Source organism: Sphingomonas sp. M6A6_1c, from assembly GCF_053345135.1.
The window spans coordinates 626,367-681,391 of sequence record NZ_JBKEZO010000001.1; the positions used below are offsets into that span (position 1 = coordinate 626,367).

Here is a 55,025-nt window from a genome sequence, read left to right on the forward strand (position 1 = left end):
GCGCGGACGATGCGTGACGACCAGATCATCCTCGCCAACCTCTGCGGTCGCGGCGACAAGGACATCTTCACCGTCGCCGAGGCGCTGGGGGTGGCGATATGAGCCCGCGGCTCGCCAATGCCTTCGCCAAGGGTCGCCCGGCGCTGGTGACCTTCGTCACCGCCGGCGATCCGACGCCGGACGCGACGGGTGCGATCCTCGACGCGCTCGTCGCGGGCGGCGCCGACGTGATCGAGCTCGGCATGCCGTTCACCGATCCGATGGCGGACGGCCCGGCGATCCAGGCGGCGAACCTGCGCAGCCTTGCCGCCGGTACGCGCACCGCCGACATCCTCGCGATCGCCACCGCCTTCCGGGAACGGCATGCGGACGTGCCGCTGGTGCTGATGGGCTATGCCAATCCGATGCTGCGCCGCGGCCCCGACTGGTTCGCCGAGGCGGCATCGGCGGCGGGTGTCGACGGCGTGATCTGCGTCGACATCCCGCCCGAGGAGGACGATGCGCTGGGGCCGGAGTTGCGCGCGCGCGGCATCGATCCGATCCGCCTCGCCACGCCGACCACCGATGCCGCGCGCCTGCCGCGCGTGCTCGATGGCGCGAGCGGTTTCCTCTATTACGTCTCGGTCGCCGGCATCACCGGGCTGCAGCAGGCGGCGCAGGGGTCGATCGACCAGGCGGTCGCGCGGCTCAAGGCGACCACCGACCTGCCCGTCGCGGTCGGATTCGGCGTCCGCACTCCCGAACAGGCCGCGGCGATCGGCGCGGTCGCCGACGGCGTCGTCGTCGGTTCGGCGATCGTCGAGCTGGTCGGCACGCACGGCGCCGCCGCGCCCGATGCGGTCCGCGCCTATGTTCAATCCCTCAGCGAGGCGGTGGCCTCGTCGCGAAAGGTCGTCCGATGAGCTGGATCACCAACGTCCGCAACGCCTTGCCCTTCGTCGCCAAACGCGAATCGTCCGACGAGAACCTGTGGCACAAGTGCAAGGGCTGCGGGCAGATGATCTTCACCAAGGAGCTGGAGGAAAATCTCTACGTCTGCCCGAAATGCGATCATCACGAACGTATCGGTCCCAAGATCCGCTTCGCGCAGATCCTCGACGAGGGGAGCTGCGCCGAGCTGCCGGTGCCCAGGGTGCCCGAGGACCCGCTCAAGTTCCGCGATTCGAAGCGCTATAGCGACCGGCTCAAGGCGGCGCGTACCTCGGCGCAGGAACAGGATGCGCTGATCAACGCGCGCGGCACGATCCTCGGCCATCGCGTGGTGATGGGCGTGCAGGATTTCGCCTTCATGGGCGGATCGATGGGGCTCGCGGTCGGCGAGGCGTTCGTCCGCGGCGTCGAGGAAGCGATCCGCGAGAAAGCGCCTTATGTGATCTTCACCGCCGCGGGTGGCGCGCGCATGCAGGAGGGCATCCTCAGCCTGATGCAGATGCCGCGCAGCACCGTGGCGATCCAGATGCTGCACGACGCCGGCCTGCCCTATGTCGTCGTGCTGACCGATCCGACCACCGGCGGCGTCACCGCGAGCTATGCGATGCTCGGGGACGTGCAGATTTCCGAACCCAATGCGCTGATCGGCTTCGCCGGCCAGCGGGTGATCGAGAGCACGATCCGCGAGAAGCTGCCCGAGGGCTTCCAGCGTGCCGAATATCTGCTCGACCACGGGATGCTCGACATGGTCGTCCATCGCAAGGAGTTGCGCGAGCGGCTGGCGACGGTGATCGGCTATCTGTCGGTAGCGCAGGCCGCGTAACCGGCGGAGGGCGTTCCATCCCACCCGCGCCGTCACCCCGGACGTGATCCGGGGTCCCGCTTTACGCTGGCTGGATAGCGGGCCCCGGATCAGGTCCGGGGTGACGAAGGGATAGGCGAGCGGACACCCGGACCCCAGCACATGCCAGACCACGCCACCTCCACCGATCCCGCCGTCCAGCAGCAGCTCGACCGGCTGTGGGCGCTGTCCCCCGGCGCCGATATCCTCGGCCTCGACCGCATCACCACGCTGCTCGCGCGGCTCGGCGATCCCCATCTGGCGCTGCCGCCGGTGTTCCATGTCGCCGGCACAAACGGCAAGGGCTCGACCTGCGCCTTCCTCCGGGCGGGGCTCGAGGCGGCGGGGCATGACGTCCACGTCTTCTCCAGCCCGCATCTCGTCCGCTTCAACGAGCGTATCCGCATCGCCGGGCGACTGATCGACGACGCCGCGCTCGCTGCGCTTCTATCCGAGGTGCTCGACGCTGCCGGCGATGGGGCCGACGGCATCGGCGCGAGCTTCTTCGAGGTCACCACCGCCGCCGCCTTCCTCGCCTTTGCACGGACCCCCGCCGCCGCTGCGATCGTCGAGGTCGGGCTCGGCGGCCGGCTCGATGCGACCAACGTCATTCCCCGTCCCGCGGTCACCGGGATCGCCGCGCTCGGCATGGACCACGAAGCGTTCCTCGGGACCCGCATCGTCGACATCGCCGGCGAGAAGGCGGGGATCGCCAAGCCCGGCGTGCCGCTGGTGACGATGAACTATCCCGCCCCCTGTCGCGCCCGGATCGCCGCGCTGGCCGAGAATGCCGGCGCACCGGTGATCGCGCGCAACGCAGACTGGTGGAGCGAGACCGCGCGACAGACGATGCGCTATCGCGACCGCGGCTTCGCGGTGGTCACGCACCGGCCGCGGCTGGTCGGGCCGCACCAGTCGCGCAACCTCGCGCTCGCCATCGCGATGCTGCGCCATCAGGGCGATGTCGCGATCCCCGAAGCCGCGATGCGCGCCGCCGCCGATTGGGCGCAATGGCCCGCGCGGATGCAGCGACTCGGCGGCGGGCCGCTGCACGATCGATTGCCGGCGGGCGGCGAATTGTGGCTCGACGGCGCGCACAACCCCTCCGCGGCGCAGCCGGTGGCGCGGGCGTTGCGGACGATCGCGGGCGGGCGGCCGGTGGTGCTGGTGCTCGGCATGCTCGCCAACAAGGATGCGCGCGGGGTGCTGCGCCTGCTCGCGCCCGCGGTGTCGCGCATCGTCGCAGTGCCGGTCCCCGGCCATGCCTGTCACGCCCCCGCGATGCTCACGGCGCTGGCCGCCGAGCTCGGCGTCGCCGGGGGAGTCGCCGACGATTTGCCGCAAGCGCTCGATCTGACAGCGAATATCGACGCGCCGGTCGTGCTGATCGCCGGTTCGCTCTATCTCGCCGGTGAAGCGCTCCGCCTTAACGACGAGTACCCAAACTGACGCGCTGATTGCGATTGACTTGCAATAGCGGATTGAGGAGTGTTCGGGACGACCACAGGAGTTGCCCCGATGTCCGACCTGACCACCACGATCGCAGCCCTGCCTTATGCGCTCCCCGCCTGCCCCAATGCGCGAATCGCCCTGTTCGCGCTGCGCCGGATGGGGGCGCAGGGGTTGCACGACGCGCGCGCCAGCCACGCGTTGTTCACCGCCTTCGGGCAGGACTTCCGGCGGCCATTGGTGCTGATGCGCGCGCTGATGGCGGACCTCGCCGGCACCGCGGCGGGGACGATCGCGATCGCGCCGTGCTGCTGCGCGCGGATGACCGCGGCGGAGCGGACGATGCTCACCATCCTCGCCCGCGTCGAGACCGCGCCCGACACCGCACGGCTGCTGCTCGGCGACCTGCTCGGCGTGCGCCGCGTCGATGCGGTGCTGGCGAGCGTCGCCGCGGTCGCGACCGCCTTCGCCGACGACGGCCGCCCGATCTGCGTCTAGGCTTCGGGCGTGTCGCGCACGTCGCCCTCGCCCGCCACGCCGGCGCTGCCGATCGACCGGTCGACCAGGCCCGACCGGCACATCCACCAGAAGAGCAGCACGCCCGGCAGCGCCGCGACGGTCGTTCCCCAATAGAAAGCGACATAGCCGAAACCGTCGACCAGCCGCCCGGTCGTCGTCGCGGTCAGCACGCGGCCGACGATGCTCGCCGCCGCCGAGATCAGCGCATATTGCGCGGCGGTGAAGCGCAGATCGCACAGTGCCGAGAAATAGGCGACGACGGTCACGCCGCCGATGCCGCTGGCCAGATTCTCGAACGCCATCGCACCGGCCAGCCCGAGATTGCTGTGCCCTGCCCCGGCGAGCAGCGCGAAGGCGGCGTTGGAGACCATCATCAGCACGAGGCTGAGCATCACCGAGCGCTTGAGCCCCATGCGCGCGTAGAGCACGCCGCCGACCGCGATGCCGATCCAGAACGCCCAGAAGCCGATGAGGACGTCATACAGCGCGATCTCGTCGTTGCTGAAGTGGAGGTCGTCGAGCAACAGCCGCAGCGCCTGCTGCCCCAGGGTGTCGCCGATCTTGTGGAGCAGGATGAAGGCGAGGATGACGAAAGCGCCGTGGCGGCGGAAGAATTCGAGGAACGGGCTGACGATCGATGCGGCGATGTCGCGCGCGCCGTGCCGCTTGATCGGCTCGCGGCGGCGGTGCGGCTCGCCGCGGACCAACGCGACGATCATCGCGGGAAAGGCGAACAGCACGCAGGCGAGATAGGCGACATGCCAATTGGAGCGGGCCGCGATCACCAGCGCCAGCGCGCCGGCGAGCACCGAACCGATCCGCCAGCCATATTGCGTCATCCCCGAGCCGATGCCCATCTGCTCGGGCTCCAGCGTCTCGATGCGATAGGCGTCGATGACGATGTCGTAGGTCGCGCCGGCGAAGCCGACCAGCACCGTCGCGACGATCGTCGCCTGCAGACTGGCGGCGGGATCGACGAAGGCGAGATTGGCGACCGCGAGGATCACCAGCACGCCCGACAGCAACACCCAAGACACCCGCTGCCCCAGCCGGCCGATCAGCGGCAGCCGCACGCCATCGACCATCCACGCCCATAACGGCTTGAGATTGTAGACGAGGAAGCCGAGCGTGAAGGCCGTGATCGTGCTCTTGTCGAGCCCGTCCTGCTTCAGCCGCGTGGTCAGCGTGGCGCCGATCATCGTGAAGGCGAGCCCCGAGGATATGCCCATGAAGAACACCGCGATCGGCCCGCGCTCGGCATAAGGCGCCAGCGGCGCGAGCCGCGTCCGCAACGCCGCGGAGCGCCGCATCGCTACGATCAGCACCAGCACGATTGCGACGACGATCAGGAAATACAGGTTATTGCCGGTCATCGGCGCGACACTAACGGCAATTTCGCGTGCGCCTAGCGGCTTTGCGGGCAGGCGCCTTCGATCGCCATCACGCGTGCGGCGATCCGCACAAGCGGCAGAAATGGTTCACGCGGAGGCGCGGAGGCGCGGAGGTGATCCGCTCGCCGCATGCGCGGCCCGTTTCAAAAAGGATGAGAGAGAGCCACGCTGACCCAAACGAAACCCCTCCGCGCCTACGCGCCTCCGCGCGAACCAAATCTTTCTTTCGTTCGCACGCGTCACCAAGACCCGGATGTCGCCCTCGCCTAGCCCGCCGGCGCCTCGAACAACTGGAACCCCGACGGCAGCCGCTTGGTCTTGCGTCCGGCGCGCTTGGCTTCGATCGCCTCGATCGCGCCGATCAGGTCGCGCTGCTGGTATGGCTTGGCGAGGCAGCCGGCGGCGAGCGGCATGGCTTCGGCCGGGAAATTGCCGGTGACGAACAGGACGGGCACGCCGCCCTCGCCCGCGGCGCGCGCGACGTCGAGACCCGAGCCGTCGGCGAGGTGGACGTCGACCAGCACCAGATCGATCTCCGCGTCCGAGCGCAGCACGCGCAAAGCCTCGGCGACGCGATCCACAGTCGCGACGATCTCGTAGCTCGCATCGGTGAGGAGATGCTCGACGTCGAAGGCGATCAGCGGTTCGTCCTCGACGACCAGCAGGCGCACGATCTGGCGCTTCTTCCTCCCGAACAGCATCGATACGCTCCGCCCGGCGTCAGGGTGATTGTTACGCCTCCGCGACATAACGCACGCACGCGGCTTCGGACGCAAATATTTTCGCAGCCGGGACGAATGCACGTTATGGGCGCAGCATGGCCCAAACCCCCGAACCCCGCACCGGCGACCGGATCGCGAAACTGCTCGCCCGCGCCGGCGTCGCGAGCCGCCGCGAAATCGAACGGATGATCGCCGACGGGCGCGTCGCGCTCGACGGCAAGGTGCTCGATACGCCCGCGACGGTGTTGCGCTCGCTCGCTGGCGTCACCGTCGACGGCGAACCCGTCGCGCAGCCCGAACCGACGCGCCTTTTCCTCTATCACAAGCCGACCGGGCTGCTCGTCACCGAGAACGATCCCAAGGGACGGCCGACGATCTACGACAAATTGCCCGACGACCTGCCGCGGCTGGTGCCGGTCGGCCGGCTCGATCTCAATACCGAAGGATTGCTGCTCCTCACCACCGACGGCGGCTTCAAGCGGCAGCTCGAACTGCCCTCGACCGGGGTCGAGCGCAGCTACCGCGCCCGCGCTTATGGCAACGTCACGCAGCAGCAGCTCGAGGAGCTTGCCGAGGGCGTCGAGATCGACGGCATCCGCTATGGCCCGATCGACGCCAATATCGAGCGGCGCACCGGCGCCAACGTCTGGATCGAGGTGACGATCACCGAGGGCAAGAACCGCGAGGTGCGGCGCGTGCTCGAACATCTCGAATTGCAGGTCAGCCGGCTGATCCGCACCCGCTACGGCCCGTTCATCCTCGGGGATTTGCCGGTCGGCGGGGTCGGCGAGGTCAAGCAGCACGAAGTCGTCGCCTTCCGCCGCACGCTCAAGGGCGGCGCGCCCGACGAGCCGATGATCGAGGCGCCGCGCGACGGCTTCCGTACCGCGCCGACCGCGAACCGGCCCGCACGCGCCCGGCCGCGCGCCGTCGAGGCGCCGGCACCGCGCGAGGCGCAGGAACGCCCGGCCTCGGCGCGAACGCCCGCTACCGGCGAAGGCCGTCGCGCGCCGCGCCGCAGCGATGCGGCACCGGCCGGCGTCGCGCCGCGTCCCGCCCGCCCCGGTGCGACGCCGGCGTCGTCGGCAGGCGGCCTTCAGGACGCCCGCCGCGGTGCACCCCGCGCCGACCGTGGCGGCGACCGCACCGGTCCGCAGGACGGCCGCCGCTTCGCGCCGCGTGCCGACCGTGGCGACGAGCGCGACGCCCCCCGTCAGGACGGCCGCCGCTTCGCGCCACGCGCCGATCGCGGCGACGAGCCCGGCCGCGGCCGGTTCGGCGATGCCCGCCGCGCGGCCCGTATCGCGGACGCCAAGCCCGCCGGCGCACGTCCGCCACGCTCGAGCACCCGCCCGCCGCGCGACGACGAGCGCCCCGCGAAGGTCCCGACCGGCGGCTCGGCGATCAAGCCGTGGGAGAAAGGCGACGACCGCAGCGCGGGCCGCGCCCGGTCCAATGACGGGCAACGCTCGGGCGGCACCGGCGGTCGTCCTGCACGCACGGGTGCCCGCCCGCCACGCGGCGATTCGCCCCGCAGCGGTGGTCCCGCCGGCGGTCGCGGCTCGCCGCGGCCCAAGCCGTCCGGCGGCACGCCGCGTGGCGCGCCGAAGGGTGGCCGTCGATGAGGGTGATCGCCGGCCAATGGCGTGGCCGCCCGCTCGTCGCGCCCAAGGGCGACGCCACCCGCCCCACCGCCGACCGGACGCGCGAGGCGCTGTTCTCGATGCTGACCAGCCGGCTGGGGAGTTTCGAGGGGCTGGCCGTCGCCGACCTGTTCGCCGGCTCGGGCGCGCTCGGGATCGAGGCGCTGTCGCGCGGTGCGGCCTCGTGCCTGTTCGTCGAGCAGGACGGCGCGGCGCTCGACGCGCTCAAGGGCAATCTCGCCAAGCTCGGCACCCGCGCCGATGTGCGCGCCGGATCGGTGATGGGACTCGGCCCGGCACCTGCGGCGCTCGACCTCATCATGATGGACCCGCCTTATGGCACCGGCGCCGGCCTCGTCGCGCTCGACAAGCTCGCGCGGCTCGGCTGGGTGTCGCCGGCGACGTGGATCAGTATCGAGACCGCCAAGGCGGATGAGATCGCCCCGCCCGGCTTCACCGTCGATGCGAGCCGCGTCCACGGCAAGGCACGGCTGACGCTGTTGCGGCAGGCGTAACGGGGTTACGCCGCGCTGCGCCCGCGCAGCAACGCCAGCCCGCCGAGGCTCAGCAGCCCCGCGCCGACCAGATACAGGCCGATCCACCCCAGGCCGCGATGCGCCAGCGCCTCCGCCGCGATCGGCGCGACCGCGCCGCCGAGGATGCCGCCGAGGTTGAAGGTCATCGACACGCCGGTATAGCGCACGCCCGCCGGGAACAGGCTCGGCAGCCATCCGCCGAGCGGCCCATAAGCGAAGCCCATCACGAACAAGGCGAAGGCGAGCCAGAGGAAAACGACGAACAGCGAGCCCGCGCCGAGCATCGGTCCCATCGCGAGCCCCGCGACCATGCAGCCGATGAAGCCGATCACCAGCATCCGCCGCGCGCCCGTGCGATCGGCGGTGACGCTGGCGACGATCACCCCGGCGGCGAGGAACAGGATCGCGACCAGTTCGACCGCCAGCATCGCCTCGCGCCCATACCCCAGCGTCTTGGTCCCGTAGCCAAGCGTGAAGGCGGTCGCGAGATAGAAGAGCGCGAAACAGGCGATCACCCCGCCCGTCCCAGCGAGCACCGCGCGGCCATGTTCGAGCATCAGCGTGGCGATCGGCACCTTGGGCAGCGCTTCGGCCTGCTCCGCCTCGACGAAGGCGGGCGTTTCGGTGAGCTTCAGTCGCACCCACAGGCCGAGTACGACCAGCACCGCGCTGACCAGGAACGGCAGCCGCCACCCCCACGCCCGGAACTGCGCCTCGTCGAGCGCCAGGCCGAGGATCAGGAACAGTCCGTTCGCCATCAGGAAGCCGACGGGCGCACCGAGCGGCGGAAACATGCCCCAGGTGTTGCGCCGGTGCGGCGGCGCATTCTCGACCGCGAGCAGCGCCGCCCCGCCCCATTCGCCGCCGAGCCCGAACCCCTGCCCCAGCCGCAACAGGCATAGCAACAACGGCGCGATCCAGCCGACCTGATCGTAGGTCGGCAGGAAGGCGATCGCGACGGTCGACCCGCCCATCAGCATCAGGCTGGCAACGAGCGTCGACTTGCGCCCGACGCGATCGCCGAAATGGCCGAAGACGATCGCACCCACCGGCCGCGCGATGAAGGCGAGGCCGAAGCTGGCGAAGCTCAGCATCTGCTGCGCAGTCTTGCTTTCCGCGGGGAAGAACAATTCGCCGAACACCAACGCCGCGGCGGTCGCGTAGATGTAGAAATCGTAGAATTCGACCGCGGTGCCGACCAGGCTGGCGGTCAGGATGCGACGGGCGGAGGCGGGCGCGGGCGGCGTGGCGGACAACGAAGTCATGCCGCCACTCTAATCGCGAAAAAAACGTCGCGGGCAACAGTTGTGAAATCCGTTCGCAACAATCCAGGGCTAGACAGGGATCGTCGCTGCTCCTCTCCCCCTGTGGGTAGCGACGTGTCGGTCGCCTCCCCTGTCGGCCGACCCTCCCTGAACTACGGGGCGGTCGCTTTGCGGCTGCCCCGATTTTTCAAGGACTTGGCCGCTCGTCGAGGCGACCCGCCGATCGACGCGCCGCCTCATTCGAATCTTTATTCCGGACGATCCGCGTTGCGCAGGGCGGCGAATCGCACGTCGTCGCCGGTCAGCGCGGCGAGCTTGCGGGTGCCGTCGTCGCGCATTTCGCGGAAGCAGCGCTGCGCATCGAGTCGCATCTCCAGCGTCGCGCCGGTCGGGATGCACGCAGCATGCGCCGCACGGACGATGCGCGCCTCGAAGGTGCGGCGGCCCGCCTCGCTGTGCAGGTCGAGTCCCTTGGCCGATACCTTGACCTGCACCGGCTCGCGCTCCGCGGCGGGGGCGGCATTGCCCGGAACGGCGGCGAACAGGCACGACAAAGCGGCCGCCGCGATGGCGGCGTGATGCGACGTCTTCATGATGACACTCCTGCTACTCGGACTTGCCGTGGCGGTCCGGCTCGGTCCGCGCGCCTCTCTCGGGCGCGGGCTGGACGAAGCCGAACGGTCCGCCGGCTTGATCGCCCTAGCAGCCGGTCCTTACGCATGCGTTACAGGTGCGTGTCACCTGCGTGACGGGGGCAGGTGCCCGATCGGACTTGCCGGCTCGCGCGCCGTTCCCTACCTGTTCGCCGGTGAACGATCTCAGCGCCCCCGCCAACGCCTTGCAGGACCCGCCCTATTTGAAGGGGCTCAACCCCCCGCAGCGCGATGCGGTGCTGACCACCGAAGGCCCGGTGCTGATGCTCGCCGGCGCCGGCACCGGCAAGACCGCCGCGCTGACCGCGCGGCTCGCGCATCTGCTGTGGACGCGCAAGGCGTGGCCGTCGGAGATCCTCAGCGTCACCTTCACCAACAAGGCGGCGCGCGAGATGCGCGAACGCGTCGGGCGGCTTGTCGGCGATGCGGTCGAGGGGATGCCGTGGCTCGGCACCTTCCACGCGATCGGCGCCAAGATGCTACGCCGCCACGCCGAGCTGGTCGGATTGCAGAGCAATTTCAGCATCCTCGACACCGACGACCAGCTCCGCCTGCTCAAGCAGTTGATCGTCGCCGCCGATCTCGACGAGAAGCGTTTCCCCGCGCGCAGCCTCGCCGGCTTGATCGACGACTGGAAGAACAAGGGGCTGGTCCCCGCCGACATCGATGCCGGTGAGAGCGAACGCTATGCCAACGGCCGCGGCGGCGAACTCTACGCGCAATATCAGGAGCGGCTGAAGGCCCTCAACGCCTGCGATTTCGGCGACCTGCTGCTGCACATGCTGACCGTGCTGAAAACCTATCCCGAGGTGCTGAAAATGTACCAGGAGCGGTTCAAGTACATCATGGTCGACGAATATCAGGACACCAACGTCGTCCAATATCTCTGGCTGCGTCTGCTGGCGCAGGCGCGCAAGAATATCGCCTGCGTCGGCGACGACGACCAGTCGATCTATTCGTGGCGCGGTGCGCAGGTCGAGAACATCCTCAAGTTCGAGAAGGACTTTCCGGGCGCGAAGGTGATCCGGCTCGAACAGAATTACCGATCGACGCCGCATATCCTCGGCGCCGCCTCGGGCGTCATCGCCAACAACGGCGGCCGGCTCGGCAAGACGCTGTGGACCGAACTCGACGCGGGCGAGAAGGTGCGCGTCCTCGGCGTCTGGGACGGCCCAGAGGAAGCGCGCCGCGTCGGCGAGGAGATCGAGGCGGCGCAGCGCAGCGGCAAGAGCCTCGACGATGTCGCCATCCTCGTCCGCGCGCAGCACCAGACGCGCGAGTTCGAGGACCGGTTCATCGCGATCGGCATGCCCTATCGCATCATCGGCGGCTTCCGCTTCTACGAACGCGCCGAGATCCGCGACGCGCTCGCCTATCTGCGTATCGTCAACCAGCCGTCCGACGATCTCGCCTTCGAACGCATCGTCAACGTCCCCAAGCGCGGCCTCGGCGACAAGGCGCTCGCCAAGATCCACCAGCTCGCGCGGATCGAGGGCGTGCCGCTGACCATCGCCGCGGCGCGCATCCTCGACACCGACGAACTCACCCCGCAGGCGCGGCGCGCGCTCGGCAACCTCGTCGGCGACATCGCACGCTGGCGCGACATGGCGCGCGACCTGCCGCATGCCGAACTCGCCCGCCAGTTGCTCGACGAGAGCGGCTATACCGCGATGTGGCAGGCCGAGAAATCGGTCGACGCCGCCGGCCGGCTCGAGAACCTCTCCGAACTCGTCCGCGCGATGGAGGAATATGAATCGCTCGGCGCGTTCCTCGAACACGTCAGCCTCGTCATGGACCGCGAGGGCGGCGTCCAGGACCCGCAGGTGACGATCATGACGATCCACGCCGCCAAGGGGCTAGAATACGACACCGTCTTCCTCGTCGGCTGGGAGGAAGGACTGTTCCCGTCGCAACGCTCGCTCGACGAAGGCGGCACCAAGAGCCTCGAGGAGGAACGCCGACTCGCTTATGTCGCGATCACCCGCGCGCGGCGGCGCGCGACGATCCTCCACGCCGCCAACCGCCGTATCTACGGCCAGTGGACGTCGAGCATCCCGAGCCGCTTCGTCGGCGAACTGCCCCCCGAACATACGGACGCCGAGACGACGATGTCGGGTGGCGAAAGCCTGTGGCGCGCGAACTGGAGCGAGCGCGCCGACCCCTTCGCCGACGTCGGCCGCGGCACCGGCCGCGGTCCCGGCTGGCAACGCGCAGCGGGTGCCGCCTCGGGTTTCTCGACCGCGCCGACGCGCGTCGTCGAAAGCCGGTCGAGCGCGGTCAGCATCGGCAACAAAGGGCGCAGCGACCTGTCCGTCGGCCTGCGCGTCTTCCATCAGAAATTCGGTTATGGCGCGATCGCCGAGATCGAGGGCAACAAGCTGGAGATCGACTTCGAGGCGGCGGGGCGCAAACGCGTGATGGACAGCTTCGTCACGATCGGCTGAGCGGCGGCCGGCTGAGCGGCGGCCGGCTGAGCGGCGGCGCGGCGGGTTCGTTCAGGAACCGCCAAGGTCGGATCGGCGTATGACCGTTGCGGACCCGACTCAACGGGTCTGGTAGAGGATCATTCCGATGTTCAGGTCCCTTTTGCTCTCCGCCGCGGTCTGCGCGACGCTCGCCGCGACCGCGCCGGCGCTCGCCCAGTCCGCCGCCGACGATGCGCGCTTCGCCGCCGCGCAACAGCGGTTCGACGCCGAAATGGCGCGCTATCGTGCCGAATTCGATCGCTATCGCGCGCTGCGCGGCACGCCCGGCCCGGGCGGCTATCGTCAGGCACCCGTGCCCGGCGGCTATGACGACCAGCGCTACGACGATCGCGACGACGACCGCTACGAAAACGGCTACGATCCCGCGCGTTACTACCGCCCCGGGACGCAGGAGCGGGTGCTGAACCCCAACGATCGCGTCTATGCCGGCACCGACGGCCGCTATTATTGCAAGCGCAGCGACGGCACGACCGGCCTGATCGCCGGCGGCGCGGCGGGCGGCATCCTCGGCAACGTCATCGACGGCGGCCACAGCCGTATCGTCGGCACCTTGCTGGGCGGCGCGGTCGGCGCGCTCGCCGGCAAGGCGATCGACCAGAACCAGGCGCAGGTGCGCTGCCGCTGATCGATCGGCGGTCGGGCGGTCAGGCCCGCTCGACCGCCATCAGCGTCACGCCCTCGTATTTCTCGGCCTGGGGTTCGAACAGGCTGCTCGGCGTGAACGCCTTGTTGGTCAGCGTCGGTTCGCCGAGCCCGTCCATCTTGAACGTGCCGACCTTCTCCTCGCGCGGCGGCTTGCCGTCGCGCTCCACCGTCACCGCATCGACGTAGATTTCGCCGTGGCGGGTGTAGAGGATATGCGGGGCGATCGTCACCGTCCCCTTGTTGTAGGTGGCGGTCACGGTCAGCAGGCGCACGATCGCTTCGAACATCGTCGGCACCGGCCCCGACGGTGCGGCAGTCACGGCTTCGGTCTGGGTCATCGGCGGCACCATAAACGTTCGTGTTGCGTCGCAGCAAGAACGCTTTGGCGTTAACGATGTTTCACGGCCGGCGGATCGCGCCGCCGGCCGCCGTTCGATCAGCGATAGACGGTGAAACAGCGCCGCTCCGGCCCGTAATAGCCGCGATGCACCCGGCAGACGACCCGGCCGCGACCATAGCCCCGTCCGTAACCGCCGCCATAGCCCCCGCCATAGCCATAACCCCGGTCACGATCGAAACCGCGCCCGTGGTAGCGCGGACCACCGCGCCATCCGCGATCGTCGCGCCGGTCGTAGCCGCGGTGATCGTAGCCGCGGTCATAGCCGCGATCGTAGCCGTATCGCTGCGCCTCGGCGGGCGCGGCGGTCATCAACGTCCCGGCAGCGAGCGCTGCGGCGCTGAACAAAGCAATGAGCTTCATAGGGTTACTCCTCACACGCCCGACATCGGGCATAGGAGGACCATGACGGACGCGTCATGCATGCGATCTGAACCCGCGGTTGTCAGAATGTCAGGAATGCTGCCCCGCCACCCGTCAGGGCAGCCGCACCGTCAGCCCGTCGAGCGCCGCGGTCAGCCGTACCTGACAGGCGAGCCGACTCGTCCGCGATGCGGCGGGGACGAGATCGAGCAGATCCTCCTCCTCCGCACGCGCGGCGGGGATGCGGGCGAAATCCTCCGCGGCGATGACGACGTGGCAGGTCGCGCAGGCCATGTCGCCGTTGCACGTCCCTTCGAGCGGGTGGCCATCCGCCTGCGCGAGATCGAGCAGCCGCGCGCCCTCGGCGCCCTCCGCCTGCCGCGCGCGGCCATCGGGATCGACGAACACCACGCGAATCATGCCATCACCCCCTGCCGAGTCGCCGCCGCGACGATAGATGCGAGTCCGTCGCGCAGTTCGTCCTCGCCGGTATAGCGCCCGAAGCCGAGCCGGATGCTCGACCGCGCCTGCGCCTCGGTGAGGCCGAGCCCGCGCAACACATGGCTCGACCGTCCAGAGCCGCTCGCGCACGCCGATCCCGCCGAGAAGGCGAGGTCGCGGCATTCGCTCATCAGCCGCGCCACGTCGAGCCCGTCGCGTCGCACGTTGAGATTGCCATGATAGCGCCGCGTCACCGAGCCGTTGACGTCCCACCCTGCCAGCGCCGCGGTCGCGATCGTCCGCAACCGGTCGACATGCGCCGCATCGGCCGCGGCCCGCTCCGTCATCAGCCGCGCCGCCGCGCCGAACCCCGCGCACAGCGCCGGCGACAAGGTCCCCGAGCGCCCCGCCGCCTCCTGCCCGCCGCCATGGATCAGCGGCGCCAGCGTCACGCCGTCGCGAATCCACAGCGCGCCGATCCCCTTCGGCCCGTGCAGCTTGTGCGCCGACACCGCGATCAGATCGCACGCCGCCGGCACCGGGATGCGCCCATAGCCCTGTACCGCGTCGCACAGCATCAGCGCGCCCGCGTCGTGCGCCAGTCCGGCCAGCGTATCGATCGGCTGGATCACGCCGATCTCGTTGTTGACCAGCATCGCCGCGACCAGCCCCACCCCCGGCCGGATCGCCGCCGCCGCCCGGTCGAGATCGACCAGCCCGTCGGCACCGACCGGTAACACCGTCACCCGCCGCCCCCGCGCCGCCTCCGCCGCGACGGTGTCGAGAACCGCGGCATGTTCGGTCGCCAGCGTCACGATCGCCCCGGTCGTCCCCTTGATCGCCCAGTTGAGCGCCTCGGTCGCGCCGCTGGTGAAGCTGACACTGCCCCCCGCCGGCGCGAGTGCCGCGATCGCATCGCGCGCCACCTCCACCGTCGCCCTGGCGGCGCGGCCGGGCCGGTGCGGCGAATGCGGATTGGCATGCTGCGATTCGAGCCACGGCAGCATCGCCGCCAAGGCTTCGGGCGCGAGCGGCGTCGTCGCCTGATAATCGAGGTAGATCATGCCGCGCGCCGCGTCGTCCGCGCCATCTGCCGCCATGCCGCGACGAAGGCATCGACGTCCGCCTCGCTTGTGGTGCGGCCGAAGCTCACCCGGATCACCTCGCGCCCGGCGGCCTCGTCCCAGCCCATCGCGCCGAGTACGTGGCTGGGCTTCATGCTGCCGCTCGAACAGGCGCTGCCCGCCGAGACGGCGAAGCCGGCGCTGTCGAGCAGGATGAGCTGCGCCGCCGCCGCGACGCCGCGCAACCGATACGAACCGATCGCCGCATGCCGCGGGCTGTCGGCGGCGACGATCTCGCCCCCCGATCGCAGGATCGCATCGTCGAGCCGCGCCCGCAATGCGCGATGGTCCGGCTCCGCCTCGCCGAGCGCCGCGGCATAGCCGAGCGCGCCGGGCAGGTTCTCCGTTCCCGGCCGATAGCCGCGCTCCTGCCCGCCGCTCGGGTGCAGCAGCGCCAGATCGCGCACCAGCAGCGCGCCGATCCCCGGCGGCCCACCGCGCTTGTGCGCCGACAGCGCCACCATGTCCGCCACCTCGGCCAGCTCCGCCGATGCCGGCATCTGCGCGGCATCCACTAGCAACCGCCCGCCCGCGTCGCGCACCAGCGCGGCGATCTGCGCCAGCGGCTGCCGCACCCCCGTCTCGCTGTTCGCCCATTGCACGCAGACCAGCGCCGGCCCCGCCGCGAGCAGCGCCGCGAGCGCCACCGGATCGACGATCCCGTCGGTGCCGACCGGCGCCACCGCGGCATCGCCGCCGGCGCGCAGCACCGCATCATGTTCCACCGCGGTGACGATCCGCCGCGGCAGCGTCGTCCGCCCCAAGGCGATCGAAAGCGATTCGCTCGCGCCGCTGGTGAACAGCGTCTCGCCGCGCCAGCCATAAGCGGCGGCGATCCCCCGCCGCGCCGCCTCAAGCGCCGCGCGCGCGGCGCGCCCCTCGGCGTGGGGCGACGACGGGTTCGCCCATCGCGCGAGTCCGTCGACGACGGCCGCGCGTGCGGCGGCGGTCATCGGCGTCGTGGCGGCATGATCCAGATAGAGACGATGGGACAGGATTCGTTCCAATTGCGTGTCGGAGCCCGACGCCTATATAGCGCGCAACGTTCTGCGCTCCACAGCGCGCCCCTTCTTACGTGGCGAGACCCATGCCCGAAGTCATTTTTCCCGGCCCCGAAGGCCGTCTCGAAGGCCGTTTCGCTCCCGCTCCCCGCCCGCGCGCACCGGTGGCGATGATCCTCCATCCGCACCCCGCCGCCGGCGGCACGATGAACAGCCGCATCGTCCAGGAACTCTACAAGACCTTCCAGCGCCGCGGTTTCGCGACGCTGCGCTTCAACTTCCGCGGTGTCGGCAAGAGCCAGGGGACGTTCGACAACGGCATCGGCGAACTGTCCGACGCGGCGAGCGCGCTCGACTGGGTGCAGAGCTTCCATCCGGAGGCGTCGACCACCTGGATCGCCGGGGTCAGCTTCGGCGCGTGGATCGGCATGCAGTTGCTGATGCGCCGTCCGGAGATCCGCGGCTTCATCTCGATCGCGCCGCCGGCGAACATGTTCGACTTCTCGTTTCTCGCGCCCTGCCCGTCCTCGGGCATCATCATCCAGGGCGAGGCCGACGAGGTCGCCACCCCCGGCGCGACGCAGAAGCTCGTCGACAAGCTGCGCACGCAGAAGCACATCACCATCCATCACGACACGATCCCGAAGGCGAACCACTTCTTCGAGAACGAGACGCCGGAACTGATGCGTTCGGTCGACAAATACCTCGACATGCGGCTCGACCCGAATTCGCCGATCCGGTGAGGGCGACGCTTGGGGCGCGATATCGCGCCCCCGGGTCACGCTTGCGGCGGCCGATCGCGATCAGTCGCCCGTCAGCAGCCTCTCGGAATCACGAATGCCGGCGTGATATCGCTCGCCCCGCACCTCTTCGCGTGTTTCAAAGACCTGACGCAGCTTTAGCGGTCAACGAGCAAACCAAAAAGGCTCATCGATGCCGCGCCTCCAATACTCTTCAAATTCGTTCTGGCTTATCTCTATTAGGTCCGCATCCGTAAAGCCATCGGCGAGGGAGCAATCCCATAAGGATGGGCAATGATCCCCATTCCGTTGCTCGATGTCGATACTATTCCGAGTGACTCTGCCATCGGAATACAGATCGACTGTCCTGATTACCGCGTCCCGCTCACGGCTAATCTCATACAGATAATATTCGGCCTCACCCGCGGGAACCTCGGGATCAGGCCATCTACCCCGGAAATATTCGAGTGCTTCGGCGGACATTTCCTTTGCCTCATAGCACGCCATGAAGGCGATGGATCGTTAGTCTTCTACGTTACAGAAGCAAATTGAAGATTACAGAAGGCGAGTGACACGGCACATGCGCCGTTGATAATCGAAGATTTTCATATTGACCGCCCCATCAACGGTTGATCGTAGCTACCATCGACTTCGAAATCACAGCTGCCAGATCACCACATTGCCCAGCAATACCGCCGCCATCACCAGCAACAGTATCGCCTTGCGGCGATCCCCGCCGCGGGCGAGTAGCGCGCCGCCGCCGATCAGGCAGGCGAAGCAGCCGAGCATGGCGAGGGCCGGGGCGGCGTTGGCGATCGATCCGAGAAGCGCTTGCATCTCGCCAAATTGCCTCTCACGGCCTGCGATGTCGAGACGACACGAACGCGCGCGACCGGATATCGCGCTATCCGATCGCCCGCGCATAAGCGTCGATATCGACGTTGCCGCCCGACAGGATCACCAGCAGCCCCGGCTCCGCCGTCACCTTGCCCGCGAGCACCGCCGCGAGCGCCACCGCGCCGCCCGGCTCGATCACCAGCCGCAACTGCGCCGCCGCCCAGCGTTGCGCCGCCGCGGTCTCCGCCTCGCTCACCGCGACGCCGGTCGCATCGCGCCGCGACAGCACGTCGAAGGTCAGCGGCGACACCCGCTGCGTCTGCAACGCGTCGCACGCGGTCGGCGGCGGGTTGTCGCCGACCGGCTCGATCCACGACGCGTCCAGCGACCGGCGCATGTCGTCCCACCCCTCGGGCTCCACGACCGTCACCGCGCTGTCCTTGAGCGCCAGCGCGAGCCCCGCCGCCAGCCCGCCGCCGCCGCAGGGCACGACGACGCGGGTCGGCACGCCGAGCCCCGAGGCCGCCATCTGCGCCGCCGCCTCGATCCCGGCGCTGCCCTGCCCCTCGATGATCCACGGATCGTCGAAGCTCGGCACCAGGGTCGCGCCGCGTGCCTCGGCGAGCCGGGCGGCGATACCCTCGCGGCTCTCGGTCGCACGATCGTAGCGCACCACCTCGGCGCCGAGCGCCAGCGTCGCCGCCAGCTTGGCGCGGGGCGCATCCGCGGGCATCACGATCGTCGCCGCGATCCCCAGCCGCCGCGCCGCCCAGGCGATCCCCTGCGCGTGATTCCCCGACGAGAAGGCGACCACGCCGCGCTGCCGCGCATCCTCGTCCAATGCGGTGAGTCGATGCCAGGCGCCGCGAATCTTGAACGCACCGATCGGCTGGAGCGACTCGGCCTTGAACGCCACCGCTACACCGTTGATTTCATGCAGGTAAAGCGGCGTCGGCGGCAGGATCCGCGCGATTTTCTCGGCCGCATCGCGCACCCCGGCGCGTGTCGGTTGTCGCAAAAACGTCACTTTTCGTCCTTTCCTGCGCTAACCCACTTTACATGGGGGTCGGACGACCATAGATCGCGCCTCCGCTGCCCCATGGGACTTCCAACCGCAAGGCAGCTTTTGTCACCGTATGCCGAAAGGCAATTGGAGGTCCCTTGAATTGGCCAAGCACCATAGCGCGCTGGGGTTAGCGCCCCTCTCGACCGCCCGTTCCGCTCACCGCAGCACGGGCATCGACATCGCCAAGAGCCGACCGGTCGATCCGGTCACGCTCGTTCGCCCGCACGCCGCTGCGCGCGCCGCCCGTTTCTTCGTCGAGAAGTTTCCGGGCCGCTCGATGTATGCCGTGAAGGCGAATCCCAGCCCGGACCTGCTGAAGGTTCTTTGGGACAACGGCATCACGCATTACGACACCGCTTCGATCGCGGAAGTGCGCCTGGTCAAGGCGACTCTGCCGCAGGCGACCTGCTGCTTCATGCATCCGGTCAAGTCGGAAGAGGCGATCGCCGAGGCGTATTTCGTCCATGACGTGAAGACGTTCTCGCTCGACAGCATGGAAGAGCTGGCGAAGATCGTCCGTGCCACCGACGGCGCCACCGACCTCACGCTCTGCGTGCGGCTGCGCGTCTCGTCCGAATATGCCAAGCTCAGCCTCGGCTCGAAATTCGGCGTCGGTCCCGGCGAGAGCAAGGAATTGCTGATCGCCACCCGGCAGGTCGCGGACGCGCTCGGCATCTGCTTCCACGTCGGCAGCCAGACGATGTCGCCGGACGCCTATACCAACGCGATGGAGCGCGCCCGCGCGGCGATCGTCGAGGCGGCGGTGACCGTGGACGTCATCGACGTCGGCGGCGGCTTTCCCTCGGCCTATCCCAGCATGACCCCGCCGCCGCTGGAGCGTTTCTTCGAGACGATCCATCGCGCGTTCGAGAGCCTGCCGATCAGCTATTCGGCCGAATTGTGGGCCGAGCCGGGCCGCTCGCTGAGCGCCGAATATGCCTCGGTCGTGGTCCGCGTCGAGCGGCGCCGCGGCACCGAGCTGTACATCAACGACGGCGCCTACGGCACGTTGTTCGATGCGGCGCATATCGGCTGGAAATACCCGGTGCAGCTGCTGCGCGAGCCGGATTCGGACGCGCGCGACATGGACTTCGCCTTCTGGGGTCCGACCTGCGACGATCTCGATTACATGCAGGGCCCGTTCCCGCTGCCCGCGGACACGGTCGCCGGCGATTATTTCGAGATCGGCATGCTCGGCGCCTATGGCTCGGCGATGCGCACCGCCTTTAACGGCTTCGGCACTGGCGACACGGTCGTCGCGACCGACGAGCCGATGCTGTCGGTCTATCTCGACGACGAGATCGCCGACGTGCGTACGAACAACGTCGTAAAGCTGTAACCACAACGCTATAACCGATTGTCTTCCCTCCTCCCGCTTCGGCGGGAGGGGCGGCCCTGGGTTTCCGCGTCCCCAATGTTGAACGACGACGGCTGGATTAGCCAAAGGCGAACCATGACCGACACCTTGACGAAGACCGCCGGCGCCAACGCGCCGATCAACGACAACCGCAAGGCCGAACTGCTCTCGAAGCAGGTCAAGCATATCGACATCAAGAGCTTCGACGCGCGCCCGATCGTCGATGCGATGGCCGACATGAGCTTCACCAGCCGCGACCTCGGCCGCGCGACCAACATCTACAACCAGATGCTGGCCGACAAGGATTGCTCGATCTTCCTCGTCATCGCCGGCTCGACCTCGGCCGGCGGCTGCATGGACCTGTACGCCGAGCTGGTCCGCAACAACATGGTCGACGGGATCGTCGCGACCGGCGCGACCATCGTCGACATGGATTTCTTCGAAGGCCTCGGCCACAAGCATTACCAGGCGCTCGAGATCCCCGACGACGATACGCTGCGCTCGCTCTACATCGATCGCATCTACGATACGTATATTGACGAGGAAGCGCTCCAGAACGTCGACCACACGATCTTCGAGATCGCCGAGAGCCTCGAGCCGCGCGCTTATTCGAGCCGCGCCTTCATCCGCGAGATGGGCAAGTATCTCGTCGAGCACGGCAAGAAGGACAACAGCCTCGTCAAGCTCGCCTATGAGCATGACGTGCCGATCTTCTGCCCGGCGTTCGTCGATTCGTCGGCCGGTTTCGGCCTCGTCAAGCATCAGGTCGATGCCGCCAAAGCGGGCCGTCCGTATCTGATGATCGACGCGGTGGCGGACTTCCGCGAGCTGACCGAGATCAAGATCCAGGCGGGCACCACCGGCCTGCTGATGATCGGCGGCGGCGTGCCGAAGAACTTCATCCAGGACACCGTCGTCTGCGCCGAGATTCTCGGCCACGACGACGTGCAGGTCCATAAATACGCAGTGCAGATCACCGTCGCCGACGTCCGTGACGGCGCCTGCTCGTCCTCGACGCTGCAGGAAGCGGCGAGCTGGGGCAAGGTCAACACCGGCATCGAACAGATGGTCTTCGCCGAGGCCGGCTCGGTGATGCCGCTGCTGGCGTCGGACGCCTATCATCGCGGCCTGTGGAAGGACCGCCCGGTCCACCGCTGGGGCGCGATCTTCGACAAATAAGCCATACCTAAGTCCTCCCCCGCCAGGGGGAGGTGGCACGGCGAAGCCGTGACGGAGGGGAGGACAGGGCGAGACTTCGTTATGGAGCTGCCACCCTGTCCTCCCCCTCCACCATTCGGCTGAAGCCGAACGGTTCCCCTCCCCCTTGCGGGGAGGAATTGTGGATATTGCCCCCGCCTCCCCGATCCGTCACTCTGCCCACAAAAGGAGAGTGACCACCGATGCACAGCGAAATCCTGCGGCCGATGGCGGCGCTCGTCGCCTGGACGCTCGTCATGCTGGTCTGGATGCTCGCCACCCGCCTGCCGTCGATGAAGGCCGCCGGCCTCCGGCTCGGCGCGCTCGTCGGCACCAAGCCGTCCGACGCCGACCGTGGCCTGCCGCCGCAGGTCCAGTGGAAGGCGCACAATTACAACCACCTCCACGAACAGCCGACGCTGTTCTACGCGATCTGCACGGTGATCGCGCTCAGCGGCACCGGCGACGGCGTCAATGCGATGATCGCCTGGCTGTATGTCGGATTGCGCGTGATACATTCGCTGGTACAGGCGACCACGAACAAGGTAGGGCCTCGTTTCATGCTCTTCATCGCCTCCAGCCTCGCGCTCGCCGCGCTCACCCTCCACGCCGTCATGGCGGTGTTCTGATGGCCAAGGGAGAGGTGTTCGAACGCCACCGCCAGCCGTGGACGCAGGACGAGATCCAGAAGCTCCACCAATTCGCCAAAAAGGGCATGGCGCTGAAGGTGATCGCCAAGGCGCTCAAGCGCAGCGAGGAATCGACCAAGGACCGCGCCAAGGAAGACAATCTGTCGATCGCCAAGCTGCGCTAGACGGCGCCCGGGCTCGTACCCAGCCTGTCGCCCCTTAGCCGAACAGCCGCTTCGCGCTGCGCTCCAGCATCAGCAATTGCCACAAGGTCCGGCCGTGGTCGGCCCGCCCGCTGCGATGCTCGTCGGCGAGCTTCGCGACCTGCGCCATGTCGAGCCAGCCGCTCTCCACCAGCGTCCGCGACCGGGCCAGCCCCTCCGCCTCCGCCGCCAACGCGCCGCGGAACCACGCGCTGATCGGCGTCACGAATCCCATTTTGGGCCGGTAGAGGATGTCCTTGGGCAGATAGCGTTCGAGGCTGCGCTTCATCAGCCATTTGCCCTCGCCGCCGTGCAGCCGCATGCCGACCGGCAGCGTCGCGCAGAATTCGACCAGCCGGTGGTCGAGCAGCGGCTCGCGCGCTTCCAGCCCGACCGCCATGCTGGTCCGGTCGACCTTGGTGAGGATGTCGCCGGGCAGCCAGATCATCATGTCGGCATATTGCGCGCGGTCGAGCGCATCGCGCGCCGGCGCCGCCCGCATCGCCGCGACGTAGCGATCCTCGGCGCGATGCCCGCCGAGCACCCGCCGCGCCTCCGCGCTCAACAGCCGCGCGCGCAGCTCGGGCGAGGTCACCCCCACGGCGCGTGCATAGGCTTCGTCGCCATCCGCGCCCAGCGCGAGCAGCGTCGCCTTGGCGCGCAGCGGACGCGGCGCCCAATCGGCCTTGGGATAATAGCGCCCCAGCGTCCCGAACGCCGCGCGCCGCCAACGATCGGGCAGCATGCCGCGCACCCGCTCCTCCGCCGCCTGGAATTTGTAGCGGCGATAGCCGGCCAGCATCTCGTCGGCGCCATCGCCCGACAGCGCCACCGTCACGGTCTTCCGCGCCAGCGCCGCGACCTGATAGGTCGCCAGCGCGCTGCCATCGGCGAAGGGTTCGTCGAAATGATGGACCAGCGTGTCGATCAGCGCGAAATCGTCGGGTCGCACCACCTGCGCGTGATGATCGGTGGCGAAACGCTGCGCCACCATCGCGGCATGCGCGCGCTCGTCGTGCCCCGCCTCGTCGAAGCCGATCGTGCAGGTCTTGACCGCCGCCTTGCTCGCCTCGGCCATCAGCGCGACCACCGCCGAACTGTCGACCCCACCCGACAGGAAGGCACCGAGCGGCACGTCGGCGACCATCCGGCTGCGCACCCCGTCGCGCATCCGCGCCAGCAGTTCCTCCCCGAGCGCCTTGGCCGAGCCGCTCGCGCGGTCGGCGAAGCTCAGCGACCACCAGCGCCGCGGCCGCGGCACCCCCTGCCAGCGCTGCACTAGCAGGAAATGGCCGGCGGGCAGCTTGCGTACGCCCGCGACGAGACAGGCATCGTCGGGCACATAGCCGAAGGCGAGGAAATCCTCGATCGCGGTCACGTCGGGCACCCGCCGCAGCAACGGATGCGCGAGCAGCCCCTTCAATTCGGAGGCGAAGGCGAGGCTGCCGTCGGATAGCTCGACATAATGGAGCGGCTTCACCCCCATCCGGTCGCGCGCGAGGAACAGCGTCCCCGTGTCGGCATCGTGCAGCGCGAAGGCGAACATGCCGTTGAGCCGGTCGAGCAACGCCGGTCCCCACGCGCGCCAGCCGTGCAGCAGCACCTCGGTATCGCCATCGGTGACGAAGCGCGCGCCCTTGCGCTCCAACTCGCTGCGCAATTCGGCGAAATTGTAGATCTCGCCGTTATAGGTGATCGTCAGCGCACCCGACTGCATCGGTTGCGGCGAGCCGGCGAGATCGATGATCGACAACCGGCGATGGCCGAACCCGACGCCGGGCGCGGTCCATATCCCCTCGCCGTCCGGCCCGCGATGCGCCTGCGCGGCGATCATCGCCGCGATCCGCGACGGGTCGACCGGCTTGGGCGTCTCGGGATGGAAGATACCGGCGATGCCGCACATCAGCGCGGCGCCATGACGGCATCGCTCAAGCCGTCGACCGGACCGAGCGCCGCCGCAAGCGCGGCGATGTCCGCACGCGCGTCGCGGCCCGGCACAACTTCGGCCGACAGATGGATCGCAACCGCGCGCTGTGCGCCGCCGAGCAGCTTCGCCTTCATCGTCTCGATCTTCACCACCCGCTCGTCCGACGTTACCGTATCGCCGACGACGTACCATGTCGCGACGATGCGCTCCACCGGCCCCGCGGCGGTGATCCGCATCGCCTTGCCGCCCGCGACCGGCGCTTCGTCAGCGACGCGCACCCAGCGGTCCTCCTCGCGCAGCACACCGGTGCCGAACGCGCCGATCTTATGCCCCTCGCCCTGCGACCCGAACACCGCGATCGCGAGATCGACCGCCGCCCCGCCCCGCGCATAGCGGCCGAACAGCATGTGGTCCGCGCCCGGATAGAACGGCTGCCACGGCGCCCGAATGCTCAGCGGCGCACGCGTCCAGCCCGCCACCTGCGGCAGGGCGATGCGCGCCGGCAGCGGCGTCGCGCGATGTGCGATTGCGCCGCTCCATGCGGGCCACACGCCGGCCACCGCCACGGTCAGCACCACGCCGATCGGCAACCCCATCCGCCGCCCGCGTACCGGCGGCAGCGCGGCGGGATCGAACGCCGGCGCATCGGGCGCGCGATCGAACCAGCGCCAGCCGATCGCCAGCACCGCCGCCATCACCAGCCCGAAGAACAGCCAGCCGTAGACGATATGGTCAAAGCCGGTCGCTGCCTCGACGCTGGTCAGATGCGCGGCATAGATCGTCCCGAACGCGCGCATGCCGTTGGCGAGCACCGGCACCACCAAGGCCGCGAGCAGGAACCAGGCCCGCCGCCGCCACGACACGAAACAGACGTTGGCGACCAACACGCCGAAGGCGAGCATCGCGATGACGAACTTGGCGCCCGAACACGCCTCCGCCACCTCGAACCAATAGCGGCCCGCATGGATCAGCACGCCGTTCGAACTCGCCGGCACACCGAACGCATCGAGCAGCGGCATCACCATGCGCACCGTCACCGCCTGCAACAGCGGCTCCAGTTCCTCGCCGAACGGCACCAGGAACAGCGCATAGCCGAGCGGAAAGGCGAGCCCGCGCGCCACCTGCGGCCCAAGCAGCGTCACCACCGCGCCCTGCAACATGACGACCAGCCCCGATTGCCGCGCGAAGCTCACCGATCCCGCGTCGCCCATCAGCCAGCCCGCGCCGCCGAGCGCGACCAGCGCCAGCCCCGGCCACCACGCGACCGGCGTCAGCGCCGCCAGCTCGCGCCGACGCTGCCACACCAGCCAGCCGATCACCGGCCCGATGAACAGGCAATGCCCGAACGTCGTGCTCGTCCACCAGATCGACACCAGCCGCGCGACGTCGTTGCGGAACAGCAGCAGGATCGCCGCCGTCGCCAGCGCGAGCCCGATGGCGTGCCGCCGCCACGGTATCGCGGTCACGCCAGCCCCAGCAGCGTATCGAGCGGTGCCAGTCGCGCCGTCCAGTCGTAGCGCGCGATCACCCGCGCCCGCGCCGCCGCACCGAGCGCCGCCGCAGCATCGGGATCGTCGAGCAGCGCGCTGATCGCCTCGACATGCGCCGCCGCATCGCCGGCGACGCGCAACGTCCCGCCATGATCGATCCCCTCCGCCGCCGCGGCCGAGGCGACGACGGGGCGCGCCATCGCCATCGCCTCGAGCACCTTGTTCTGGATGCCGCGCGCCAGCCGCAACGGCGCGACGCACACAGCCGCCGCCGCCAGCCACGGCCGCACGTCGTCCACCGCGCCGGTGACGATCACGGCGTCGGAGGCGAGCGCCTGCACCGCCGCCACCGGCGCCCGCCCGACGATCGCGAAGCGCAGGCCGGGATAGCGCACGCGTAACGCCGGCAGGATGTCTCGCGCGAACCAGATCACCGCCTCGACATTCGGCCGGTAATCCATCTGCCCGGTAAAGACGATCAGCGGCATATGACGCTTCGACCCGCCCCCCGATTCCCCCGTCACCGCGGACTCGTCCCGGGGTCCACTCGGCGGCGAGGAGAGCGGCTCGTGAGTCGCTACCGTCCCGGGGACGGGTTGCCCCCGGAACACGTCCGGGGTGACGGCGTGGGGGAAGCCGACGTCGCCTGCCACCACGCCCGGATCGAACGCCGCCGCATCGATGCCGTTCTCCACCGCGACGATCCGCCCCGTCGCGCCGCCGGTACGGAACAGCGCCGCTTCCGCCTCGCTGACGAACACACTCGCCGAGACCTGCGCCGCCACCCGCCGCTCGAAGGCGCCGAGCAGCCGCGCCTCGCGCCGCATCATCCACCGCAGCGGCAATGATCCCGCCTCGGCGAAGCCGGCGAACTTGGCCGAGTCGACATCCACGAAGTCCATCACCACCGGCACCCCCGCCGGCAGATATTGCGCCATCTGGCCCGAGAAACAGTAGACCGCATCGGCGCGCACCGCCGCGACCCCCCGCCGCATCTCCGGCGATTCGAATGCGGTCAGCGACACCGGCGATCCCCGCGCCAGTGCCTCCACCGCCGCCATCGCCTGCGACTTGCGCCGCCGCACGATCGTTACGCTCGCCAGCGTATCCAGCTCGGCTGGCGGATCGAAATCCGCGTCGCGCTCGCCGAACGCGACCAGATGCACCCGCGCCCGCGTCATCAGATAACGCAGGACGTGATAGCTGCGGATCTTGTCGCCGCGGTCGGGCGGAAAGGGCGCGCGATGGGCGAGGAACAGCAGCTCCATCACCCCAGCCCGCGCGAGATCCACGGCCCCAGCATAGTGGCGACCGGCAGCGGCAGCCGCTGCCACGTCCGCACCATCAGCGCATATTTCGGGTTGAGCGGATTGACCTCGCGGCTCCCGCCCTCGCTCCGCTTGGCATAGAGCCGCGGCACCCCGGCGAAGCCCCAATTCTTCTTGAACGCCGCCGCACCCGTCCCGGTCTTCGACCGCCCGAAGTCGAACCGCGTGCAGCCGCGCGCCCGCGCATGGCTCATCAGCGCGAAATACATCCGGTCGTTGGCGCGCAAACCCCGCGCCGCCGCGGTGCCACCACCCCAATAGGGAAACACCGTCCCATGGAAATACAGGCTGAGCACGCTCGCCACCGCCCGCCCCTCATGGCGCACGGTCAGCACGTCGGCGTCCATCGCCTCGGCGACGCAGCGGAACAGCGCCGCGGGAAACACCGGCGTGCCGAGATTGCGCACCGATTCGGCATAGACGCGATAGTGATCGCCGAGCAGCGCCGCGCCCCCCGTCTCCACCGCCAGGTCGAACCCCAATGCCCGCCGCACCTCGGCGCGCTGCTTGCGCGGCACCGCGAGCAGCTCGGCGTCGTCGTCCGCCGCCAGATCCCGCACGAAGCCCAGATAAGAGGTGTCGTCCGTCTCCCACCCCGCCGGCGCGGGTCCGCCGCGCAATTCGACGCCGGGACAGCCGATCCGCCGCGCCAGCGCCCAGGCCGCCGCGCCCAACGCATCGACCCCGTCGCCCAGCACCCCGCCATCCACCCCGAAGCCGGTGGAGACCAGCGCCTTGCCGAACAACGGCGAGCGCATCGCGGTCAGCGGCAACACCCCGACGAGCTCACCGCCGCGCTCGGCGACCAGATAACGCGCGCGCTGTCCGCAGCCGCGCTCCACCGCACGGCTCCATGCGGTCAGGTGGAACGGGGTCGCCCCGGGAGTGCGTGCGACGAAGCCGTCGATCGCCGCGCTCTCGCCGGTGTCGCGCAGCGTGGCCTCGCGCACGGTCGGCGACGTCACGACAGCAGCGCCGCCTCGCGCGCCACCACCGCATCGACCCGGTCCCAATCGTGGCGTGCGATCAGCCCGCGCAGCTTGCCCGCCATCGCCCCCAGGCGCGAATAATGCCGCACCTTCGACCGCAGCGGCGCCTCCCGCACCCGCGGCTGCGCCGGATCGACCTCCCACGGGTGGAAATAGAAGATGCCGGCATGGCCTTCGCGATTGACCTGCCGCACCGCGAAGTCCGTCAGCGCCGACGGCAGCAACCGGAAGAAGCCGCCCCCCGTTGCCAGATGCCGCCCGCCGATCCGCGCCACCGTCACCGGCAGCTCGACCAAAGGCGAACCCGCCAGCGGGCGAAACGCGTAGCGCGGCGCGTCGCGCCAGCCATAATGGTCGTGCGCGACCGGCGCGACGCTCGACGAATAGGAATAGCCGGCCTCCGCCAGCGCGTTGAACGCCCACAGATTGCGCGTGTCGATCGAGAAGCTCGGCGCGCGATAGCCCGTCACCGCCTGCCCGCCGGCATCCTCCAGCGTCGCTCGCGCGCGCGCGAGATCGGCGCGGAACGCCGCCGCGTCCATCGTGAACACACGCTGATGGTCCCAGCCATGGCTGGCGATCTCATGCCCCGCCTCGGCGATCCGCCGGATGAGCCGCGGCTGCCGCGCCGCCACCCAGCCGAGCGTGAAGAAGGTCGCCTTGACCCCGCTCTCCGCGAACAGGTCGAGCACCGCGCCGGTGTTCGCCTCGACGCGGCTCGCGATCGTCGCCCAGTCGCTCTTGTCGATCACCCGCTCGAACGCGCCGACCTGAAACCATTCCTCGACATCGACCGACAGGCCGTTGCGCACCGCGCTACGCGGCATGGTCCCACGCCGCCGGAGGACGGATCGGCACGTGATCGTCGCGGATGTCGGATGCGCCCGCCGCCATCGCCGCGGAGGCCGCCGCCGCCTCGTGGCGATCCGCCTCGACCCAGTCGACCAGCAGCGTCAGCACGCGGCGCAAGGCGCCCTCCTGCTGGTCGACCCGCGCCTCCAGCGCCGCGATCCGCGCCTCTGCCGCTGCGGACACCCCCTCGGGCGCGGCGGCACGATCCGGCATGGGATCGGCGATCGGCTCCGCCGGCGCGGCGCGCGGGACGAAGCGCCGCACCGAACTCTCCTGCGCGACCGGTGCCGGCGGCTCGACGGTGACCGCCGGCGGCTCGCTCACCGGCACCGGCAGGTCGCCATGGAGGTCGCCGAGCACCTGTCGCACGATCGCGCCGTCGATGATCTCCGCCCCCTCGACCGCGGCATGCAGCATCACCCGCCCGGCGAGCTGGTTGAGCCGCCGCGGCACGCCCCCCGAACCCTCGTACAGCGCGGCGAACGCATCCGCGGCGAAGTCCGGCCGCCCCTGCCAGCCGACCACCGACAGCCGGTGCGCGACATAATCGGCGACCTCATGCGCCTCCATCGGATCGAGATGGTGGATCGCGATCACCCGCTGGCGCAATTGCTCCAGTCGGTCCGAACCATGCAGCCGCTCGCGGAATTCGGGCTGGCCGAGCAGCAGGATCTGCAACAGCGCATGTCCGCCCGCCTGGAAGTTCGACAGCATGCGCAGCTCTTCGAGCGAATCGATCGGCAGCGCCTGCGCCTCGTCGACGATCAGCAGCGTCCGCCGTCCCGAGCGCGCCACGGCATGGAGGCCGCGTTCGATCGCGGTCAGCAATTGCGCCTTGGCCAGCCCCTGCGGATCGACGCCGAGGCCGGTCGCGACGATTCGCAGCAGGTCGTCCGCGGGGATCGCGGTCGAGACGATGGTGATGACGTTGAGCGCCTCGGGATCGACCTGCGCGGTGAGATGCCCGACCAGCGTCGTCTTGCCCGCGCCGATATCGCCGGTGACGACGACGAAGCCCTCGCCCTGCGCGAGACCGTAACCGAGATAGGCCATCGCCTTGCGATGCGTCGCCGTCTCGTACCAGAAGCGCGCGTCGGGCGTCAGCTGGAACGGCCGCCCCGATAATCCGAAATGCGCGTCGTACATAAGCCGATGCCCTTAGAACGAGTAGCGCGCGGCAAGCAGTGCCTGCGCCGACCAAGCGGTATCCACGTCACCGGTATCGAAGGCGTAAACGCCCGCGCTCGCCGTGGTGGTGATCCGCCCGAAACTGTGACCATAACTCGCCGTGCCGCCATAGGACCAGAGCCCGGCGCTGCGTGCGATCCCCGATTCATAGTAATTGACGAACAGATTGGCGTCGAACGTCGACAAGGCGGTCAGCGTGCGGTTGAAGAAGAGCTGGCCATAGGCGCTCTGGTCCTCGATCCCGAACAGCGTCACGCCCGGCACGCTGTCGCGGTTGAACAGCTTGCGGTTGGCATAGCCGACGCCGCCGCCATAGGTCGACCGCCCGCGCGTGATCGACAGCACCGCATCGACGCCGCGCGCACGATAGCTCGCGGTCGAGATCGACTGGAACACGTCGTTGAGGCAGCCGCCCGGCGTCGATCCGCTGGTCGAGAAGATGCAGCCGTTATATTGCTGGGTGAAGGCGTCGCGCGCCGACAGGAAGCTGGTCGGCAGATTGGCGAGCCCGGTCCGCAATTGCCGGCCGAAGGTGGTGACGCTGTCATAGACGTCGGCGGCAAACCCGACATGCTCCGACGCCTGATAGGTCAACAGCCCGGTATAGCTCAACGATCCATACCGCTTGCCGACATGCGCCTCCGCCGCCAGCCGCCGGTTGGGCCGCCACACCACGCCGGCATCGTAATAGACGCCGTCGGTGCGATAGGCGATCTGCCGCGGCGCCGCCGGATCGGTGACGAACCGTCCGTCGCGGTCGACCACCGGCGCGCCCGCCGCATCGGTCAATGCCGCGCGGTTGCTCGTCTCGACGCGCTCATAGCCGATCCCGCCGGTCAGCGCGACATAGGGCGACACCGGCAGCAGCGCGTCACCGCGGACCCGCCAGCTCTGATAGCGGCCATCGAGCTGCCCGGCATCCTCGCGCTCCCAGCCGCCGCTCGCGGTCAGCCCGACCGGCAGCACCTGCCCGGGCCGCACGCTGGCGCTGACCCCCGCCGCCTGGCCGAACGAATCGTCGTAATAATCGAGCCGCGGCTGCCCCGCCGGTACCGCGGTGAAGCTCGGGCTCTCGACCTTGGTATAGCCCGCCTGATAGCTCGCCGCGATCGCCACCGGCCCGGCGCGGGTCGCATAGCTCGGCCCGCCATAGACCGCATAGACCTGGCTGATATTGTCGACGTTGCCGACCAGCACGCCCGGCGCCGCGCCGCGGATGTCGGAACGGCTGCGCGTCGCGATGCCGCCCGCCTCCAGCGTCAGCCCGCGCGCGACCTGCGCCGAGACGCGGGCGAGCCCGGTATGGATGTCGTCGTCGCCGATCCGGTCGTCCCAGGCGATCCGCCGCTCGTAGCGATAGGACAATTGGCCGGTCAGCCGCGCGCTGCTCGCCGCGACGTCGATCCCCGCGGCGATCGTCGAATAGGTCAGCACGTCGCCGGAATTGAGATCGGCGTCGAGCACCTGCCCCAGTTCGATATACGGCACCGCGGTCAGCCGCCGGGTCTGTGCCTCGGCCTGACCGGCGACCGCCAGCGCAGCCAGCGCCAACCCTGCCGACAGCATCCGGATCACTTGCCGGGCTCCTGCCCGTAATAGGTGCCGTAGCGATGGCCGCCGGGGACGAAGGACACCGCATTGAGCACCAGTGCGATCTCGTCGCAACCGTCGAGCCGCTGCACCGCCTCGCGCAATTCGCTCTCCGGCGTGCGGTCGGCGCGCACCACCAGCACCACCTGCCCGACCAGCATCGCCAGCACCGCCGCGGGCGACGCCGCGAGCGCCGGCGGCGAATCGAAGATCACGATGCGCCGCGGGTTGGCCTCGAGCAGCCGTGCGAGCACCTCGCGCGTGCGCGCCGAGGCGAGCAGCTCGGTATCGGTCGCGGTCTTGGTTCCCGCCGGCAGGATCGCCAGCCCGCCGACATCGGTGCGGATCACCAGGCTCTCGACATCGATCCGGCTGTCGGCGAGCGCGTCGAGCAGCCCCGGCTGTTCGGCGAGGCCGAGCCGCGCGAGCACGTCGGGCTTGGCGAAATCGGCATCGACCAGCAGCACTTCGGTGTCGCGCTCCGCCGCCATCGACAGCGCCAGATTGACCGCGCAGAAGGTCTTGCCGTCGCCCGGCCGCGCCGAACACACCAAAGCGGTCCGCGCCCGGTCGCGCGCGGCAGGATCGTCGCGTCCGGCACGGGACACGCGCTCGCGGGTGATCAGCAGCTGCCGCTTGATCAGCCGGAACTCCTCGGCGAGCGGCCCGACGGGCGCGCCCGGCACGATCATCCCCGCCTCGGCGAGCATGCCGCGGTCGATCCCGGCGATATCGGTCAGCTCGGGCGTCTCGTAGAAGGCGTCGGGCAGTTCGTGCCCGACCGGCGCGCGCAATTCCGCCGGGATCGCCAGAAAGGTCGGGTCCGCACCCGGGTCGGCCGCCGTCCAGGCATCGACCGGCGGTGGCGGCGGTGGTACGGCGACCGCCTCGAGCATCGGCAGATCGTACGCCGGCGCGCGGCGGCGCAGATGCGAACCGAAATCATAGACGCGCGCGGCGCGCTCCAGCAGCGATTCGGCACGATCCGGCGTCGGCGTCGGCGTCATCTCGTCATCCCGTCGCAGCCCGTTCATGCCGCCATCCCCCGTTGCAGCACTTCGACGCCGAGCAGCAGCACATAGGCTGCGACCAGCCCGGCGGTGCCGCCGAGGAACAGCTTGAGCCGCTTGCCGCGCTGGTCCGCCTGCATCCGCGTCACCACCTCGCCGATCGAGCCGATCACCGGCATGCCCGTCGCTTTCTCCAGCCGCGGCCCGGTCGCGAAGGTCGCGCGCAACTGGCCGAGCGCGAACGCCGCACCGATCCCGGCGGCGAGCCCGGCGATCAGCACGCCGGTCAGCAGCAGCATCCGGTTGGGCGCGGTCGGCGCGCGCGGCATCGTCGGCGGGTCGATCACCGAGAATTTGACGTTGTCGGTCTGCGTCTGCGCCTGGCCGCGCAACGCGATCTGTTGCCGCTGGGTCAGCAATTGGTCGTATTGATCCTTGAGCACCTGATAGTCGCGATCGATCTGACCCTGCTCCGCCGCCACTTCGGGATCGCCCGACAATTTGGCGTTGAGCTGGTCGAGGTCGCCCTGCAATTGCGCCTTGCGCATCTTGAGCGCCGCCACCGCCGATTGCTTGTCGGCCATCATCGATTGCAGCGACAGGTACAGCGGGTTGGGGGTGCCGCCGCCGCCCGCGCCGACCGGCTCTCCCCGAGCGGCCGCCTGCGCCGCGGCGAGCTGCCGCTTGAGCGCCACCACATCGGGATGCTGGTCGGTATAGCCCCGCGCGCGCGCATCGGCGAGCTGGCCCTGGATCGCGTTCAGCGCGGCGCGTGCCGGCCCGGCGGCGACGCCGCCCGCCCCCGGGATCGTCGCCGGCGTCCCCGCCATCTGCCCCTGCACCGCCGCGAGGCTCGACTGCGCCGCGGCGAGGTCGCCGTCGACCTGCGCCATCTGGCTGCGCGACGCGCCGATCCGGTCGCCGACCGATCCGGTGCCGGGCAGCGCCCCGAGATAGCGCGTCTGAAAGTCCGATCGTTTGGCATCCGCATCGGCGAGCTGCTTCTGCAACTGGTCGAGCTGTTTGTTGAGGAAGTCGAGGCTCTGCGTCGTCTGGCTGCGGTCGCGGCCGAGGTTCTGCTCGACGAAGATGTCGATCAATTTCTGGGTGATCGCGCGCGCCAGCTTGGGGCTGGCGGCGGTGGTCGTGATCTGGAACAGATTGTCCTGCTGGCTCTCGACCTTGATCGCGCTGGCGAGGCCGGCGACACGATCGGCGACGTCGCGATCGCTCGACACCGTCTGCGCCAGATCGGTGCCGCGCACCACCTTTTCGAGGTTGACCGCGCTGATCAGCGTCTGGCGTATAGTATCGACGTCCTTCTGCTGCGTCTGCGCCGGCGCGTCCATCGCGGCGGGCAGGATCGACTGCATCTGTACGAAGACGCGCGCGCGCGATTCGTAGCGGCTCGGCATCTGGCTGACCACGAACCAGCCCGCGACGCACACGCCCCATGCCACCGCCAGCGCCAGCCAGCGCCGCGTCCAGATGGCATGCAGCGCCAGCCGCGCCTCGTCGTAGATGCCGTTCATCGCGCGCGAAGCCCGCAGGATCGGTTCAGAAGAGCCACGCCCACGCTCAGAACATCGATTCTGGGATGATGATCACGTCGCCCGGCTGCAGGCTGACGTTGGCGCTCGAATCACCCTTCTTGAGCAGATCGGCGATCTGCAGCTGATATTCCTGCTGCGCCCCGGTCTTGCGATCGTGACGGACCAGCTTCGCCTTGTTGCCGGCGGCATATTGGTTGAGGCCGCCGACAGCGATCATCGCATCGAGCAACGTCATATTCGCCCGATACGGGATCGACGCCGGCTTTTCGGTCGCGCCGATGATCCGCACCTGCTGGCTGTAAGTGCCCGAGAAATTCTCGACGATCACCGAGACGATCGGGTCCTTCACATATTGGCCCAGCGCCTGCTTCATGTCGGCGGCGAGCACCGACGGCGTCTTGCCGACCGCGGGCATGTCGTTGATCAGCGGCGTGGTGATGCGACCGTCGGGGCGCACCTGCACCTTCGCCGACAGCTCCGGATTGCGCCACACGAAGACGTTGAGCTGGTCGAGCGGACCGATGACATATTCCTCGCCCGGCTGCTCCTTGCTCGCGACATAGGTCGCCGGCGGCAACACAGGGCCGCTCGCGCTGCTCGCGCAGCCGCCGAGCACCGACGCCGCGGCACCGACGGCGAGCAGGACACGGACGGGAACACCGGAACGCATAATCTTCTCCTGACCCCCAGGCGCATCGCCGCATCGACGGCGGAGCGCGTGCGGCACGTCATGCGGCGGGAGAGGTGAAGATAGCGTTAGGAACGCTAGTTCAACGATTTCGCCGCCATGCCGACGCCCTCCCCAAGACCGCCGGCCTTCGTTATCATGAAGCGATGATCCGTGCTCTTCTTTTGGTGACCGCGTCGTTCACCTTCGCCAATCCCGTTTCGGCACAGTCTTCGTCGCCGCTGACCGATCTCCAGATCACCGCGATCAGCTCCGTCACGCAGTCGGAGCGGATATCGCCCGGCCAGCAGCAGACCGTCCGCCGCCACAGCGGCCCGGTCAGCCTGGTCGTGACGGAAAAGGGCTTCGGCCGTGCCCGCCTGCTCCGCATCGACGGCGTGGTCGCGGCGGCGGAGGCGAGCCAGCGCCCCCTCTGCGGCGCCGCGGTCACCGCGGGCGCCTGCCACCCGGGCGACCCCGCCACCGGCGTCGAGATCACCTATCACCTCGGCCCGCTCCCGTCCGGCACTTTGCTGACGGTACAAGACACCACCACGACGCTCCCGCCGCGGACGCTGACCGCGGCGATCGAGCTGCGCTGAGAGCTGGGCTAAGCGGCGCGTTGCCTGCCGCGCACGTTAATGCCTCCTCGACTTCGGCGAAGCGCAATCGCTGGTCGTCAGGACGCTCGATCACCCCGAACATCCGTCACCCCGGATCACGTCCGGGGTGACGAAAGGACTGGAATGGCGGAAGGGCTAGGTCCGCCAGCCATTTGGAATATCGTCGATATGCCCCCCTCCCCATCGCAAGGAAGGAGGCACCTGCATCAGAAGTGATAGCCCGCGGTCAGTTGCAGGATCGGATACACCTTATACTTAGCCGCGTCCTTCTCCACGCTCTGTCGCTCCGCTTCGAGATCGTCGGTATCGACGCCGTTGTTGCTCGCGGTCAGCGATTTGACCCGCAGCGCGCCCTCGAACATCGCTCCGGCCTCGATACCGAGCTTGAGCCCTTTGGTCAGATGCCCCGAATAGCCCAGCGACAGCGTCGGCGCGATCGGCTTGAAATCGGCGTGCGCATGCAGCGTCCCGATCTCGGCCGGGGTATACTCCTCGTCGCCGATCTCGGTAATCGTCGTCGGCGTCGCATAGGCATGCGCATGATTCTTGTTGAGCCGCGCCCCCGCCGATACGAAGAAGCCGCTGCCGCCGACGTGATAGTCGACCATCAGCCCGACCGAGCGGAACCGCGCTTTGCCGTTATATCTGACGTCATCCGAATCGAAGTCGTGCGACAGGTTGAAGAAGGTGACGTTGCTGCGCACCGCAAAGGTGTTGCCGAGCGCGACGCTCGCCTCCGGGCCGATACCGAGCGTGCCGGCGGTCATGCCGACCGAGCCCTTGGCAGGCTCGCCACGTGCGAGCGCGGGCGATGCCGCAATGCCGGCAGCCAAGGCCAGAACGACCGGCGTCAGCCGGACGATGGAACGTTGCATTTTCCCCCCTAGGGATTGGGGCGCAGTCGCGGAAGTCTGCGCCACGGTACAGGAACGAAGGCCGCGAAACTCGTCAGACCCTCGGCCCCGAAGGACCGTGGCGCGCGCGTCGGAGATGAATCAGGGCGCTGCGGCGACGCAGCGGGCGCGGGCATGGCGCGGCAAGGCCGCTATCGAGCAGGTGTAAGCCGACCCGCGATGGCGTGCCGATATGTCCCGAAGCGACCGCTGCTGCTGCATTGATCCATTATAGCGGCGCCCGCGACCGAACCGCGGCGTCACCGGAAAAATGCCGCGACGGACCGAACGCCGGACTTCCGCCCCTGCGTGGAACTCCGAGCGAGTCGATGTGGACCGCCCACATCAGGCGGCGGTCACGCCCCAGATTAACCTGCGACGATCTCCACCGCCGCCGGATGGCCGAGGAACCCCGCGGGGCTCGCCGAGGCGCCATAGGCTCCGGCGAGGAACACCGCGATCACGTCCCCCGGTTCGGCATGCGGCAATCCGACGCGGTCCCCCAGCCGATCGAGCGGGGTGCACAATGGCCCGACCACCGACACATCCTCCACCGCCGCTCCGCCGACATCGCGCGCCAGCGCCAGCGGATAGTTGCGCCGCACCACCGTTCCGAAATTGCCGCTCGCCGCGAGCTGATGGTTGAGCCCGCCGTCGGTGACGAGGAAGGTCTCGCCCTGGCTCTGCTTGCGATCGACGATCCGCGTCAGATACACGCCCGCCTCCGCGACCAGCCACCGCCCCAGTTCGATCGCGAACCGCGCCTCGCGCAGCACCGCCGCACGCCCGGCGAGCGCCTCGGCCAGCGCCGCCCCCACCCGCTCGACATCGAGCGGCACGTCCCCGGAAAAATAGGGCACGCCGAACCCGCCGCCGAGATTGACCAGCGGCGGCACCGCCCCCGCCTCCTCGGCGAGCCGCGCGCCCAGCGCCAGCGTCGCCGCCTGCGTTTCGACGATCGCGCCCGCGTCGAGCGCCTGGCTGCCCGCATAGATATGGAAACCGCGCCAGTCCGCGCCGGCTGCGACCATGCGCCGCACCAGCGCCGCCGCCCGCACCGCATCGACGCCGAACGGCGACGGCCGCCCGCCCATCTTCATCCCCGATCCGCGCAGCTCGATATCGGGATTGACCCGCACCGCCAGCCGCGGCGCCACGCCCAATTCGTCGCCGAGCCGCAATGCGCGCTCCGCCTCGCCCTCCGATTCGACGTTGAGCGTCGCGCCGCTGCGGATCGCGCCGATCAGCTCGGCATCGCGCTTGCCCGGCCCGGCGAAGCTGATCGCCGCCGCCGGCTTCACCGCCAGCGCCGTCTCCAGCTCGCCCCCCGACGCGACGTCGAGCCCGTCGACCAGCGGCGCCACGCGCGCGAGCAGCGCCGGCAAGGGATTGGCCTTGATCGCATAATGCAGGTCGACGTCCGGGAATGCCGCACGGAACCGGGCGACCCGCGCCGCCACGATCCCCACGTCGTAGACGAACGCCGGCGTCTCCACCGCCCAATCGACCGCCGCCGTCCCGGCGATCGTCAGCATCCCGGCTTGCGCGGCGAATTCCGCCGGCAAAGGCCCCATCGGCTTCATGCCGTCACCTCGCTGCGGATCGCGGCGCGATCCAATTTGCCATTGGCGTTGCGCGGCAATTCCACACGCCAGAGATAGCGGCCCGGCTGCATGAAACTGGGCAGCAGCGTTCGCAACCGCGCCCGCAGCGCCTCCTCCTGCGCCGCATCGCCCGCCAGCATCACGACGATCCCCTGCCCCAGCCGCGCGTCGGGCACGCCCACTGCCACCGCCTCGCGCGCCTCGCCGCCGGCGAGCACCGCCTCCTCGATTTCCAGCGGGCTGATCCGGTTGCCCGCACTCTTGATCATCTCGTCGTCGCGCCCGACGAAGCGGAACAGTCCATCCGCCCCCTCGATCACGTTATCCCCAGACCAGACCGCCAGCCCGCCGCTCGCCGCCCAGTCCGGCGCCGGCCGGAAGCGATGCGCGGTCCGCTCGGGATCGCGCCAATAGCCCTGCGCGACCAGCGGCCCGGCATGCACCAGCTCACCCGGCTCGCCCGCCGCGCGCGCGCCGTCCGCGCGCACCGCCATCACCTCGGCGAAGGGGATCGCCCGTCCCATCGCGTCGGGATGCGAATCGATCAGCGCCGGATCGAGCCACGTCGAACGGAACGCCTCGGTCAGCCCGTACATCGCCACCAACTCCGCCCCGGGGAACCGCGAGCGCAGGCTGCGCACCAGCCGCTCGGTCAGCGCGCCGCCCGAATTGGTCAGCCGCCGCAACCGCGCCGCGGTCGCCGCCGGCCAGTCGACGTCGAGCAATTGCACCCAGAGCGGCGGCACCCCGGCAAGCGTCGTCGCGCCGACCCGTTCCACCGCCTTCACCACGTCGCGCGCGGTGAGATAGTCGAGCGGCGCCACCGCCGCCCCGGCATACCAGCTCGAAAACAGCTGGTTCTGCCCGTAATCGAACGACAAGGGCAGCACGCCCAACACTCGATCGCCGGGCACGATACGCAGATAGTGCGCCACCGACACCGCCCCCAGCCAGAGATTGGCATGCGACAGCATCACGCCCTTGGGCCGCCCGGTCGATCCGGAGGTATAGAGGATCGCGGCAAGCGCCTGCGGATCGGCCGTCGATCGGCCCGGCCCCGCGCCATCGAGCGGCACCGCCGCCTCGTCGACCACCCGGCACCCGTCCGGCACGTCCCCCGCCTCCAGCGTCGCCGCCCGCGCCGCCTGCGTCACCAGCAGCGCCGCGCCGCTATCGGCGAGGATATGCGCCACCTGCGCGCGTCGCAGCGCCGGATTGACCGGCACGTGCACCAGCCCCGCCCGCGCCGCCGCCAGCGGCATCACGCAAGCAAGCGCGGTCTTGGGCAGCCACGTCGCCACCCGCTCGCCTGCCGCCAGCCCGAGCCCGCCGAGCCATCCCGCGACGCTGGCGACCGCCGCCTCCAGCTTGGCGAACGACCACGTCTGCCCGCGCTCGATCAGCGCCGGCGCGTGCGGTGCCCCGCGCAGCAGATGGTCGACGGGAAAGGGCGTTGGATCGATCGGCACCATGGCCCCTCATAGCGCCACCCCGTTGCCGAATGCAGCCCCAGCCTCTAACGGGCGTCGATCCGCAACCGGTAAGGGCCGCCGCTTTGCTTCCCGAAGGCTATGATACCGTCGAAACCACCGTCCGCGCCGTGCTGCACGACGTGCTCGGCCTCTCCGCGGACCGCGTCGCGGGCTTCACCGCGACCACGCCGCTGTTCGGCGCTTTGCCCGAACTCGATTCGATGGCGGTGGCGGGCGTGCTCACCGAGATCGAGGACCGGCTCGGCATCCTGATCGAGGACGACGAGGTCGATGGCGAGATGCTCGAGACGTTCGGCGCGCTCGTCGAATTTGCGGCGAACAAGGCGCTCGTCTAGCGTCGCGCGGCATGGCGCCGCGCATCGATCATTACGACTGGACCGGCGGCCGCGAGGCGGTGCTGCGCTTCGGCCCCGATACCGGCCCGCTGCTCGTCGCCGCACTGCCGCTGTTCGAGGAAGCGAACCGCACGCGCACCTTCGCCGTCACGCTGCTGCGCGTGCTGGCGACCCGCGGGATCGCGAGCGTGCTGCCCGACGTGCCGGGCCAGGGGGAGAGCACGGCGCCGCTCGCCACGCTCCCCAATATGGCCGAGGCGCTCGCCGCGGTTCCTACCGACGGCCGCCCGACCTACGCGCTCGGTCTCCGCAGCGGCGCGCTGCTCGACACCGCTGCCGCGCGCAGGGGCCGCTGGCATTTCGCGCCGCAGAGCGGCGAGCGGCTCGCCCGCATGCTCCGGCGCACATGGCACGCCGCGGGCAACAGCGGCCCCCAGCCCGACCCCGTCGAGATCGCCGGCAACGTCATCCCGCAAGCGTTCCTCGCCTCGCTAGGCGCCGCCTTGCCGATCGCGGCCGACCGCATCGTCCGCCTGACCAGCGACCCGGAGGACGCCGACCGCAAGGTCGACGCCGCCCCGCTCTGGCGACGCAGCGAACCCGGCAACGATCCCGCGCTGGTCGAGATACTTGCCGATGACATCGCCGACTGGCTGGCCCGATGCGAAGCCTGATCGCTTTCCCCTGCGCCGGCGAGACGCTGATCGGCACGCTCGACGCCGCCCCCGGCCGCACCGGCCTGCTGATCGTGTCGGGCGGCAACGAGGTCCGCTGCGGCGCGCATCGCGGCATGGCTTTGCTCGCCGCCCGCGTCGCCGCGGCGGGCTATCCCGTCTTTCGCTACGACCGCCGCGGCATCGGCGATTCGACCGGCGAGAACCAGGGCTATCTCTCGGCGCGCGACGACCTCGTCGCCGCCACCGCCACCTTCCGCGCGCGCGCGCCGCAGCTCGCGACGATCCTCGCTTATGGCAATTGCGACGCCGCCAGCACGCTCGCGCTCCACGGCCACGCCGCCGGCATCGATCGCCTCCTGCTCGCCAATCCCTGGACGATCGAGGAGGTCGACGATCTGCCCCCCGCCGCCGCGATCCGCGCGACCTACCGCGAGCGGCTGACCAGCCCCAGGGCATGGGCGAAGCTGCTCACCGGCCGCATCGATCTTGCCAAGGCAATCAAAGGCTTACGAAAGGCTTCTGCCAAGACGCCGCAGACTCTGGCCACGCAGATCGTCGCTGCGATCGAAGGCTGGGAAAACGCCGCCAAGGTCATCCTCGCCACCGGCGACGCCACCGCCCAAGCCTATCGCGCCGCCGCCCGCCACCTGCCCGCGCGGACGATCGCAACCGCCTCGCACAGCTTCGCGCGCGAGGAGGACCAACGGCAGCTCCGCGATGCGGCGCTGGCGGCGCTGGCGGAGGCTTGATCCACGCGCAGACGCGAAGGCGCGAAGAGGGTTCGCACAGAGACGCCGAAGTGTTGCTTTGAACAAGCGGCGGCCTGAGTTCTGCCGCTCTCCCCAATCGTCACCCCGGCGAACGCCGGGGCCATGGTTGCGATGATCCCGATAGCACGCACGAGCCCCACCGGCTGCGTGTCCATGGGTTCCGACTTTCGTCGGAATGACGAGAAGCAAGGCCGGCCGCCTTCAGACGATATCTGCGCAGGCGGCCACCCACACGACCCATCTTCGCGCCTTCGCGCCTTCGCGAGAAAAGGCTATTCCGCCGCCTCGGCCAGTTCCTCGAACTCCGCCGCCGCGAGGAAGCGCTCCGCATCGAGCGCCGCCATGCACCCGGTCCCCGCCGCGGTCACCGCCTGGCGATACACCTTGTCCGCGACGTCGCCGCAGGCGAACACCCCCGGCACGTTGGTCCGCGTCGAGCCCGTCTCGACCACGATATAGCCATCGTCGTCGAGCGCGAGGTGCCCGCGGAACAGCTCGGTCGCCGGATGGTGGCCGATCGCCACGAACCCGCCCTCGACGTCCAGCCGCGAGTGTTCGCCGGTCACCGTATCCTCCAGCGTCAGCGCGACGAGCCCGGCATTGCCGCCACCGTCCACGAATTCGCGGACTTCCTTGTTCCACAGCACCGTGACGTTGGGATGCGCGTGCAGCCGCTCCTGCAGGATCCGCTCCGCGCGCAGGGAGTCGCGCCGGTGGATCAGCGTCACGTCGTCGCTGTGGTTGGTCAGGTACAGCGCCTCCTCGACCGCGGTATTGCCGCCGCCGATCACCGCCACCTTCTTGCCGCGATAGAAGAAGCCGTCGCAGGTCGCACAGGCCGACACACCCTTGCCCTTCATCGCCTCCTCGCTCTCGAGGCCGAGCCACTTGGCCTGCGCGCCGGTGGCGATCACCAGCACCTCGCCCTCGTAGACGTCGCCGCCGTCGCCGATCAGCCGGAACGGCCGCTGCGACAAATCGACCTCGACGATCGTGTCCCACATCAGCCGCGTGCCGACATGCTCGGCCTGCTTCTGCATCTGCTCCATCAGCCACGGCCCCTGGATGACGTCGGCGAAGCCCGGATAATTCTCTACGTCGGTAGTGGTGGTGAGCTGCCCGCCGGGCTGGATTCCCTGCACCACGATCGGCGCCATGCCCGCCCGCGCGCCATAGATCGCCGCCGACAGCCCCGCCGGGCCGGAGCCGAGGATCAGCATACGCGTGGAATGAATGGTCATGGGAACAACGCCTGTCGGGGAAAGTGGAAGATTCGATCCCTGATCTAGGGGATCGCAACGCGGATTTGAATGCCGTCGGATCACGTCGAGGTCGCGGACCGTCTATCATGGGCCTGGCGGCGGAGCGAACGACGATGACATGGCGCCTGATCCTGTTTGCCGCGACGATGCCGGTCGATCCGTCGTCGCTGGAGCGCTTGCCCGCCGTCCGCATCGTCTATTACGACGTTCACGGCCGGCACTATCGGGAAATCGACCGCGATCAGCACCGGCGGGGTCCGGTCGATCCCGCGGATGGGCGCCGCTACGACGCATTCACCCGTTTGCGGATCCGCTGGCGCTGGCCGATCGGCCGCGATGGCCGGTGCGATCGGCGACACCCGGACGTGATCTACCGGATCACGGTGACGCTGCCCCGCCTGCACGATCGCGACGCGGTGTCGCCCCTGCTGCTGCGACGCTGGGATCGGCGGGTCATGCGGCTGCGCGTCCACGAAGCGGGGCATGTCGGGCTCGATCTCGCGTATGTGCGGCACGTCACGCAGGCGTTGCGCCGCTCGACCTGCACGCCCACCGATCCCGTCGCTGCGGCACTCGGCGACCAGCTCAACGCCCGCACGCGCGCCTACGATCGGATCACCGATCACGGGCGGCGTCAGGAACGCTGGCATGGTACGGATATCTGACGGTTTGCCCTGCATCCATCCCGCCCTTCCGCGCGTTCCCGTCCGCGAAGCGTGAGGGATGAAGCCAGTGGCCGACGACAAGATCAGCACCGAACCCTATACCGGTCCGTCCGGCGGCTGGGGGTCGATGAAATCGGTCGCCCGCATCAATTTGCGCGAGAAGGTCAACCCCGAGACCGTCCGCGAACTCGCCCGCCAGAACAAGCCGGAAGGCGTGATGTGTGTCTCCTGCGCCTGGGGCAAACCCGCGCATCCGCATATCGCCGAATTCTGCGAGAACGGCGCCAAGGCGACGGCGTGGGAGCTGACCACCTATCGCACCACCCCCGAATTCTTCACCAAGCACAGCCTCACCGAGATGCGCGGCTGGAAGGATTACGATCTGGAACAGGCGGGCCGTCTCACCCACCCGATGAAGTACGACGCCGCCAGCGACCGCTATGTCGCGGTGAGCTGGGACGAGGCGTTCCAGGATATCGGCGCGCACCTCAAGACCTACGACCCGACGAAGGTCGTCTTCTACGCCTCGGGCCGCGCCAGCCTCGAGACGAGCTATATGTGGCAGCTCATGGCGCGGATGTACGGCAGCCAGAACCTGCCCGATTCGTCCAACATGTGCCACGAGACCACGTCGGTCGGCCTCAAGTCGGCGATCGGATCGCCGGTCGGGACGATCCACCTGTCGGATTACGACAGCTGCGACATGATCCTGTATTTCGGCCAGAACCCGGGCGTGAACAGCCCGCGTGCGCTGCACCCCCTGCGCGCCTGCGCCAAGCGCGGCGTCGAGATCATCGTCTTCAATCCGTTGAAGGAGCGCGGTCTCGAACGCTTCACCGATCCGCAGAACCCGATCGAGATGGTCACCGGCAAGTCGACGCCGATCGCCAGCCAATATCATCAGGTCAAGACCGGCGGCGACATCGCGGCGATGATGGGCATCTGCAAATACGTCATCGAGGCCGACGACCAATGCCGCCGCATCAACGCACCGGCGATCCTAGACCACGACTTCATCGCGCAGCATACCAAGGGGTTCGAGGCGTTCGCCGAGATGGTCCGCGCGACCGCGTGGGAGCGGATCGAGCATGAAAGCGGCCTGACCCGCGCCGAACTGGAAGGCGTCGGCGCGATCTACGCCAGATCGAAGCGGGTGATCTGTGTCTACGGCATGGGCCTGACCCAGCACGTCCACGGCATCGACAATCTGCACACGCTGGTGAACCTGATGCTGCTGCGCGGCAACGTCGGCAAGCCCGGCGCGGGCTTCGGCCCGGTGCGCGGCCACAGCAACGTCCAGGGCCAGCGCACCGTCGGCATCACCGAAAAGCCCGAGCTCGCGCCGCTCGACCGGCTGAAAGCGCTCTACGATTTCGAGCCGCCGCGCGAGAAGGGCTGGGACACGGTCGAGGCGTGCGAGCATATCATCGCCGGCACCGCGCAGGCGTTCGTCGGCCTCGGCGGCAACCTCGCCCGCGCCGTGCCCGCCACCGCGGAGATCGAGCCGGCGTGGCAGGGCATGGACCTGACGGTCAGCATCGCCACCAAGCTCAACCGCACGCATCTGCTGCCCGGCAAGACCTGCTATCTGCTCCCCTGTCTGGGCCGGATCGAGACCGACGAACAGGCGAGCGGGCCGCAGGCGGTGACGATGGAGGACAGTTTCAGCCGCGTCTACGGCTCGCGCGGCAAGGCGACCCCCGCCGCGGAGACGTTGCTGTCGGAACCCGCGATCCTCGCCGGCATCGCCAAGGCGACGCTCGCGCCCAATCCCAAGGTCGACTGGGATGCCTGGGTCGGCGATTACGGCCTCGTCCGCGACGCGATCGAGGCGACCTATCCGGACAAATTCACCCGCTTCAACGAGCGGATGTGGGTGCCCGGCGGCTTCTGGAAGGGCGTCGAGGCGGCGCATCGCCAGTGGCTGACCGAAAGCGGCCGCGCCGAGTTCAACGTGCCGACGACGCTCAACGCCACCGGCTTCGAGGAGGCGCCCGGCCGCTTCCGCTTGATGACGCTGCGCTCGAACGACCAGTTCAACACCACGGTCTACGGCTATCACGACCGCTTCCGCGGCATCAAAGGCACGCGCGACATCGTCTTCATGAACCGCGGCGACATGGCGAACATGGGGCTGGCGGAACACGATCTGGTCGATCTGGTCGGCGATGCCGGCGAGAATGGCGACCGGCGAGTCAACAAACTGCTCGTCGTCCCCTACGACATTCCGCAGGGTTGTCTCGGCGCTTATTATCCGGAGTGTAACATCCTCATGTCGGTGACCCACAAGGCCGAACAAAGCCATGTTCCGGCGGGCAAATCCGTACCGGTCCGGGTGGAGCGCACCGTCTGATCCTCGCCGCGATCCTCGCCGGCGGCCGCTCCAGTCGATTCGGACGGGACAAGGCGGCCGCCCTGTTCGACGCCCGGCCGCTGCTCGACCACATGCGCGACCTCGGCGAGCAGCGTGCCGACGCGGTCGTCGTCGTCGGGCGCGACGGCGGGGTGCCCGACCTGCCCGGCCCCGGCCTCGGCCCGCTCGGCGGCATCGCCGGCGCGCTCGCTTATGGCGCCGCACAGGGTTTCGAAACGGTGCTGACGCTCCCCTGCGATATGCCGCGACTGCCCGCCGCGCTGCTCGACGCGCTGCTCCGGCGCGCGCCGAGCGTCTGCAGCGACGCGCCGGTGATCGGCCATTGGCCCGCCGCGCTGGCGCCCGATCTGCTCGCGCATCTCGCCCGCTCCGAACGCCGCTCGGTGATCGACTGGGCGCGGGCGATCGGCGCGCTGCCCGTCGCCAGCCCGGAGCCGCTCGCCAATATCAACACCCCCGCCGACCTCGCCGCTTTATGACCGCGGCGCGGCCGGAAGCGACGCTGATCCTGCGCCCCGACGGCTCGGTCACCCCCGGCACCCGCACGGTCGCGGTGGAGACGCCGGTGGCGATCGAGGTCGACGGCCTCGGCTATGCGGTGATGATGATGACGCCGCAGGATCTGGAGGCCTTCGCCACCGGCTTCATGCTCACCGAACGGCTTGCCGACACCCCCGAGGACATCCTCGACATCGACGTCTTCCATGCGCCGGCGGGCTGGATCGTCCGGATCGCGCTGGCCGACCGCTGCCGCGACCGTATCCACGATCGCGTCCGCCACCGCACCAGCGACACCAGTTGCGGCCTGTGCGGCATCGCCAGCCTCGAACAGCTCGCCCGCCCGGTCGCGCGCCGCCCCGGCCGCCCCGTCGCGTCGCCCGCCGCGATCTTCGCCGCGCTGGCCGCGGTCCGCGACCACCAGCAGCTCAACCGCGAGACGGGTGCGGTCCATGCCGCCGCCGCCTGCGCTGCGGACGGTACGATCCTCGCGCTGTGCGAGGACGTCGGCCGCCACAATGCGCTCGACAAGCTGATCGGTCGGCAGGCGCCGGGCGCGTTCACGCTGGTCACCTCGCGGATCAGCTTCGAGATGGTCGACAAGGCGCTGGTCGCGGGCACGCCGCTGCTCGTCGGCATCTCCGCGCCGACCAGCCTCGGCATCGATCACGCGCGCGCCCACGGCCTGACATTGGTGGCGCTGGCACGATCCGACGCGATGCTGGTGCTGAGCGACCCCTGGTCGCTATTCGGTCAGTGACCCCAGTCCCAGACGTGCGCCGACCAGTCGCGCACGCCTGCCGCCACCCCTGCGACCCCGTCGATCACCATATGCCGGAGGTAGCCGTCCCAGAACGCGCTGTCCGCGACGATCATCACCATCACAACCGCCGCCCAGAGGACGCCGCGGTGCATCGGCTCGGGCTTGCGGACCAGCTTGATCTCGCTCGCACGCCGGTCGGCCAGCCGCCGCCCGGGCGCGCCCGGGCGCGGCACCGTCGCGACGCGGCGATCGCTGCGCCGTCGTTCGGGGGGATGATGATAGGGCATGACGGGCCTCGTTGCGCAACGCCGCCCGGCGTCGCACGCCGAACGTTTACAAAGCGTTCGCAGCTGTCCGTATCGCTCACACCGGCGGGCGCTACCGAAGAAATGGTAGCGGAGGAGGGACTTGAACCCCCGACCCCAGGATTATGATTCCCGTGCTCTAACCAGCTGAGCTACTCCGCCCCGCCGTGTGAGGTGGCGCCTATAAGTGTGCGATGCAGCAGCCGTCAAGCGAACATATGCCGGGAAAGTGCCTCCCACGGTCCGCCGCGATACCACCAGCTCGCCAACCCGACGATCTCGACGTCGCGCGGACGGAAATCGCGGCTCAGGGCGGTCAGCAGCAGCTTGGCGATATTGGGCTGCACCTTGTTCTGGATGGTGACGTGCGGCCGCCATCCGCCCGCGTCCTGCGGCGTCAGCAGCCCGACGAAGGCATCGGCCAGCTCGGCGCGGATCGCCACCAGCTCGGGCGATTCGATCCGATAGGCGACGCCGCGGCCCAGCGAGATCAACCCGCCGACGCGCGCGACCGGCGCGGCCACCCCGCGCGTCATCCCGGCGAGCCGATGCTTCAGCTCGGCCTCCGCAGACGGCGGCAGATGGTGGAACATGGTGAGATGCGCCGACAGCTGGTTCCGCTCGGGCGGGAAATGCGCGGCGCGTTGCGCGTCGAACCAGCCCTGATCCTGCCGACCGAAGAGCGCGGTCACGATGATCGGCGCGGTCAAATCTCCACCTGGCTGCCGAGCTCGACGACGCGATTCGTCGGCAGGCGGAAGAATTCCATCGCGCTCTCCGCGTTGCGCAGCATCCACGAGAACAGTTTCTCGCGCCACAGCATCATGCCGGGCCGCTCCGAGGGCAGCAACGTCTGGCGCGACAGGAAGAAGCTGGTGTCCATCATCTTGAAGTCGGTGCCGCAGCTATGCACGCGCTTCAGCGCGGCGGGCACGTCGACCTCCTCCATGAAGCCGTAGCGCAGGATCAGGCGGAAGAAGCCGTCGCCCATCTCCTCGTTGCTCGCGCGGTCCGCCTCGGGCCAATAGGGTTGCTGGACGATCTTGACGGTCAGCAGGATGACGCGCTCGTGCAGCACCTTGTTGTGCTTGAGGTTGTGGAGCAGCGCGTGCGGCACGCCGTCCGACGACGAGGTCATGAACACCGCCGTCCCCGGCACCCGGCTCGCCGAGCTCGCGGCGGAGGTGATGAACACCTTGATCGGCATCGCCGCCTCGCGCAGGCGGTCCATCATCAGCTGCCGCCCCTTCGACCAGGTGGTCAGGAAGGTGAAGACGATGAAGCCGACCATCAGCGGGAACCAGCCGCCGTCGGGCACCTTGGTGAGATTCGCCGAGAAATAGGCGCCGTCGACGAGGAAGAAGACCGCCAGCAGCGGCGCGGCGGCATAGATCGGCCAGCTCCACAGCCGGGTCAGCGCGACGCCGAGCAGGCAGGTGTCGATGAACATCGCCCCCGTCACCGCGATGCCATAGGCCGAGGTGAGGTTGGACGAGGTGCGGAAGAACAGCACCAGCAGGATCACCATCACCATCAGCATCCAGTTGACGATCGGAATGTAGATCTGCCCCGCGGTCGAGGCGCTGGTATGTTCGATGCGCAGCCGCGGCATGAAGCCCAATTGGATCGCCTGCTGCGTGACCGAGAACGCGCCCGAGATCACCGCCTGGCTGGCGATGATCGCCGCCATCGTCGCGAGCAGCACCAGCGGCAGCTGGAGGCTGTCCGGCGCCAGCATGTAGAAGGGGCTCTTGAGCGCCTCCTGCCCCTCGCGGAATAACAGGGCGCCCTGCCCCAGATAATTGCACATCAGCGCCGGCAGCACGAACACCAGCCACGACAGGCCGATCGGGCGGCGGCCGAAATGGCCCATGTCGGCATAGAGCGCCTCGGCGCCGGTCACCGCCAGCACCACCGAGCCCAAGGCGAGGAAGGCACGAAGCGGGTCGGCGACGAAGAACCGCACCGCATGATGCGGCGAAAAGGCCCAGAGCACCTCGGGCGTCTGCGCGACGCTGATCAGACCGAGCACCGCGATCACCGCGAAATAGACGAGCATGATCGGCCCGAAGACGAGGCCGATCCGCGCGGTGCCGCTCTTCTGCACCCAGAACAAGGCGATCAGGATGACGATGACGATCGGCAGCACCAGCCCCGCGAACGCCGGCGCGGCGATCGCCAGACCTTCGACGGCACCGAGCACGGTCACCGCCGGGGTGATCATCGAATCGCCGTAGAACAGCGAGGTGGCGAAGACGCCGAGCAGGATGATCCCCGCCGACCAGCGCCGGCTTTTCGTGCGGCCCGAGACGAGCGCGAGCAATGCGAGGCTGCCGCCCTCGCCCTTGTTGTCGGCGCGCATGATGATCGCGACATATTTGATCGTCACCACGATCATCATCGACCAGAACATCAGGCTGAGCACGCCCATGATGTGCAACGGATCGAGCGTGAGCTGGTGATGGCCCGCGAACGTCTCGCGGAAGGCGTAGAGCGGGCTGGTGCCGATATCGCCGAAGACGATGCCGATCGCGCCCACCGCCAGCTTGAGCAGGCCGTCGTGATGGCCGTGATCGCCGGATTCATCCCGCGCGTTGGGCACGGCGGCCGGTACGGGGCCACTCACGAGCGGTACGACCGATCCGACGCGCTGCGGAGACCGGCGCTGTTCCCAACCTGTTCCATAGACGCGCGCCTTAGCATGGGCTGAACGATGCGGGCAACGGCATCGCTGGGTCGGCGTGTCGATCAGGGACGCCTAAATACCTCGCGGATCACGAAATGCGAGGCGAGCCGGGTGACGCCGGGCAACCGCGCCAGCGTCTCGCGGTGGATGCGCTCGAACGTGTCGTCGCGCCGCACCTCGACGTGGAGCATATAGTCGGCTTCGCCGCTCATCAGGAAACAGTCGCGGATTTCCGGCACTGCGCCGATCTCGCGCTCGAATGCGGCCATCGTCTCCTCGCGCTGGTCGCGCAGCGTGACGTTGACGAGCACGACGCTGGGATTGCCGCGCGCCGCCTTGCTCAGCACCGCGCGGAAGCCGGCGATATAGCCGCGTTCCCTGAGCGAGCCGACGCGGCGATGCGCGGCGCTCGGCGATAGGCCGACCGCCTCGCCCAGTTCGGCGCTGGTCAGGTCGGAATTGGCGAGGAGCTGGGCGAGGATTTTGCGGTCGAGGGCGTCGAGCATGATTTTCCCGCTATACCGCGGCGCGACGCAAAACCATCCCGCCTGACATTGGCCTGTCGCAAAACATTGCGACCTTCTCCTGCGCGGTCGCGGCTATGGGTAGGGCAGAAGAGGAGAATATGATGCGCATCGGCGTGCCCAAGGAAATCAAGAACCACGAATATCGCGTCGGCCTGACCCCGCCGTCGGTCGCCGAACTGGTCGCCGCCGGCCATGAGGTCGTCGTCGAGACGAAGGCCGGCTCCGGCATCGATTTCGAGGATCAGGATTATATCGATGCGGGCGCGAAGATCCTGCCCGATCCCGCCGCGGTGTTCGCCGCCGCCGACATGATCGTGAAGGTCAAGGAGCCGCAGGCGAGCGAGATCGCGCTGCTCGAACCGCGCCACCTGCTGTTCACCTATCTCCACCTCGCCGCCGACAAGCCGCAGGCCGAGGGGCTGATCAAGTCGGGCGCGACCTGCATCGCCTATGAGACGGTGACTGCGGCGCGCGGCGGCCTGCCGCTGCTCAAGCCGATGAGCGAGGTCGCGGGCCGCATGTCGGTGCAGGTCGGCGCGCATTATCTCGAGAAGGAACAGGGCGGCCGCGGCGTGCTGCTCGGCGGCGTGCCGGGCGTGGCACCGGCGAAGGTCGCGATCCTCGGCGGCGGCGTCTCGGGCGTCAACGCCGCGCAGATGGCGGTCGGCATGCGCGCCGACGTGACGATCTACGACATTTCGAACGATCGCCTCGCGGAACTCGACATGTTCTTCTCCAGCCAGATCAAGACCGCTTATGCCAGCAAGGCGGCGATCGCGGCGGCGGTGAAGAGCGCGCATCTCGTCATCGGCGCGGTGCTGGTGCCGGGCGCGGCGGCGCCCAAGCTGGTGACGCGCGAGATGGTCAAGACGATGAAGCGTGGCGCGGTGATGGTCGATATCGCGATCGACCAGGGCGGCTGTTTCGAGACCAGCCATGCGACGACGCACGAGGACCCGGTGTTCGAGGTCGACGGCGTCACCCATTATTGCGTCGCCAACATGCCGGGCGCGGTCGCGCGCACCTCGGCGTTCGCGCTCAACAATGCGACCTTGCCGTTCGCGCTGAAGCTCGCCAACCTCGGCGCCGAGGCGGCGATGGCGGCCGATCCGCATCTCGCCAACGGCCTCAACGTCTCGGGCGGCAAGATCCGGCATCAGGCGGTCGCCGAGGCGCTCGACCTGCCGTTTGAGGCATGGAACGGCTAAGCGGAACGAACGTGGAACAGGGTGGTTGAAGCCTCCGATACCAAGAGAGGCTTCAACCATGTCCGAGACAGAAAACCCCAAGACCCACCCGACCTCGAACGCCGAGAAGGATCCGGATGACTGGACCACCGGCGACGAGACGATGACCGGCGCGCAGGCGAGCTATCTCAAGACGCTGTCCGAGGAAGCCGGCGAAGAATTCGACGATACGCTGACCAAGGCGGACGCCTCGAAGCGCATCGACGAGCTGCAGGGCAAGACCGGCCGCGGAAAGTAACCACGCCGCTGGCGTAAGACGGGCCTCGGCGCTCAGGTACGAACGGTCGTTCGCCTGACGCCGGGGCCCGTTTCGCATGAACCTGCCCGGCGACGCAGATGCAGGCGGCAGGGACGCGCGCCCGGTAGGATCGCATCCGTCTCAAGCGACTGCATCCACAGCGTAAATCCGCCGCGCTGTCCTACACCGCACGCAAGATGCTAGGGATCGCCATCACCCGGCGTTCTTTCTCATCGTGATCGATCAGCACAGAATCGGAAACGATAAGGCCGGATCGTTTCCGTTCAAGTGTCCATGTTGTCCATGTTGCCACGAACTAGCCACACTTACTGCGGGCGTTGCGTAGCCAGCAAACGGTCGAGCAAGTCGAGCCGGACCGCGATGTCGCGGCGGTAGGATGCCCCCTCCGGGCACAAGGCCAGCGCCTTCGCCCATGCCTGCCGCGCCGCCGGATAATCGTTGGCGCGGACATAGGCGAGGCCGAGGAAGAACAGCGGCGCCGGATGCTCGGGAGCGATGCGGATCGCTTGGCGAAAGGCGAACAGCGCCGGCGGCGACAGGGTATTACCGTCATGCGTCGCCAGCGCGGTGCCGAGCCCGGTCCACAGCATCAGGCTGCGCGGATAGCGGTTGAGCCCGCCGAGGATCGCCCGCACCGCCGACCGCCGGTCCCCCGACCGCGCCATCGCATCCGACGCGATCAGATAGGCAGCATCGGCGGTGAACCGCCCGAGCATCCGCTCGCGCAGGTCGACGAGCGACGGATCGTCGGCGACGCGCAACGCCTCGGGCCGCGCCGGACTGGCCGGCAGCGTCGGCGATCCCTGCCACGCATAGCCCGCCGCGCCGAGCATCAGCGCCGCGCCGACCATCGACCACAGCAGCCGGTCGACGCGCAGCAGCACGAGTGCCGCCATCGCCGCCGCCGCGATCAGGACGAGCGCCAGCCAGCCCATCAGCGCCGCCGCCGCCGAAAGCTCGACCGCGCGATGACGGCGCCCAGCGCCAGCAAGGCGATCGGTGCGAACCACAAGGGCCAGGTCGCCGCGCCGAGCGGCGGATCGTAGCTGACGTAATCGCCGTAGCGTTCGATCAGCCACGCGCGGATCGATTCGGGCGTCTCGCCCGCGGCGATGCGGCTGCGCACGAGCGAGCGCATGTCGCCGGCAATGCTCGCATCGCTGTCGGCGATCGACTGCCCCTGGCAGACGAGGCAGCGCAGCGTCGCCATCAGGTCGCGCGCCTTCGCCTCCTGCGCGGGATCGCGCAATTGCGTGTTGGCGAGCGCCGCGGGCGGCGTCGAGGGATCGGCCGCGACCGGTGCCGCGATCAGCGCCAGCAGCAGCAGCGCGCGCTTCATCGCGCGCTCCTGACCGCGGCGGCGATGGCGTCGACGTCCTCGGCGCGGATGTCGCCGATATGCTGAAGAACGATCCGTCCCTCGCCGTCGATCACGAAGCTCTCGGGCACGCCCGACGATCCCAGCGCGAGTTGCACCGCGCTCTGCGCGTCGGCGCCGATCCGCTCATAGGGGTCGCCGTAGCGGGCGAGGAAGTCGCGCAGCGCCGGCGCGGTATCGCGGATCGCGATGGCGTCTATCGGTATGCCCATCGCCTTGAGGCGCAGCAGCTGCGGCGATTCGGCGGCGCACGGAATGCACCAGCTCGCGAAGACGTTGAGCAGGTGCGGCTGGCCCTGGCGGAACACCGCGGTGGACAGGCCGGGCTTGCCCGGGGCGATCGGCGGCAGCGCGAAATCGGGCAGCGGCTTGCCAATCAGCGCGGACCGCACGGCGCGATCGGCGGGCGCGAACAGCCCGCTGGCCACCACCACGACGATCGCGGCGAACACCGCGAACGGCGCCCAGAGCAGCCACCGCCTCATCGATAGGCCTCCCGCGCCGCCGCCCGGCGCTCGCGACGCCAGCGGCCGACGAGCGACAGCGCCCCGCCCAAAGCGATCAGCGCGCCGCCGAACCAGATCAACGTCACGAACGGCTTCCACCACAAGCGCAACTGCCAGCGCCCCTGCCCATCCGGCTGTCCGAGCACGGTATAGAGCTGGCCGTCCCATTCGGTGGCGATCGCGCTTTCGCTGGTGATCGTCACCGGATCGGAGAAGAAGCGCGACTGCGGGCGCAGCACGATCCGTTCGCCTTCGCGGGTGGCGCCGAGCCGCGCTTCGAGCGCCGACCAATTCTCGCCCACCACCGGCTTGACGCCGTCGAGCCGGACGACATAGGGGCCGACGCGCACCGGCTGGCCGACGCGGGCGGCGACGAGCGTCTCGGCGGTATAGGCGCTGTCGCAGGCCATGCCGGCGACGCTGACCGCGATGCCGAGATGCGCGACGACCATCCCCCAGGTGAACAGGGGCGTCCGCCACGGATTGCGGCCGATCAGCGGCAACACGCTTGCCACCGCCAGCCCCGCGGCGAGCGACAGGCCGAGCAGCGGCATCACGCCGGGCGGCGCCAGCGCCACCAGCCCGGCGCCGGTAAAGCCCGCCGCGGCGATCGGCCACATCAGCCGTTCGAGCAGCGCGCTCGCCTCGTCACGCCGCCAGCGCAGCAGCGGCCCGACCGCCATCGCCACCACCAGCGCGAGTGCGATCGGCCCCGCGGCGGCGTTGAAGAACGGCGGCCCGACCGAGAGCTGGACGCCGAAGCTCGCCGCCACGAGCGGATAGAGCGTGCCGATCAGCACGACGCCGAGGATCACCGACAGCAGCAGATTGTTGATCACCAGTCCGCCTTCGCGGCTGACGAAGTCGAAGGTGGTGCCGGCGCGCACGGTGCCGATCCGCGCCGCGAACAACGCCAGCGCACCACCGATATAGAGTGCGAGCAGCACGAGGATGAACGTGCCGCGCGCAGGATCGACCGCGAAGGCGTGGACGCTGGTCAGGATGCCCGAGCGGACGAGGAAGGTGCCGATCATCGACATCGAAAAGGCGACGACGGCGAGCATCACCGTCCACGCCCGCAGCCCGTCGCGGGTGGCGAGCACCGTCACCGAATGGAGCAGCGCGGTCGCC

At 69.2% G+C, this 55,025-nt stretch carries 57 protein-coding genes and 1 tRNA gene (2 of these 58 cut by a window edge); 24 read left to right on the forward strand and 34 right to left on the reverse strand.

What is annotated here, in order from left to right; genetic code table 11:
• From trpB to ACLBWH_RS02840, 5 genes are all read left to right on the forward strand, one after another.
• Positions 1-102 carry the 3' end of a tryptophan synthase subunit beta gene (gene trpB, locus ACLBWH_RS02820; protein WP_322849408.1) on the forward strand. 1,131 nt of this gene lie to the left of the window's left edge, so the window shows 102 of its 1,233 coding nt (coding positions 1,132-1,233); its start codon lies beyond the left edge, outside the window; its stop codon occupies positions 100-102.
• Positions 99-902: a tryptophan synthase subunit alpha gene (gene trpA / locus ACLBWH_RS02825; protein WP_447796599.1), complete on the forward strand. Its 804-nt coding sequence runs from the start codon at positions 99-101 to the stop codon at positions 900-902. The genes trpB and trpA overlap by 4 nt, the downstream gene beginning before the upstream one ends.
• Complete coding sequence (accD, locus tag ACLBWH_RS02830; protein ID WP_447796601.1) at positions 899-1,753, forward strand: acetyl-CoA carboxylase, carboxyltransferase subunit beta; 855 nt, start codon at positions 899-901, stop codon at positions 1,751-1,753. Before trpA ends, accD begins: the two co-directional genes overlap by 4 nt.
• 141 nt (positions 1,754-1,894) lie before the next feature.
• A complete protein-coding gene (locus tag ACLBWH_RS02835) occupies positions 1,895-3,220 on the forward strand; it encodes a bifunctional folylpolyglutamate synthase/dihydrofolate synthase (protein WP_447796603.1) in 1,326 nt (441 codons plus the stop codon).
• A 69-nt stretch (positions 3,221-3,289) separates the two neighbouring features.
• Positions 3,290-3,718, forward strand: coding sequence for a DUF6628 family protein (locus tag ACLBWH_RS02840; RefSeq protein ID WP_322849412.1), 429 nt, complete (start codon positions 3,290-3,292; stop codon positions 3,716-3,718).
• Here ACLBWH_RS02840 and ACLBWH_RS02845 read toward each other — a convergent pair.
• Together ACLBWH_RS02845 and ACLBWH_RS02850 are read right to left on the reverse strand one after the other, a co-directional pair.
• Positions 3,715-5,049, reverse strand: coding sequence for an AmpG family muropeptide MFS transporter (locus ACLBWH_RS02845; protein WP_447796706.1), 1,335 nt, complete (start codon positions 5,047-5,049; stop codon positions 3,715-3,717). The genes ACLBWH_RS02840 and ACLBWH_RS02845 overlap by 4 nt on opposite strands.
• A 347-nt stretch (positions 5,050-5,396) precedes the next feature.
• On the reverse strand, positions 5,397-5,831 hold the full coding sequence (locus tag ACLBWH_RS02850) for a response regulator (RefSeq protein ID WP_322849413.1): 435 nt from the start codon (positions 5,829-5,831) through the stop codon (positions 5,397-5,399).
• Positions 5,832-5,947: 116 nt separating this feature from the next.
• Here ACLBWH_RS02850 and ACLBWH_RS02855 point away from each other — a divergent pair, with 116 nt between their 5' ends.
• Together ACLBWH_RS02855 and rsmD are read left to right on the forward strand one after the other, a co-directional pair.
• Positions 5,948-7,477, forward strand: coding sequence for a pseudouridine synthase (locus ACLBWH_RS02855; protein WP_447796604.1), 1,530 nt, complete (start codon positions 5,948-5,950; stop codon positions 7,475-7,477).
• Complete coding sequence (gene rsmD / locus ACLBWH_RS02860) at positions 7,474-8,010, forward strand: 16S rRNA (guanine(966)-N(2))-methyltransferase RsmD (RefSeq protein ID WP_447796606.1); 537 nt, start codon at positions 7,474-7,476, stop codon at positions 8,008-8,010. The genes ACLBWH_RS02855 and rsmD overlap by 4 nt, the downstream gene beginning before the upstream one ends.
• 5 nt (positions 8,011-8,015) lie before the next feature.
• On the opposite strand, the gene ACLBWH_RS02865 is transcribed toward rsmD, so the two are convergent.
• Together ACLBWH_RS02865 and ACLBWH_RS02870 are read right to left on the reverse strand one after the other, a co-directional pair.
• Complete coding sequence (locus ACLBWH_RS02865; RefSeq protein ID WP_447796607.1) at positions 8,016-9,296, reverse strand: MFS transporter; 1,281 nt, start codon at positions 9,294-9,296, stop codon at positions 8,016-8,018.
• 248 nt (positions 9,297-9,544) lie between these two features.
• Entirely contained in the window at positions 9,545-9,889 is a 345-nt protein-coding gene (locus ACLBWH_RS02870) for a UrcA family protein (RefSeq protein WP_447796609.1), read from the reverse strand.
• 215 nt (positions 9,890-10,104) lie between these two features.
• On the opposite strand from ACLBWH_RS02870, the gene ACLBWH_RS02875 reads away from it, so the two are divergent.
• Positions 10,105-12,393 (forward strand): ATP-dependent helicase, encoded by a 2,289-nt coding sequence (locus ACLBWH_RS02875; protein ID WP_447796611.1) that lies wholly within the window; start codon positions 10,105-10,107, stop codon positions 12,391-12,393.
• Positions 12,394-12,520: 127 nt separating this feature from the next.
• Positions 12,521-13,060, forward strand: coding sequence for a glycine zipper 2TM domain-containing protein (locus ACLBWH_RS02880; RefSeq protein ID WP_322849419.1), 540 nt, complete (start codon positions 12,521-12,523; stop codon positions 13,058-13,060).
• Between the two features lie 19 nt (positions 13,061-13,079).
• On the opposite strand, the gene ACLBWH_RS02885 is transcribed toward ACLBWH_RS02880, so the two are convergent.
• From ACLBWH_RS02885 to ACLBWH_RS02905, 5 genes are all read right to left on the reverse strand, one after another.
• Entirely contained in the window at positions 13,080-13,418 is a 339-nt protein-coding gene (locus ACLBWH_RS02885; RefSeq protein WP_447796613.1) for a hypothetical protein, read from the reverse strand.
• A 98-nt stretch (positions 13,419-13,516) separates the two neighbouring features.
• A complete protein-coding gene (locus tag ACLBWH_RS02890) occupies positions 13,517-13,840 on the reverse strand; it encodes a hypothetical protein (protein WP_447796615.1) in 324 nt (107 codons plus the stop codon).
• Between the two features lie 114 nt (positions 13,841-13,954).
• Entirely contained in the window at positions 13,955-14,260 is a 306-nt protein-coding gene (locus tag ACLBWH_RS02895; protein WP_447796617.1) for a 2Fe-2S iron-sulfur cluster-binding protein, read from the reverse strand.
• Positions 14,257-15,345, reverse strand: coding sequence for a cysteine desulfurase family protein (locus ACLBWH_RS02900; RefSeq protein ID WP_447796708.1), 1,089 nt, complete (start codon positions 15,343-15,345; stop codon positions 14,257-14,259). The genes ACLBWH_RS02895 and ACLBWH_RS02900 overlap by 4 nt, the downstream gene beginning before the upstream one ends.
• On the reverse strand, positions 15,342-16,358 hold the full coding sequence (locus ACLBWH_RS02905; protein WP_447796618.1) for a cysteine desulfurase family protein: 1,017 nt from the start codon (positions 16,356-16,358) through the stop codon (positions 15,342-15,344). Before ACLBWH_RS02905 ends, ACLBWH_RS02900 begins: the two co-directional genes overlap by 4 nt.
• Positions 16,359-16,492: 134 nt before the next feature.
• Between ACLBWH_RS02905 and ACLBWH_RS02910 the strand changes: the two genes are divergently transcribed.
• Positions 16,493-17,149, forward strand: a complete 657-nt coding sequence (locus tag ACLBWH_RS02910; protein WP_038659670.1) for an alpha/beta hydrolase — start codon at positions 16,493-16,495, stop codon at positions 17,147-17,149.
• A gap of 654 nt (positions 17,150-17,803) precedes the next feature.
• Here the strand turns inward: ACLBWH_RS02910 and ACLBWH_RS02915 are convergent.
• Positions 17,804-17,983, reverse strand: a complete 180-nt coding sequence (locus tag ACLBWH_RS02915) for a hypothetical protein (RefSeq protein ID WP_322849425.1) — start codon at positions 17,981-17,983, stop codon at positions 17,804-17,806.
• Between the two features lie 67 nt (positions 17,984-18,050).
• The gene (locus ACLBWH_RS02920; protein ID WP_447796621.1) at positions 18,051-19,010 is read right to left on the reverse strand and encodes a threonine ammonia-lyase; all 960 of its coding nucleotides are present in this window, start codon (positions 19,008-19,010) and stop codon (positions 18,051-18,053) included.
• Positions 19,011-19,149: 139 nt separating this feature from the next.
• On the opposite strand from ACLBWH_RS02920, the gene ACLBWH_RS02925 reads away from it, so the two are divergent.
• From ACLBWH_RS02925 to ACLBWH_RS02940, 4 genes are all read left to right on the forward strand, one after another.
• Positions 19,150-20,388 (forward strand): type III PLP-dependent enzyme, encoded by a 1,239-nt coding sequence (locus ACLBWH_RS02925; protein WP_447796622.1) that lies wholly within the window; start codon positions 19,150-19,152, stop codon positions 20,386-20,388.
• A 114-nt stretch (positions 20,389-20,502) separates the two neighbouring features.
• Entirely contained in the window at positions 20,503-21,585 is a 1,083-nt protein-coding gene (locus ACLBWH_RS02930; protein ID WP_322849428.1) for a 1,9-bis(guanidino)-5-aza-nonane synthase, read from the forward strand.
• 221 nt (positions 21,586-21,806) lie between these two features.
• Positions 21,807-22,232 carry an MAPEG family protein gene (locus ACLBWH_RS02935; protein WP_447796624.1) on the forward strand — a complete coding sequence of 142 codons (426 nt, stop codon included), beginning with the start codon at positions 21,807-21,809 and terminating at the stop codon, positions 22,230-22,232.
• Positions 22,232-22,417 (forward strand): hypothetical protein, encoded by a 186-nt coding sequence (locus tag ACLBWH_RS02940; RefSeq protein ID WP_447796626.1) that lies wholly within the window; start codon positions 22,232-22,234, stop codon positions 22,415-22,417. Before ACLBWH_RS02935 ends, ACLBWH_RS02940 begins: the two co-directional genes overlap by 1 nt.
• Positions 22,418-22,451: 34 nt before the next feature.
• Here ACLBWH_RS02940 and ACLBWH_RS02945 read toward each other — a convergent pair whose 3' ends face one another.
• From ACLBWH_RS02945 to ACLBWH_RS02990, 10 genes are read right to left on the reverse strand one after another with little or no spacing between them, the layout of a single operon-like run.
• Positions 22,452-24,338: an XrtA/PEP-CTERM system amidotransferase gene (locus ACLBWH_RS02945; protein ID WP_447796628.1), complete on the reverse strand. Its 1,887-nt coding sequence runs from the start codon at positions 24,336-24,338 to the stop codon at positions 22,452-22,454.
• On the reverse strand, positions 24,338-25,828 hold the full coding sequence (xrtA, locus tag ACLBWH_RS02950) for an exosortase A (RefSeq protein WP_447796630.1): 1,491 nt from the start codon (positions 25,826-25,828) through the stop codon (positions 24,338-24,340). The genes ACLBWH_RS02945 and xrtA overlap by 1 nt, the downstream gene beginning before the upstream one ends.
• Complete coding sequence (locus tag ACLBWH_RS02955; RefSeq protein WP_447796709.1) at positions 25,825-27,120, reverse strand: glycosyltransferase; 1,296 nt, start codon at positions 27,118-27,120, stop codon at positions 25,825-25,827. The genes xrtA and ACLBWH_RS02955 overlap by 4 nt, the downstream gene beginning before the upstream one ends.
• Complete coding sequence (locus tag ACLBWH_RS02960) at positions 27,120-28,145, reverse strand: FemAB family XrtA/PEP-CTERM system-associated protein (RefSeq protein ID WP_447796632.1); 1,026 nt, start codon at positions 28,143-28,145, stop codon at positions 27,120-27,122. Before ACLBWH_RS02960 ends, ACLBWH_RS02955 begins: the two co-directional genes overlap by 1 nt.
• Entirely contained in the window at positions 28,142-28,996 is an 855-nt protein-coding gene (locus tag ACLBWH_RS02965; protein ID WP_447796634.1) for an XrtA system polysaccharide deacetylase, read from the reverse strand. The genes ACLBWH_RS02960 and ACLBWH_RS02965 overlap by 4 nt, the downstream gene beginning before the upstream one ends.
• Positions 28,986-30,167, reverse strand: coding sequence for an ExeA family protein (locus ACLBWH_RS02970; protein ID WP_447796636.1), 1,182 nt, complete (start codon positions 30,165-30,167; stop codon positions 28,986-28,988). Before ACLBWH_RS02970 ends, ACLBWH_RS02965 begins: the two co-directional genes overlap by 11 nt.
• Before the next feature lie 12 nt (positions 30,168-30,179).
• Positions 30,180-31,775, reverse strand: coding sequence for a hypothetical protein (locus tag ACLBWH_RS02975; protein WP_447796711.1), 1,596 nt, complete (start codon positions 31,773-31,775; stop codon positions 30,180-30,182).
• Between the two features lie 5 nt (positions 31,776-31,780).
• Entirely contained in the window at positions 31,781-32,833 is a 1,053-nt protein-coding gene (locus tag ACLBWH_RS02980) for an AAA family ATPase (RefSeq protein WP_447796638.1), read from the reverse strand.
• Entirely contained in the window at positions 32,830-34,341 is a 1,512-nt protein-coding gene (locus ACLBWH_RS02985) for an XrtA system polysaccharide chain length determinant (protein ID WP_447796639.1), read from the reverse strand. Before ACLBWH_RS02985 ends, ACLBWH_RS02980 begins: the two co-directional genes overlap by 4 nt.
• Before the next feature lie 46 nt (positions 34,342-34,387).
• On the reverse strand, positions 34,388-35,032 hold the full coding sequence (locus tag ACLBWH_RS02990) for an XrtA/PEP-CTERM system exopolysaccharide export protein (RefSeq protein ID WP_322849436.1): 645 nt from the start codon (positions 35,030-35,032) through the stop codon (positions 34,388-34,390).
• Positions 35,033-35,196: 164 nt separating this feature from the next.
• Between ACLBWH_RS02990 and ACLBWH_RS02995 the strand changes: the two genes are divergently transcribed.
• Complete coding sequence (locus tag ACLBWH_RS02995; protein ID WP_447796642.1) at positions 35,197-35,631, forward strand: DUF4879 domain-containing protein; 435 nt, start codon at positions 35,197-35,199, stop codon at positions 35,629-35,631.
• Positions 35,632-35,858: 227 nt separating this feature from the next.
• On the opposite strand, the gene ACLBWH_RS03000 is transcribed toward ACLBWH_RS02995, so the two are convergent.
• The 3 genes from ACLBWH_RS03000 to ACLBWH_RS03010 all read right to left on the reverse strand — a co-directional run bounded on the left by ACLBWH_RS03000 (position 35,859) and on the right by ACLBWH_RS03010 (position 39,621).
• Positions 35,859-36,527 (reverse strand): hypothetical protein, encoded by a 669-nt coding sequence (locus tag ACLBWH_RS03000; protein ID WP_447796644.1) that lies wholly within the window; start codon positions 36,525-36,527, stop codon positions 35,859-35,861.
• Positions 36,528-36,913: 386 nt separating this feature from the next.
• The gene (locus ACLBWH_RS03005) at positions 36,914-38,128 is read right to left on the reverse strand and encodes a pyridoxal-dependent decarboxylase, exosortase A system-associated (RefSeq protein WP_447796646.1); all 1,215 of its coding nucleotides are present in this window, start codon (positions 38,126-38,128) and stop codon (positions 36,914-36,916) included.
• Positions 38,125-39,621, reverse strand: coding sequence for an AMP-binding protein (locus ACLBWH_RS03010; RefSeq protein ID WP_447796648.1), 1,497 nt, complete (start codon positions 39,619-39,621; stop codon positions 38,125-38,127). The genes ACLBWH_RS03005 and ACLBWH_RS03010 overlap by 4 nt, the downstream gene beginning before the upstream one ends.
• A gap of 83 nt (positions 39,622-39,704) precedes the next feature.
• Here ACLBWH_RS03010 and ACLBWH_RS03015 point away from each other — a divergent pair, with 83 nt between their 5' ends.
• Genes ACLBWH_RS03015 through ACLBWH_RS03025 form a run of 3 tightly spaced genes read left to right on the forward strand, consistent with a single transcriptional unit; the run spans position 39,705 to position 41,403 of the window.
• Entirely contained in the window at positions 39,705-39,977 is a 273-nt protein-coding gene (locus ACLBWH_RS03015) for an acyl carrier protein (RefSeq protein WP_447796713.1), read from the forward strand.
• 11 nt (positions 39,978-39,988) lie between these two features.
• The gene (locus tag ACLBWH_RS03020) at positions 39,989-40,651 is read left to right on the forward strand and encodes a hypothetical protein (protein WP_447796650.1); all 663 of its coding nucleotides are present in this window, start codon (positions 39,989-39,991) and stop codon (positions 40,649-40,651) included.
• On the forward strand, positions 40,639-41,403 hold the full coding sequence (locus ACLBWH_RS03025) for a hydrolase 1, exosortase A system-associated (RefSeq protein WP_447796652.1): 765 nt from the start codon (positions 40,639-40,641) through the stop codon (positions 41,401-41,403). Before ACLBWH_RS03020 ends, ACLBWH_RS03025 begins: the two co-directional genes overlap by 13 nt.
• A 293-nt stretch (positions 41,404-41,696) precedes the next feature.
• Here the strand turns inward: ACLBWH_RS03025 and trxB are convergent, their stop codons facing one another.
• Positions 41,697-42,665, reverse strand: coding sequence for a thioredoxin-disulfide reductase (gene trxB, locus ACLBWH_RS03030; RefSeq protein WP_447796654.1), 969 nt, complete (start codon positions 42,663-42,665; stop codon positions 41,697-41,699).
• A gap of 134 nt (positions 42,666-42,799) precedes the next feature.
• Here trxB and ACLBWH_RS03035 point away from each other — a divergent pair, with 134 nt between their 5' ends.
• The 4 genes from ACLBWH_RS03035 to fdhD are packed head-to-tail and all read left to right on the forward strand — an operon-like array spanning position 42,800 to position 46,983.
• The gene (locus ACLBWH_RS03035) at positions 42,800-43,351 is read left to right on the forward strand and encodes a DUF922 domain-containing protein (protein ID WP_447796655.1); all 552 of its coding nucleotides are present in this window, start codon (positions 42,800-42,802) and stop codon (positions 43,349-43,351) included.
• Positions 43,352-43,409: 58 nt separating this feature from the next.
• A complete protein-coding gene (locus ACLBWH_RS03040) occupies positions 43,410-45,704 on the forward strand; it encodes an FdhF/YdeP family oxidoreductase (RefSeq protein WP_447796656.1) in 2,295 nt (764 codons plus the stop codon).
• Between the two features lie 11 nt (positions 45,705-45,715).
• A complete protein-coding gene (mobA, locus tag ACLBWH_RS03045; protein ID WP_447796715.1) occupies positions 45,716-46,204 on the forward strand; it encodes a molybdenum cofactor guanylyltransferase in 489 nt (162 codons plus the stop codon).
• Positions 46,201-46,983: a formate dehydrogenase accessory sulfurtransferase FdhD gene (gene fdhD, locus ACLBWH_RS03050; protein WP_447796658.1), complete on the forward strand. Its 783-nt coding sequence runs from the start codon at positions 46,201-46,203 to the stop codon at positions 46,981-46,983. The genes mobA and fdhD overlap by 4 nt, the downstream gene beginning before the upstream one ends.
• Here fdhD and ACLBWH_RS03055 read toward each other — a convergent pair.
• From ACLBWH_RS03055 to ACLBWH_RS03075, 5 genes are all read right to left on the reverse strand, one after another.
• On the reverse strand, positions 46,977-47,273 hold the full coding sequence (locus ACLBWH_RS03055; protein ID WP_447796660.1) for a hypothetical protein: 297 nt from the start codon (positions 47,271-47,273) through the stop codon (positions 46,977-46,979). The two genes, fdhD and ACLBWH_RS03055, sit on opposite strands and share 7 nt — an antisense overlap.
• Positions 47,274-47,376: 103 nt before the next feature.
• Positions 47,377-47,453: transfer RNA gene (locus tag ACLBWH_RS03060), tRNA-Met, on the reverse strand.
• Between the two features lie 44 nt (positions 47,454-47,497).
• On the reverse strand, positions 47,498-48,001 hold the full coding sequence (locus tag ACLBWH_RS03065) for a 2'-5' RNA ligase family protein (RefSeq protein ID WP_447796662.1): 504 nt from the start codon (positions 47,999-48,001) through the stop codon (positions 47,498-47,500).
• Positions 47,998-49,917 carry a potassium transporter Kup gene (locus ACLBWH_RS03070; RefSeq protein ID WP_447796664.1) on the reverse strand — a complete coding sequence of 640 codons (1,920 nt, stop codon included), beginning with the start codon at positions 49,915-49,917 and terminating at the stop codon, positions 47,998-48,000. Before ACLBWH_RS03070 ends, ACLBWH_RS03065 begins: the two co-directional genes overlap by 4 nt.
• Before the next feature lie 122 nt (positions 49,918-50,039).
• Positions 50,040-50,483, reverse strand: a complete 444-nt coding sequence (locus ACLBWH_RS03075) for an Lrp/AsnC family transcriptional regulator (RefSeq protein ID WP_447796666.1) — start codon at positions 50,481-50,483, stop codon at positions 50,040-50,042.
• Positions 50,484-50,605: 122 nt separating this feature from the next.
• On the opposite strand from ACLBWH_RS03075, the gene ald reads away from it, so the two are divergent.
• Together ald and ACLBWH_RS03085 are read left to right on the forward strand one after the other, a co-directional pair.
• On the forward strand, positions 50,606-51,712 hold the full coding sequence (ald, locus tag ACLBWH_RS03080; RefSeq protein WP_447796717.1) for an alanine dehydrogenase: 1,107 nt from the start codon (positions 50,606-50,608) through the stop codon (positions 51,710-51,712).
• Positions 51,713-51,770: 58 nt separating this feature from the next.
• The gene (locus ACLBWH_RS03085; protein WP_322849450.1) at positions 51,771-51,989 is read left to right on the forward strand and encodes a DUF3072 domain-containing protein; all 219 of its coding nucleotides are present in this window, start codon (positions 51,771-51,773) and stop codon (positions 51,987-51,989) included.
• Between the two features lie 326 nt (positions 51,990-52,315).
• Here ACLBWH_RS03085 and ACLBWH_RS03090 read toward each other — a convergent pair whose 3' ends face one another.
• The 4 genes in view from ACLBWH_RS03090 to ACLBWH_RS03105 are tightly spaced (each overlapping or abutting the next) and all read right to left on the reverse strand, a layout consistent with a single transcriptional unit that may run on beyond the window.
• Positions 52,316-53,020: a tetratricopeptide repeat protein gene (locus ACLBWH_RS03090; protein ID WP_447796668.1), complete on the reverse strand. Its 705-nt coding sequence runs from the start codon at positions 53,018-53,020 to the stop codon at positions 52,316-52,318.
• Entirely contained in the window at positions 52,945-53,349 is a 405-nt protein-coding gene (locus tag ACLBWH_RS03095) for a cytochrome c-type biogenesis protein (protein WP_447796670.1), read from the reverse strand. Before ACLBWH_RS03095 ends, ACLBWH_RS03090 begins: the two co-directional genes overlap by 76 nt.
• Positions 53,346-53,873 (reverse strand): redoxin family protein, encoded by a 528-nt coding sequence (locus ACLBWH_RS03100; RefSeq protein WP_447796672.1) that lies wholly within the window; start codon positions 53,871-53,873, stop codon positions 53,346-53,348. Before ACLBWH_RS03100 ends, ACLBWH_RS03095 begins: the two co-directional genes overlap by 4 nt.
• Positions 53,870-55,025: the 3' portion of a heme lyase CcmF/NrfE family subunit gene (locus tag ACLBWH_RS03105; protein ID WP_447796673.1), read on the reverse strand. Its footprint extends 761 nt past the window's final position; 1,156 of the gene's 1,917 nt are visible here — the last part of the coding sequence; its start codon lies beyond the right edge, outside the window; the stop codon is at positions 53,870-53,872. The genes ACLBWH_RS03100 and ACLBWH_RS03105 overlap by 4 nt, the downstream gene beginning before the upstream one ends.

What these genes read in the sequence shown, in the direction of transcription:
- ACLBWH_RS02915 (WP_322849425.1), bottom strand. Translation starts at nt 17,983, where the DNA reads ATGCAAGCGCTTCTCGGATCGATCGCCAACGCCGCCCCGGCCCTCGCC.
- ACLBWH_RS02940 (WP_447796626.1), top strand. Translation starts at nt 22,232, where the DNA reads ATGGCCAAGGGAGAGGTGTTCGAACGCCACCGCCAGCCGTGGACGCAG.
- ACLBWH_RS02845 (WP_447796706.1), bottom strand. Translation starts at nt 5,049, where the DNA reads ATGCGGCGCTCCGCGGCGTTGCGGACGCGGCTCGCGCCGCTGGCGCCT.
- ACLBWH_RS03085 (WP_322849450.1), top strand. Translation starts at nt 51,771, where the DNA reads ATGTCCGAGACAGAAAACCCCAAGACCCACCCGACCTCGAACGCCGAG.
- trxB (WP_447796654.1), bottom strand. Translation starts at nt 42,665, where the DNA reads ATGACCATTCATTCCACGCGTATGCTGATCCTCGGCTCCGGCCCGGCG.
- ACLBWH_RS03000 (WP_447796644.1), bottom strand. Translation starts at nt 36,527, where the DNA reads ATGCAACGTTCCATCGTCCGGCTGACGCCGGTCGTTCTGGCCTTGGCT.
- ACLBWH_RS02955 (WP_447796709.1), bottom strand. Translation starts at nt 27,120, where the DNA reads ATGGAGCTGCTGTTCCTCGCCCATCGCGCGCCCTTTCCGCCCGACCGC.
- ACLBWH_RS02850 (WP_322849413.1), bottom strand. Translation starts at nt 5,831, where the DNA reads ATGCTGTTCGGGAGGAAGAAGCGCCAGATCGTGCGCCTGCTGGTCGTC.
- ACLBWH_RS03040 (WP_447796656.1), top strand. Translation starts at nt 43,410, where the DNA reads ATGAAGCCAGTGGCCGACGACAAGATCAGCACCGAACCCTATACCGGT.
- ACLBWH_RS03025 (WP_447796652.1), top strand. Translation starts at nt 40,639, where the DNA reads ATGCGAAGCCTGATCGCTTTCCCCTGCGCCGGCGAGACGCTGATCGGC.
- ACLBWH_RS02935 (WP_447796624.1), top strand. Translation starts at nt 21,807, where the DNA reads ATGCACAGCGAAATCCTGCGGCCGATGGCGGCGCTCGTCGCCTGGACG.
- ACLBWH_RS02910 (WP_038659670.1), top strand. Translation starts at nt 16,493, where the DNA reads ATGCCCGAAGTCATTTTTCCCGGCCCCGAAGGCCGTCTCGAAGGCCGT.
- trpA (WP_447796599.1), top strand. Translation starts at nt 99, where the DNA reads ATGAGCCCGCGGCTCGCCAATGCCTTCGCCAAGGGTCGCCCGGCGCTG.
- ACLBWH_RS02835 (WP_447796603.1), top strand. Translation starts at nt 1,895, where the DNA reads ATGCCAGACCACGCCACCTCCACCGATCCCGCCGTCCAGCAGCAGCTC.
- ACLBWH_RS02870 (WP_447796609.1), bottom strand. Translation starts at nt 9,889, where the DNA reads ATGAAGACGTCGCATCACGCCGCCATCGCGGCGGCCGCTTTGTCGTGC.
- ACLBWH_RS02975 (WP_447796711.1), bottom strand. Translation starts at nt 31,775, where the DNA reads ATGCTGTCGGCAGGGTTGGCGCTGGCTGCGCTGGCGGTCGCCGGTCAG.
- ACLBWH_RS02880 (WP_322849419.1), top strand. Translation starts at nt 12,521, where the DNA reads ATGTTCAGGTCCCTTTTGCTCTCCGCCGCGGTCTGCGCGACGCTCGCC.
- ACLBWH_RS03100 (WP_447796672.1), bottom strand. Translation starts at nt 53,873, where the DNA reads ATGAGGCGGTGGCTGCTCTGGGCGCCGTTCGCGGTGTTCGCCGCGATC.
- ACLBWH_RS02945 (WP_447796628.1), bottom strand. Translation starts at nt 24,338, where the DNA reads ATGTGCGGCATCGCCGGTATCTTCCATCCCGAGACGCCCAAGCCGGTC.
- ACLBWH_RS02890 (WP_447796615.1), bottom strand. Translation starts at nt 13,840, where the DNA reads ATGAAGCTCATTGCTTTGTTCAGCGCCGCAGCGCTCGCTGCCGGGACG.
- ACLBWH_RS02865 (WP_447796607.1), bottom strand. Translation starts at nt 9,296, where the DNA reads ATGACTTCGTTGTCCGCCACGCCGCCCGCGCCCGCCTCCGCCCGTCGC.
- ACLBWH_RS02965 (WP_447796634.1), bottom strand. Translation starts at nt 28,996, where the DNA reads ATGCCGCGTAGCGCGGTGCGCAACGGCCTGTCGGTCGATGTCGAGGAA.
- ACLBWH_RS02980 (WP_447796638.1), bottom strand. Translation starts at nt 32,833, where the DNA reads ATGAACGGGCTGCGACGGGATGACGAGATGACGCCGACGCCGACGCCG.
- ACLBWH_RS03005 (WP_447796646.1), bottom strand. Translation starts at nt 38,128, where the DNA reads ATGAAGCCGATGGGGCCTTTGCCGGCGGAATTCGCCGCGCAAGCCGGG.
- ACLBWH_RS03095 (WP_447796670.1), bottom strand. Translation starts at nt 53,349, where the DNA reads ATGAAGCGCGCGCTGCTGCTGCTGGCGCTGATCGCGGCACCGGTCGCG.
- ald (WP_447796717.1), top strand. Translation starts at nt 50,606, where the DNA reads ATGCGCATCGGCGTGCCCAAGGAAATCAAGAACCACGAATATCGCGTC.
- ACLBWH_RS02885 (WP_447796613.1), bottom strand. Translation starts at nt 13,418, where the DNA reads ATGACCCAGACCGAAGCCGTGACTGCCGCACCGTCGGGGCCGGTGCCG.
- ACLBWH_RS02970 (WP_447796636.1), bottom strand. Translation starts at nt 30,167, where the DNA reads ATGTACGACGCGCATTTCGGATTATCGGGGCGGCCGTTCCAGCTGACG.
- rsmD (WP_447796606.1), top strand. Translation starts at nt 7,474, where the DNA reads ATGAGGGTGATCGCCGGCCAATGGCGTGGCCGCCCGCTCGTCGCGCCC.
- ACLBWH_RS03075 (WP_447796666.1), bottom strand. Translation starts at nt 50,483, where the DNA reads ATGCTCGACGCCCTCGACCGCAAAATCCTCGCCCAGCTCCTCGCCAAT.
- ACLBWH_RS02895 (WP_447796617.1), bottom strand. Translation starts at nt 14,260, where the DNA reads ATGATTCGCGTGGTGTTCGTCGATCCCGATGGCCGCGCGCGGCAGGCG.
- ACLBWH_RS02905 (WP_447796618.1), bottom strand. Translation starts at nt 16,358, where the DNA reads ATGACCGCCGCCGCACGCGCGGCCGTCGTCGACGGACTCGCGCGATGG.
- ACLBWH_RS02930 (WP_322849428.1), top strand. Translation starts at nt 20,503, where the DNA reads ATGACCGACACCTTGACGAAGACCGCCGGCGCCAACGCGCCGATCAAC.
- ACLBWH_RS02990 (WP_322849436.1), bottom strand. Translation starts at nt 35,032, where the DNA reads ATGCGTTCCGGTGTTCCCGTCCGTGTCCTGCTCGCCGTCGGTGCCGCG.
- ACLBWH_RS02985 (WP_447796639.1), bottom strand. Translation starts at nt 34,341, where the DNA reads ATGAACGGCATCTACGACGAGGCGCGGCTGGCGCTGCATGCCATCTGG.
- ACLBWH_RS02840 (WP_322849412.1), top strand. Translation starts at nt 3,290, where the DNA reads ATGTCCGACCTGACCACCACGATCGCAGCCCTGCCTTATGCGCTCCCC.
- ACLBWH_RS02900 (WP_447796708.1), bottom strand. Translation starts at nt 15,345, where the DNA reads ATGATCTACCTCGATTATCAGGCGACGACGCCGCTCGCGCCCGAAGCC.
- ACLBWH_RS03010 (WP_447796648.1), bottom strand. Translation starts at nt 39,621, where the DNA reads ATGGTGCCGATCGATCCAACGCCCTTTCCCGTCGACCATCTGCTGCGC.
- accD (WP_447796601.1), top strand. Translation starts at nt 899, where the DNA reads ATGAGCTGGATCACCAACGTCCGCAACGCCTTGCCCTTCGTCGCCAAA.
- ACLBWH_RS02995 (WP_447796642.1), top strand. Translation starts at nt 35,197, where the DNA reads ATGATCCGTGCTCTTCTTTTGGTGACCGCGTCGTTCACCTTCGCCAAT.
- fdhD (WP_447796658.1), top strand. Translation starts at nt 46,201, where the DNA reads ATGACCGCGGCGCGGCCGGAAGCGACGCTGATCCTGCGCCCCGACGGC.
- ACLBWH_RS03035 (WP_447796655.1), top strand. Translation starts at nt 42,800, where the DNA reads ATGACATGGCGCCTGATCCTGTTTGCCGCGACGATGCCGGTCGATCCG.
- ACLBWH_RS02855 (WP_447796604.1), top strand. Translation starts at nt 5,948, where the DNA reads ATGGCCCAAACCCCCGAACCCCGCACCGGCGACCGGATCGCGAAACTG.
- ACLBWH_RS03055 (WP_447796660.1), bottom strand. Translation starts at nt 47,273, where the DNA reads ATGCCCTATCATCATCCCCCCGAACGACGGCGCAGCGATCGCCGCGTC.
- ACLBWH_RS03020 (WP_447796650.1), top strand. Translation starts at nt 39,989, where the DNA reads ATGGCGCCGCGCATCGATCATTACGACTGGACCGGCGGCCGCGAGGCG.